General features: G+C 61.5%; 54 protein-coding genes (1 of these 54 cut by a window edge). 21 read left to right on the forward strand and 33 right to left on the reverse strand.

The window, feature by feature from the left end:
* Positions 1-84: 84 nt before the first annotated feature.
* The 4 genes from NRB16_RS04930 to NRB16_RS04945 all read right to left on the reverse strand — a co-directional run bounded on the left by NRB16_RS04930 (position 85) and on the right by NRB16_RS04945 (position 5,369).
* Positions 85-1,413 (reverse strand): DUF3100 domain-containing protein, encoded by a 1,329-nt coding sequence (locus NRB16_RS04930; RefSeq protein ID WP_045491542.1) that lies wholly within the window; start codon positions 1,411-1,413, stop codon positions 85-87.
* Positions 1,414-1,794: 381 nt separating this feature from the next.
* Positions 1,795-2,952 carry a M20 aminoacylase family protein gene (locus NRB16_RS04935; protein WP_257105590.1) on the reverse strand — a complete coding sequence of 386 codons (1,158 nt, stop codon included), beginning with the start codon at positions 2,950-2,952 and terminating at the stop codon, positions 1,795-1,797.
* Between the two features lie 5 nt (positions 2,953-2,957).
* Positions 2,958-4,475 carry an aldehyde dehydrogenase family protein gene (locus NRB16_RS04940; protein WP_257105591.1) on the reverse strand — a complete coding sequence of 506 codons (1,518 nt, stop codon included), beginning with the start codon at positions 4,473-4,475 and terminating at the stop codon, positions 2,958-2,960.
* A gap of 3 nt (positions 4,476-4,478) precedes the next feature.
* Positions 4,479-5,369: an NAD(P)-dependent oxidoreductase gene (locus NRB16_RS04945; protein ID WP_257105592.1), complete on the reverse strand. Its 891-nt coding sequence runs from the start codon at positions 5,367-5,369 to the stop codon at positions 4,479-4,481.
* 136 nt (positions 5,370-5,505) lie between these two features.
* Here NRB16_RS04945 and NRB16_RS04950 point away from each other — a divergent pair, with 136 nt between their 5' ends.
* Complete coding sequence (locus tag NRB16_RS04950; protein WP_257105593.1) at positions 5,506-6,417, forward strand: LysR family transcriptional regulator; 912 nt, start codon at positions 5,506-5,508, stop codon at positions 6,415-6,417.
* A gap of 99 nt (positions 6,418-6,516) precedes the next feature.
* On the opposite strand, the gene NRB16_RS04955 is transcribed toward NRB16_RS04950, so the two are convergent.
* Both NRB16_RS04955 and NRB16_RS04960 read right to left on the reverse strand, forming a co-directional pair.
* Positions 6,517-7,155, reverse strand: coding sequence for a helix-turn-helix domain-containing protein (locus NRB16_RS04955; protein ID WP_045491534.1), 639 nt, complete (start codon positions 7,153-7,155; stop codon positions 6,517-6,519).
* Positions 7,152-7,319, reverse strand: coding sequence for a hypothetical protein (locus tag NRB16_RS04960; protein ID WP_257105594.1), 168 nt, complete (start codon positions 7,317-7,319; stop codon positions 7,152-7,154). The genes NRB16_RS04955 and NRB16_RS04960 overlap by 4 nt, the downstream gene beginning before the upstream one ends.
* A gap of 254 nt (positions 7,320-7,573) precedes the next feature.
* Between NRB16_RS04960 and NRB16_RS04965 the strand changes: the two genes are divergently transcribed.
* From NRB16_RS04965 to NRB16_RS04980, 4 genes are read left to right on the forward strand one after another with little or no spacing between them, the layout of a single operon-like run.
* Positions 7,574-8,239, forward strand: coding sequence for an amino acid ABC transporter permease (locus NRB16_RS04965; protein ID WP_253117178.1), 666 nt, complete (start codon positions 7,574-7,576; stop codon positions 8,237-8,239).
* Entirely contained in the window at positions 8,220-8,879 is a 660-nt protein-coding gene (locus NRB16_RS04970) for an amino acid ABC transporter permease (protein ID WP_045491528.1), read from the forward strand. Before NRB16_RS04965 ends, NRB16_RS04970 begins: the two co-directional genes overlap by 20 nt.
* Positions 8,876-9,658: an amino acid ABC transporter ATP-binding protein gene (locus NRB16_RS04975; RefSeq protein ID WP_257105595.1), complete on the forward strand. Its 783-nt coding sequence runs from the start codon at positions 8,876-8,878 to the stop codon at positions 9,656-9,658. Before NRB16_RS04970 ends, NRB16_RS04975 begins: the two co-directional genes overlap by 4 nt.
* 27 nt (positions 9,659-9,685) lie before the next feature.
* A complete protein-coding gene (locus NRB16_RS04980) occupies positions 9,686-10,591 on the forward strand; it encodes a transporter substrate-binding domain-containing protein (protein WP_045491524.1) in 906 nt (301 codons plus the stop codon).
* A gap of 103 nt (positions 10,592-10,694) precedes the next feature.
* Here the strand turns inward: NRB16_RS04980 and NRB16_RS04985 are convergent, their stop codons facing one another.
* The 7 genes from NRB16_RS04985 to NRB16_RS05015 form a co-directional block, all read right to left on the reverse strand.
* Positions 10,695-11,933, reverse strand: a complete 1,239-nt coding sequence (locus NRB16_RS04985) for a Zn-dependent hydrolase (protein ID WP_045491523.1) — start codon at positions 11,931-11,933, stop codon at positions 10,695-10,697.
* Positions 11,930-12,409, reverse strand: coding sequence for an L-2-amino-thiazoline-4-carboxylic acid hydrolase (locus tag NRB16_RS04990; RefSeq protein WP_045491520.1), 480 nt, complete (start codon positions 12,407-12,409; stop codon positions 11,930-11,932). Before NRB16_RS04990 ends, NRB16_RS04985 begins: the two co-directional genes overlap by 4 nt.
* Before the next feature lie 148 nt (positions 12,410-12,557).
* Positions 12,558-13,706, reverse strand: coding sequence for a branched-chain amino acid ABC transporter substrate-binding protein (locus NRB16_RS04995; protein WP_257105596.1), 1,149 nt, complete (start codon positions 13,704-13,706; stop codon positions 12,558-12,560).
* A 185-nt stretch (positions 13,707-13,891) separates the two neighbouring features.
* On the reverse strand, positions 13,892-14,608 hold the full coding sequence (locus tag NRB16_RS05000) for an ABC transporter ATP-binding protein (RefSeq protein ID WP_257105597.1): 717 nt from the start codon (positions 14,606-14,608) through the stop codon (positions 13,892-13,894).
* Complete coding sequence (locus NRB16_RS05005; protein WP_257105598.1) at positions 14,601-15,374, reverse strand: ABC transporter ATP-binding protein; 774 nt, start codon at positions 15,372-15,374, stop codon at positions 14,601-14,603. Before NRB16_RS05005 ends, NRB16_RS05000 begins: the two co-directional genes overlap by 8 nt.
* Positions 15,371-16,480, reverse strand: a complete 1,110-nt coding sequence (locus NRB16_RS05010; protein WP_253117184.1) for an ABC transporter ATP-binding protein — start codon at positions 16,478-16,480, stop codon at positions 15,371-15,373. Before NRB16_RS05010 ends, NRB16_RS05005 begins: the two co-directional genes overlap by 4 nt.
* Entirely contained in the window at positions 16,477-17,427 is a 951-nt protein-coding gene (locus tag NRB16_RS05015) for a branched-chain amino acid ABC transporter permease (protein ID WP_045491507.1), read from the reverse strand. Before NRB16_RS05015 ends, NRB16_RS05010 begins: the two co-directional genes overlap by 4 nt.
* A gap of 186 nt (positions 17,428-17,613) precedes the next feature.
* On the opposite strand from NRB16_RS05015, the gene NRB16_RS05020 reads away from it, so the two are divergent.
* The 3 genes from NRB16_RS05020 to NRB16_RS05030 all read left to right on the forward strand — a co-directional run bounded on the left by NRB16_RS05020 (position 17,614) and on the right by NRB16_RS05030 (position 19,559).
* Positions 17,614-18,510, forward strand: coding sequence for a LysR substrate-binding domain-containing protein (locus tag NRB16_RS05020; protein WP_257105599.1), 897 nt, complete (start codon positions 17,614-17,616; stop codon positions 18,508-18,510).
* 80 nt (positions 18,511-18,590) lie between these two features.
* Positions 18,591-19,067, forward strand: a complete 477-nt coding sequence (locus NRB16_RS05025) for an OsmC family protein (RefSeq protein WP_045491503.1) — start codon at positions 18,591-18,593, stop codon at positions 19,065-19,067.
* Positions 19,068-19,127: 60 nt separating this feature from the next.
* The gene (locus NRB16_RS05030; RefSeq protein WP_257105600.1) at positions 19,128-19,559 is read left to right on the forward strand and encodes a VOC family protein; all 432 of its coding nucleotides are present in this window, start codon (positions 19,128-19,130) and stop codon (positions 19,557-19,559) included.
* 56 nt (positions 19,560-19,615) lie between these two features.
* Here NRB16_RS05030 and tssA read toward each other — a convergent pair whose 3' ends face one another.
* The 6 genes from tssA to NRB16_RS05060 are packed head-to-tail and all read right to left on the reverse strand — an operon-like array spanning position 19,616 to position 27,248.
* Positions 19,616-20,713, reverse strand: coding sequence for a type VI secretion system protein TssA (gene tssA / locus NRB16_RS05035; RefSeq protein WP_257105601.1), 1,098 nt, complete (start codon positions 20,711-20,713; stop codon positions 19,616-19,618).
* A complete protein-coding gene (locus NRB16_RS05040; RefSeq protein ID WP_257105602.1) occupies positions 20,710-24,528 on the reverse strand; it encodes a type VI secretion protein IcmF/TssM N-terminal domain-containing protein in 3,819 nt (1,272 codons plus the stop codon). The genes tssA and NRB16_RS05040 overlap by 4 nt, the downstream gene beginning before the upstream one ends.
* The gene (locus NRB16_RS05045; protein WP_045491494.1) at positions 24,528-25,283 is read right to left on the reverse strand and encodes a DotU family type IV/VI secretion system protein; all 756 of its coding nucleotides are present in this window, start codon (positions 25,281-25,283) and stop codon (positions 24,528-24,530) included. Before NRB16_RS05045 ends, NRB16_RS05040 begins: the two co-directional genes overlap by 1 nt.
* A gap of 22 nt (positions 25,284-25,305) precedes the next feature.
* Positions 25,306-26,661, reverse strand: a complete 1,356-nt coding sequence (gene tssK, locus NRB16_RS05050) for a type VI secretion system baseplate subunit TssK (protein WP_257105603.1) — start codon at positions 26,659-26,661, stop codon at positions 25,306-25,308.
* Between the two features lie 34 nt (positions 26,662-26,695).
* On the reverse strand, positions 26,696-27,061 hold the full coding sequence (locus NRB16_RS05055; protein ID WP_373568431.1) for a type VI secretion protein: 366 nt from the start codon (positions 27,059-27,061) through the stop codon (positions 26,696-26,698).
* Positions 27,051-27,248, reverse strand: a complete 198-nt coding sequence (locus NRB16_RS05060) for a hypothetical protein (protein ID WP_257105742.1) — start codon at positions 27,246-27,248, stop codon at positions 27,051-27,053. Before NRB16_RS05060 ends, NRB16_RS05055 begins: the two co-directional genes overlap by 11 nt.
* An 83-nt stretch (positions 27,249-27,331) precedes the next feature.
* Between NRB16_RS05060 and tssB the strand changes: the two genes are divergently transcribed.
* The 10 genes from tssB (at position 27,332) to NRB16_RS05110 (ending at position 39,080) form a co-directional block, all read left to right on the forward strand.
* Positions 27,332-27,934: a type VI secretion system contractile sheath small subunit gene (gene tssB, locus NRB16_RS05065; RefSeq protein WP_045491488.1), complete on the forward strand. Its 603-nt coding sequence runs from the start codon at positions 27,332-27,334 to the stop codon at positions 27,932-27,934.
* A 26-nt stretch (positions 27,935-27,960) separates the two neighbouring features.
* Positions 27,961-29,514, forward strand: coding sequence for a type VI secretion system contractile sheath large subunit (tssC, locus tag NRB16_RS05070; protein ID WP_045491486.1), 1,554 nt, complete (start codon positions 27,961-27,963; stop codon positions 29,512-29,514).
* A 67-nt stretch (positions 29,515-29,581) separates the two neighbouring features.
* Entirely contained in the window at positions 29,582-30,082 is a 501-nt protein-coding gene (locus tag NRB16_RS05075; protein ID WP_045491483.1) for an Hcp family type VI secretion system effector, read from the forward strand.
* 36 nt (positions 30,083-30,118) lie between these two features.
* Positions 30,119-30,544, forward strand: coding sequence for a type VI secretion system baseplate subunit TssE (gene tssE / locus NRB16_RS05080; RefSeq protein ID WP_257105605.1), 426 nt, complete (start codon positions 30,119-30,121; stop codon positions 30,542-30,544).
* Positions 30,528-32,333 (forward strand): type VI secretion system baseplate subunit TssF, encoded by a 1,806-nt coding sequence (gene tssF, locus NRB16_RS05085; RefSeq protein ID WP_257105606.1) that lies wholly within the window; start codon positions 30,528-30,530, stop codon positions 32,331-32,333. Before tssE ends, tssF begins: the two co-directional genes overlap by 17 nt.
* Positions 32,297-33,385: a type VI secretion system baseplate subunit TssG gene (gene tssG, locus NRB16_RS05090; protein ID WP_045491477.1), complete on the forward strand. Its 1,089-nt coding sequence runs from the start codon at positions 32,297-32,299 to the stop codon at positions 33,383-33,385. The genes tssF and tssG overlap by 37 nt, the downstream gene beginning before the upstream one ends.
* Before the next feature lies 1 nt (position 33,386).
* On the forward strand, positions 33,387-35,948 hold the full coding sequence (gene tssH / locus NRB16_RS05095) for a type VI secretion system ATPase TssH (protein WP_257105607.1): 2,562 nt from the start codon (positions 33,387-33,389) through the stop codon (positions 35,946-35,948).
* 64 nt (positions 35,949-36,012) lie between these two features.
* Complete coding sequence (locus NRB16_RS05100; RefSeq protein WP_052483489.1) at positions 36,013-36,534, forward strand: HNH endonuclease signature motif containing protein; 522 nt, start codon at positions 36,013-36,015, stop codon at positions 36,532-36,534.
* Between the two features lie 3 nt (positions 36,535-36,537).
* Positions 36,538-38,544 carry a type VI secretion system tip protein VgrG gene (gene tssI / locus NRB16_RS05105; RefSeq protein WP_257105608.1) on the forward strand — a complete coding sequence of 669 codons (2,007 nt, stop codon included), beginning with the start codon at positions 36,538-36,540 and terminating at the stop codon, positions 38,542-38,544.
* Positions 38,544-39,080 carry a toxin-antitoxin system YwqK family antitoxin gene (locus NRB16_RS05110; protein WP_045491469.1) on the forward strand — a complete coding sequence of 179 codons (537 nt, stop codon included), beginning with the start codon at positions 38,544-38,546 and terminating at the stop codon, positions 39,078-39,080. The genes tssI and NRB16_RS05110 overlap by 1 nt, the downstream gene beginning before the upstream one ends.
* A 9-nt stretch (positions 39,081-39,089) precedes the next feature.
* Here NRB16_RS05110 and NRB16_RS05115 read toward each other — a convergent pair whose 3' ends face one another.
* The 8 genes from NRB16_RS05115 to NRB16_RS05150 form a co-directional block, all read right to left on the reverse strand.
* A complete protein-coding gene (locus tag NRB16_RS05115; protein WP_045491466.1) occupies positions 39,090-39,482 on the reverse strand; it encodes a DUF4280 domain-containing protein in 393 nt (130 codons plus the stop codon).
* 134 nt (positions 39,483-39,616) lie between these two features.
* Positions 39,617-39,856, reverse strand: a complete 240-nt coding sequence (locus NRB16_RS05120) for a hypothetical protein (RefSeq protein WP_253141348.1) — start codon at positions 39,854-39,856, stop codon at positions 39,617-39,619.
* A 75-nt stretch (positions 39,857-39,931) separates the two neighbouring features.
* Positions 39,932-41,857, reverse strand: a complete 1,926-nt coding sequence (locus NRB16_RS05125; protein WP_253117189.1) for a response regulator — start codon at positions 41,855-41,857, stop codon at positions 39,932-39,934.
* On the reverse strand, positions 41,847-42,707 hold the full coding sequence (locus tag NRB16_RS05130) for a sensor histidine kinase KdpD (RefSeq protein ID WP_045491458.1): 861 nt from the start codon (positions 42,705-42,707) through the stop codon (positions 41,847-41,849). The genes NRB16_RS05125 and NRB16_RS05130 overlap by 11 nt, the downstream gene beginning before the upstream one ends.
* On the reverse strand, positions 42,700-43,716 hold the full coding sequence (locus NRB16_RS05135; protein WP_045494783.1) for an anti-sigma regulatory factor: 1,017 nt from the start codon (positions 43,714-43,716) through the stop codon (positions 42,700-42,702). The genes NRB16_RS05130 and NRB16_RS05135 overlap by 8 nt, the downstream gene beginning before the upstream one ends.
* Positions 43,713-44,117, reverse strand: coding sequence for an anti-sigma regulatory factor (locus tag NRB16_RS05140; RefSeq protein WP_045491455.1), 405 nt, complete (start codon positions 44,115-44,117; stop codon positions 43,713-43,715). Before NRB16_RS05140 ends, NRB16_RS05135 begins: the two co-directional genes overlap by 4 nt.
* On the reverse strand, positions 44,114-44,476 hold the full coding sequence (locus NRB16_RS05145; protein WP_045491453.1) for an STAS domain-containing protein: 363 nt from the start codon (positions 44,474-44,476) through the stop codon (positions 44,114-44,116). The genes NRB16_RS05140 and NRB16_RS05145 overlap by 4 nt, the downstream gene beginning before the upstream one ends.
* 4 nt (positions 44,477-44,480) lie before the next feature.
* Positions 44,481-45,332, reverse strand: coding sequence for an STAS domain-containing protein (locus tag NRB16_RS05150; protein ID WP_045491452.1), 852 nt, complete (start codon positions 45,330-45,332; stop codon positions 44,481-44,483).
* A 203-nt stretch (positions 45,333-45,535) separates the two neighbouring features.
* Between NRB16_RS05150 and NRB16_RS05155 the strand changes: the two genes are divergently transcribed.
* Entirely contained in the window at positions 45,536-46,090 is a 555-nt protein-coding gene (locus NRB16_RS05155; protein ID WP_045491449.1) for a hypothetical protein, read from the forward strand.
* 145 nt (positions 46,091-46,235) lie between these two features.
* Here the strand turns inward: NRB16_RS05155 and NRB16_RS05160 are convergent, their stop codons facing one another.
* On the reverse strand, positions 46,236-47,429 hold the full coding sequence (locus NRB16_RS05160) for an MFS transporter (protein ID WP_257105609.1): 1,194 nt from the start codon (positions 47,427-47,429) through the stop codon (positions 46,236-46,238).
* A 272-nt stretch (positions 47,430-47,701) separates the two neighbouring features.
* Between NRB16_RS05160 and NRB16_RS05165 the strand changes: the two genes are divergently transcribed.
* Entirely contained in the window at positions 47,702-49,405 is a 1,704-nt protein-coding gene (locus tag NRB16_RS05165; protein WP_045491444.1) for an amidase, read from the forward strand.
* Between the two features lie 15 nt (positions 49,406-49,420).
* On the opposite strand, the gene aldA is transcribed toward NRB16_RS05165, so the two are convergent.
* From aldA to NRB16_RS05185, 4 genes are read right to left on the reverse strand one after another with little or no spacing between them, the layout of a single operon-like run.
* The gene (aldA, locus tag NRB16_RS05170; protein ID WP_045491442.1) at positions 49,421-50,854 is read right to left on the reverse strand and encodes an aldehyde dehydrogenase; all 1,434 of its coding nucleotides are present in this window, start codon (positions 50,852-50,854) and stop codon (positions 49,421-49,423) included.
* A 22-nt stretch (positions 50,855-50,876) separates the two neighbouring features.
* Positions 50,877-51,677: an HpcH/HpaI aldolase/citrate lyase family protein gene (locus NRB16_RS05175; RefSeq protein WP_257105610.1), complete on the reverse strand. Its 801-nt coding sequence runs from the start codon at positions 51,675-51,677 to the stop codon at positions 50,877-50,879.
* An 18-nt stretch (positions 51,678-51,695) separates the two neighbouring features.
* Positions 51,696-52,880: an L-rhamnonate dehydratase gene (gene rhmD / locus NRB16_RS05180; protein WP_045491435.1), complete on the reverse strand. Its 1,185-nt coding sequence runs from the start codon at positions 52,878-52,880 to the stop codon at positions 51,696-51,698.
* Positions 52,881-52,926: 46 nt separating this feature from the next.
* The gene (locus NRB16_RS05185; RefSeq protein WP_257105611.1) at positions 52,927-54,225 is read right to left on the reverse strand and encodes an MFS transporter; all 1,299 of its coding nucleotides are present in this window, start codon (positions 54,223-54,225) and stop codon (positions 52,927-52,929) included.
* 159 nt (positions 54,226-54,384) lie between these two features.
* Here NRB16_RS05185 and NRB16_RS05190 point away from each other — a divergent pair, with 159 nt between their 5' ends.
* Complete coding sequence (locus NRB16_RS05190) at positions 54,385-55,329, forward strand: LysR family transcriptional regulator (protein ID WP_045491429.1); 945 nt, start codon at positions 54,385-54,387, stop codon at positions 55,327-55,329.
* Here the strand turns inward: NRB16_RS05190 and lldD are convergent.
* On the reverse strand, positions 55,312-56,323 hold the 3' portion of the coding sequence (lldD, locus tag NRB16_RS05195; protein WP_045491426.1) for an FMN-dependent L-lactate dehydrogenase LldD. The gene runs 125 nt beyond the window's last position; only the last 1,012 of its 1,137 coding nucleotides appear in the window; the start codon falls outside the window, past its right edge; its stop codon occupies positions 55,312-55,314. The genes NRB16_RS05190 and lldD overlap by 18 nt on opposite strands.

Here is a 56,323-nt window from a genome sequence, read left to right on the forward strand (position 1 = left end):
TGTGTTGCCTTTGCTGATTCGACCCGCGGAATGAAAAAGCCCGCCAGTTCGCACTGGCGGGCTTTTTTCATGAACATTTGTCGATCAGTGGAAGAACTCGGCAATCAGCACCGCGCCGATAAAGGTGCCGAAGTTGGCCAGAAACGAGACCAGCACGATGCGCCAGCCCAGGCGCCGGAACGCTGGCAGGTCTTTGGCGATCGACAGACCGGCGAAGGCCAGCATGGGTGTGATCACCGCCAGCATGTTGATCGAACCCACCAGCCGGGAAATCTCCGCCGCCCATGGGCACAGCGGTGAAGTCAGCAGCATGGCGACCACCGAGACGGTGCACACCGCCGGGATCTTGCGGCGCAGCAGCGAGCAGAGCAGTTCACCGACAAACACTGCACCAATCATGATCGCCATACCGGCAAACGCATCGGGTGACAGCACTTTGTAGCCGACATAGTTGGCCAGCAATGCCAGGCCACCGGCAGCGAACCAGGCACTGATACGACCCAGCCAGCCCAGGTCTGGGGTCTCCAGCGACACTTCGTTGCTGGCTGGACCATTGTCGAACACCGAGGCCTTGGTGGTACGACCGATCAGCGGCTCTAGTACCCGGTAACCCCAGACCGCCAGTGGCAGCGAGATAAACAGGGTGAAGTAGGTGCCCAACGTGGTGGTGATCAGGTTGGCAGCGGCCGCCAGGGCCATGACTTCCTTGGCCACTTCAGGCGTCTGTTGCGCTGCGATGGCGCCTGCTGCGGCGGCCATCATGCTGCCCGAGCCAATGCCCGAACCCATGGCCAGTGATTTAGGGTCGAAAATCCCCAGGCTGGTGATGAAGCCGGCGACGATGGCAATGAACAACGCACCAAACAACGTACCGGTCAGGTATTCCGCCAGTACGCCACGGCCCTCCGGCGAATCCATGCCGTAACGCTCACCGATGATCGCCAGGCTCGGCTCGCGACCTACCGAGAAGGTCGCACCGATCGCTTCACGCTTGATACCCAGCAGCAGCGCCACCGGCAGGCCGAGAATCACCGTGCCGACAAAATGCCCGAACTCCTGAAACACCAGCGCCCAGCCGGACGCCATGACCACCGGTAGCGAGCCGCCGACCACCAGCCCCAGCTTGGCGATAAACACCAATAGCGCCGGCTGCAGAATGGCTGCGGCGCGGGCCTGGGCGCGTTTGTCGATGGCCAGGCTGCCAGGCAGGCGATGACTGGCGATCCCGATCGCAGCACCGATCAGCAGGGCCCAGACCATGGGCAGCAGCACGACCTTGCCGGGCCCCAGCGGAATGCTCAGGGCGCCGATCACTTCGGCGATGATGAGGATGATTGCAGCCCAGATGTACAGCTTGACCGTGGCTGAGACGGCATTGTGCTCGCGCACGGCGAGCGTGTTGGCGTGATGCATATGAATCCCCTTGCCTGCTGGGCACCGGTCAGGATGGCCCAATAGTTGTTGTGTTGTCAGGGAGCGCCTTGCGGCACTCAGGGCAGAGAGCAAATCCATGGCAGGCATGGAGTGTCGCGATTGATCTTTTTATAGGCACCGCAAGTGGCGGGGCGTCCTCAGTATGGCCAGCACCTGGGCGCACTCCAATATTCTGAATTTCATTTGTTGTTGCCTAAAACAGAACGCACAAACGCCAGGCGCAGAAGCTCAGCCGCTGTCGCGGACTGGCCGGGCGGCGATTCGCTTTAGCCGGGAAGTCTTCGCGGCTAAAGCCGCTCCTACCGGGGACATGGAGACAGGAAAGGGCAAGCGGGGGCCGGGCGGCCCCCGCGCAGTGGCTCAGCGAGCCGGCAGGTTCTGTTCGACCAGGGCGGTCCAGACCGCAACGCCGGGTTCGATGACCTGGTCGTTGAAGTCGTAGTAGGGGTTATGCAGGGCGGCTGAAGGCTGTTGACCATCGACGCCCATCCAGATGTAAGCACCGGGGCAGGCTTGTAGCATGAAGGCGAAGTCTTCCGAGGCCATTGAAGGGTTGCAACCAAACTGTACGTTGCTTTCGCCCAACGCAGACTGCGCTGCTTGGCACACTATCTGCGCCTCAGCCGGGTGGTTTTCGGTGACCGGATACCCGACGTTGTAGCTCAGCGCACCGTGCACGCCAAAGGCGGCGGGCAACTGCTCGACGAATTCGCCAATCAGTTGCTGGACCTTTTCACGCACCGGGGTTTGCAGGCAGCGTACGGTTCCACGCAGCGTGGCGGTTTCCGGCAGCACGTTGATCGCTTCACCCGCATTGATCTGGGTGACACTGATCACCGCACTGTCCAGCGGTGACAGGCGCCGGGAGGTGATGGTCTGCAAGCCGAGAATCAGTTCGGCCGCCGCGACAATCGGATCGAAGCCACGGTCGGGCATTGCCGCATGCGAGCCCTTGCCGGTCAGGACAATTTCAAAGGTATCCAGCGAGGCCATCATCGGCCCCGGATTGACCAGCACCTTGCCGGCCGGCACCCCGGGCCAGTTGTGCAGGCCATAAATGGCTTGCATCGGAAAACGCTCGAACAGGCCGTCTTCGATCATCTTCTGGGCACCGCCCAGGTTCTCTTCAGCCGGCTGGAACACCAGATAAACAGTGCCGCTGAAGCGGCGCGTCTCGCTCAAGTGCCGGGCGGTGGCCAGCAGGATCGCGGTATGCCCGTCATGGCCGCAGGCATGCATGCAGCCCTGATGGGTCGAGCGATGCGCGCACTGGCCCAGTTCCTGGATCGGCAAGGCGTCCATGTCGGCGCGAATGCCAATCGCCGGCCCTTCACCGTTACGCAGCACACCGACCACCCCGGTGCCACCCAGGCCAAGATGCACCTCGATCCCGAAACTCTCCAGCAGGCTGGCGACCCGCTCGCTGGTCTGCACTTCATGAAAGCCCAGTTCGGGCGCGGCATGAAACTGACGCCGCCACACGGTGGCATCGTCGATCAATTTGGCTGAAATAGTCATTGCAGTTACTCCAGGCTCGCGCCGTAGCCGAAACTGGCCGCCGGGATGGCAGCTGTTTCGACCCAGACGCTTTTCACTTCACTGTATTCGCGCAAGGCATCCAGCCCCGAAGAGCGACCATAGCCGCTTTCACCATAGCCACCAAACGGCGAGCTGACATGGATGGTCTTGTAGCCGTTGATCCAGAACGTGCCAGCCCGGACCTGTTTTGCCACGCGGTGGGCGCGCCCGACATCGCGGGTCCAGACCGCGCCAGCGAGGCCGAAACGGCTGTCGTTGGCGATGCGGATGGCCTCGGCCTCGTCTTCGAAGGGAATCGCTACCACCACCGGGCCGAAGATTTCTTCCTGGGCGCAGTGCAGGGCGTTGTGACCTGACAATACCGTGGGGTTGATGTAGTAGCCGGGTCGTGCAGGAACCGGTTCGGCACCTTCGCCCACCAACTGTGCGCCGTCTTGCAAGGCGTGCTCGACCATGGTTTTCACATGGCTGTACTGCTTGGGGTTATTGATCGGGCCGATCTGGGTCTGCGGGTCGCTTGGGTCACCGACCACAAATTGCTGCGCGGCACTGGCCAGCGCCTGGGTGAACTTGTCGAAGATCGAGGCCTGGACCAGCAGTCGCGAGCCGGACACGCAGCTTTGCCCGGCGCCGGAGAAGATCGCTGCCTGGGCGCCACGCAGCGCCACGTCGAGGTCGGCGTCGGCGAATACGATATTGGCTGACTTGCCGCCCAGCTCCAGCACCGCCGGGATGCAGCGCTGTGCAGCGGCGCTGGCAATGTGGCGGCCGGTGGCCGGCGAGCCGACGAACACCACCTTGCGGATATCGGCGCCGGCAATCAATTGCTGACCGATGCTATGGCCGAAACCGGCCACCACGTTGACCAGGCCCTTGGGAACACCGGCACGCTCGACCAGCACACCGATGACCAGCGACGACAGCACGGTCAGTTCCGAAGGCTTGAGGATCACCGCGTTACCGGCGGCGATTGCCGGCGCGACCTGCCAGCCGCAGGTGAACACCGGCGCATTCCATGGGGTGATCTGCAGTACCGTGCCAAGTGGTTCATAGGTGACGTAGTTGAGGTGCGAGGTCGGCACCGGAATCACTTCACCGTGCAGTTTGTCGGCCCAGCCGGCGTAGTACTCGAACATCTCGGCGACCTTGGCCACTTCGACCTGCGCGTCCCGGATCGGCTTGTTGGCGCTCAACGATTCGATCTGTGCCAATGCCTCGCTGTGCTGGCGAATCTGCGCGCCGACCTGGTACATGGCGCGGCCACGGGCCTGGGCGGTCATTGCCCACCATTGTTGCTGAGCGGTGCCGGCGGCCTTGCTGGCGACCTCGACCAGTGACTGATCGGCATCGGGGTAGCTCAGCATCAGGCTGTCGTCGTGGGCGTTGCGCACTTCAATCGGGGTGCCGTGGCCCGCAATGAACTCACCGCCAATATAACTGGCGATGACCTGACGATCGCCCCAGAACGGCTGCATCAACTCGATAATCTTGTGCATGCTCATGGTTTATTCCTCACGGCCAAACAGGGCGTTGTCGGTGCGCTGCACGATGCAGCAGAAGTCTGCGCCGTCGGGCAGGGTGGCGCTGCTGTCTTGCCATAGCTGCGCAACGGTGCGTGCCAGCGGCAGGTCGAGATCCATACTTGCTGCAAGATCGCTGGCCAGCCCCACATCCTTGCGCATCAGGCCCATGCTGAAACCTGAGTCATAGGCTTTGTTCAGCACCCAGGTCGGAAACATCACCTGGCTGGCGCCACTGCGCCCGGAGCCGGCATTGAGGCCCTGCAGGAGTTTTTCCGGGTCTACACCGGCCTTGGCGGCCATGCTCACGGCTTCGGCGGTGGTAATCAGGTGCGCGGCGGCGAGCATGTTGTTGGCGATCTTGGCCACGTTGCCCGCGCCACAGCTACCAATGTGCACACGGCTGCCGCTCATGGCTTCGAGCACCGGCATGACCTTGGCCAGGTCTGCTTCGTCGCCGCCGATGACCATCGACATGCTGCCGGTGGCTGCGCCTTTGGGGCCGCCAGATACTGGTGCATCCATGAACGCAATGCCTTTGTCGCGCAGCGCCGCCGCCACTTTGCGGCTGGCCTCCGGCGTTGAGGTGGTGGTGTCGATCACCACCAGGCCCTCGCGGCCCAGGTCGATGATGCCTTGCTCACCCAGGCACACCGCCTCGACATGCTCGGCCTTGGGCAACGAGAGAATCAGCACGTCAACGGCCTTGATCAACTCGTCACGTGCCGCAACCGGCTTGACGCCTTTGTCCTGCGCCTGGGCCAATGCGGCAGGCGACAGGTCGAAGCCTCGTACATCGAATCCCTTGCCGGCCAGCGTGGCCGCCATGCCGCCGCCCATATTGCCCAGCCCGATTACGCCCACCTTGAATGTCATGTCGCACGCTCGCTGTTATTCGAAATCATGAATGAAGTGAATGAAGCCAATGGGTCGAGTATGGACAGCCCTCAGTCATCGCAGCAATAATCGGTCAAACCCAATTCTGTTGCTTTTATAGCAACACAGGAGCCTTATGAGTCTGGTTCAGGATCGGCGCATTCTGTATTTCTTCGAGGCCGTACGGCTGGGCAGCGTGCGTGCCGCGGCGGACTTTCTCGACGTGGCGGCCTCGGCGGTCAGCCGCCAGATCGCCCAGCTTGAACACGAACTGGGCAGCCCGCTGCTGGAGCGCCATCGGCGCGGAGTAAAGCCCACCGAGGCCGGTGAACGGGTCTTGCTTTACTACCGTCAGCGGCTCTCGCAACAGGAGGTGTTGCTCGATTCACTGCAGGCATTGCGTGGCTTGCAGAGCGGTTCGGTGGTGCTGGCGATCGGCGAGGGTTTTATTGATGGCCTGGTCGCGCCGCTGAGCCGGTTCTCCGAGCAGTACCCGCGCATCGACCTGCAGGTCAACGTGTGTGGCACTAACGAAGTGATTCGCCAGGTCGTCGAGGATGAAGCTCACCTGGGCCTGGTATTCAACCCGCCCACCGACCCCAAGATCCGCTCCCATGCACATACCCGCCAGCCGGTGTGCGTCGCGGTCAGCCCGGAGCATCCCTTGGCGCAGCAAACCGAGCCATTGCCGCTCAAGGGGCTGGACAGCTATCGGTTGGCGTTGCCTGGGGTGTCATACGGGATCCGCCAGATCGTCACCCAGGCCGAACACCGCCTGGGGTTAACCCTGACGCCGACGCTGACTTGCAGCACCTTCGCCATGCTCAAGCGGTTTTCGATGCGTGGTGGAGTGACCTTGATGCCGATCTTTGTCATGGAAGACGAGATCCGCAATGGTCAGTTGGTGGCGTTGCCGCTGGAGAGCGAGATCTTCAGCACCCCGGAAACTCACCTGATCAGCCGCCTGGGCCGTCAGTTGAGCGTGGGTGCCAGCCGCCTGTTGAGCATGGTCCTGCAGGACATGACGGCTTTCAAGGGCGAGGGTTAGATACCCGAATATGGCCCGTAGGAGCGGCTTTAGCTGCGAAGCCTTTCGCAGCAAAAGCTGCTCCAGTGGCACCGTGGCAGCGGGCAAGCTCCAACAGGCTTAGTCCAGTTGCTCGGGATGGCTGATCACCAGATACGCCACCGCTTCGCTGTCTGCCGGGTTGCGATAGCGGTGCGGCTGGTCGGCATAGAACAGAATCGAATCGCCAGGGGAGAGCAGGTAGCGCTCCTCATTGACGCTGATTTCCAGCACGCCTTGAGTCACCACCAGGTTCTCTTGTACGCCGGCGGCATGACCCTGCGAGCTTTCTTCAGCCAGGGGGCTGAGGCGGATTTCATAGAATTCGGTCTGGCGTGAACGGTCGAACGGGAACAGCGCACGGCTGACAAAGTGGCCGCCGGGGCTGACCAGCCGTTTGCTGTCGCGGGCCGGTAGCAGCTCGACTCCCTCGAAGGCGCGTGTTTCGAGAAACGCCGCCACCGAGACTTTCAAGCCTTTGGCAATCTTGCACAGTACTTTGATCGACGGCACGCTGCGCCCGGACTCAATCTGCGCCAGCATGGCGCGGCTGACCCCGCTCAAGCGCGCCAGGGCGTCGAGTGACAGATACCGTTTGCTGCGCAGACGTTGCAGGTTAAGGGCCACCCGCTCGCCGATCAGGTCCTCGTCGGCAGGCGCATATTCAGTCGACAGCGGCGGCGCTTCCTGCGCGGCCACTGCGCTGCGCAGCAGGCTCATGGCCGTGCCTTGCCGATCTGCACATTCTGTTGCGCCATCATCTGGGTCCATGCGTTGAGCCCCGAGCACGCGGCATACATCTTCCACATCAACTCGGCGTTACGGCGTGCTTCACGGCGTTTGCGGTGGAGGGTGAAGTCGATGACGGTAGCGGTGGCTTGCATGGTGCGTACTCAGTGCGAGGTAAGTGGGGCTACAGTAGCGACTTTCAGTTAGACCCAGAAATACTGAATTTACATGTGTTAATTCCTTTTTGGACTTAGCGAAAGCTGCACGCTCGTGCCTCGCTTATGGCGACGAATGGCAGATTTTTGTGCCTATGCTTAGTCGATAACGTTATTTCCAAGCAGGCTATTTGTGCCTATAGGCTATAAGCAACTGGCCACAAGCCAATACTGCTCGCTTATAAGTCCTCGCAATGACCCTCGACTATGCATTTATTCTCAGTACGCTACCGGCGTTTCTGAAAGCTGTTGGCGTGACGCTCCAGGTCGGCCTGATCGCCATCTGTACCTCGCTGCTGGTGGCCCTGCTCAACACCGTGATTCTGATGTTCCGCACCCCGGTGCTGTGCCGTCTGATCGGTCTGTATGTGGAACTGGCGCGTAACACGCCGTTGCTGATCCAGCTGTTCTTCATTTATTTCGCACTGCCGACCCTGGGCTTCAAGGTGTCCGGTTTTGCCGCCGCGATCATCACCATGACCTTTCTTGGCGGCGCCTACCTCACTGAGGTGCTGCGCGCTGGCATCGAGGCGGTGCCGGCGGCGCAACTGGAGTCGGGGCGCTCCATCGGCCTGTCGGATTGGCAATTGCTGCGCCACGTGATCCTACCCCAGGCCGGAATCCTCAGCCTGCCGGCGCTGTTCGCCAATTTCATTTTCCTGCTCAAGGAAACCACGGTGGTGTCTGCCGTGGCGGTGCCGGAGATTCTCTACACCACCAAGAGCTACATCGCCCTGTACTACAAGACCTACGAGATGCTCACGGTACTGACCCTGATCTGCATACTGCTATTCCTGCCGCTGTCATTGCTGCTCAGCTACCTGGAACGGAGGCTGCAACATGGCCAGTTCGGGTCTTGAGTTGCTGTGGGTGTCGCTGCCGCTGCTGGCTGAAGGCGCGGCGCGAACCCTGTCGATCTCGGCGTTGAGCATTGTATTGAGTACCGCTGGCGGCGTGCTTTACGGCTCGCTGACGACCTTGGGGATCGGCTGGCTGAACGTTTTGCTGCGCATTTACCTGGAGCTGTTTCGCGCTATTCCGGTGCTGGTCTGGTTGTATCTGCTGTTCTTTGGCTTGCCGATCTTCTTCGGCCTGAGCATTCCGAGCTTCTGGTGCGCAGTGCTGGTGCTGAGCCTTTGGGGTGCCAGCGAGGTGGGTGAGGTGGCGCGTGGCGCCCTTAAATCGCTGCCTAAAGGTCAGCGTGAGGCCGGGCTGTCGATTGGCTTGTCTGCGGTGCAGCTTTACGGCCATGTGCTGCTGCCCCAGGCGCTCAAGCGCATGACCCCGCCGACCATCAACATCTATACCCGAATCATCAAGACCAGCTCGCTGGCGGTGTTGATCGGTGTGGTCGACGTCATCAAGGTCGGCCAGCAGATCATCGAGCGTACCTATGAGTCGGTGCTGATCTACGGCGCGCTGTTTCTATTTTTCTTCTTTATCTGTTACCCGCTGTCGGTCGCCTCGCGCGTGCTGGAGCGGCGCTGGACACAAGCATGAGCGCACTGATCGAGTTCAAGGGCTTCAACAAGTTTTTCGGCAGCAACCAGGTGCTCAAAGAGGTTGACCTGCAGGTCGCCTCCGGCGAAGTCATTGTGGTGCTCGGGCCCAGCGGCTGCGGCAAAAGCACCTTGCTGCGTTGCCTCAATGGCCTGGAGCAGGCGCAGGGCGGCGAGCTGCATTTTGCCGGTCAGCAGTTGCTGGCAGCGGGCACCGACTGGCGCAAGGTGCGCCAGGACATCGGCATGGTGTTCCAGAGTTATCACCTGTTCCCGCACATGACCGTGCTCGACAACATCCTGCTCGGCCCGCTGAAAGTACAGCGCCGCGAGCGTAAAGAAGCGCGGGCCCAAGCCGAGGCCCTGTTGCAGCGAGTGGGCCTGGCCGACAAGCGTGATGTTTATCCAAGGCAGCTCTCCGGCGGCCAGCAGCAACGCATCGCCATCGTGCGTTCGCTGTGCATGAACCCCAAGGTCATGCTGTTCGATGAAGTCACCGCCGCCCTTGACCCGGAAATGGTCAAGGAAGTGCTGGAGGTGATCCTCGACCTGGCACGGGGCGGCATGACCATGCTGATCGTCACTCACGAAATGGGCTTTGCCCGCGCTGTGGCCGACCGCATCGTGTTCATGGAGGCCGGGCGCATCCTTGAACAGCGTGATCCGGAGTCTTTCTTCACCCATCCTTCGAGCGCACGTGCGCAGCAGTTTCTGGAGAAGTTCTCTTACGTTGAATCCCTGCCGGGCAAGGCCAGCCATGCCCGCGCAGAGGCTATCTAAAAGCTGCCTAGATAAAGGGACATCCTTATGAGCACTGCCACATTCAAATCTGCGCGTTCTTTACTGCTGTTGCCATTGCTAAGCCTGGGCCTGTTAGCCGGTTGCGGCAATGGCGACAAACCGGCCAAGCCCGCTGCGGCAGCACCGGCCCAGGCGGCTGCTCCGGCACCGGCCAGTTACCTGGACAAGATCAAGGCCCGCGACAAACTGATCGTCGGCGTGTTCACCGACAAGCCGCCATTCGGTTTTGTCGATGAGAAGGGCAAGTACGTTGGTTTCGATACCGATATCGGCCGCCAGTTTGCCAAGTCACTGCTCGGTGATGAAAACAAGGTCGAATTCGTTGCGGTCGAGCCGGCCAGCCGGATTCCGTTCCTGCAAAGCGACAAGGTCGACATCATCCTTGCCAATATGACCGTGACCCCGGAGCGCAAGCAAGCGGTGGACTTCACCAACCCGAACCTCAAGGTCGCGGTGCAGGCGTTGGTGCCGGATAACAGCCCGGTGCAAAAGCTCGATGACCTAGCCGACAAGACCATCATCGTCACCACTGGCACCACCGCTGACGTGTGGCTGACCAAGAACCATCCGGACTGGAAGCTGCTCAAGTTCGAGAAAAACTCCGAGTCGCTGCAAGCCCTGGCCAACGGTCGTGGTGACGCTTATGCGCAAGACAACCTGGTGCTGTTCAGCTGGGCCAAACAGAACCCCGGCTACCGGACCCTGCCGGAAAAGCTCGGCGGCGAAGCACCGATTGCTCCGGCGGTGAAAAAAGGCAATATCGAATTGCGTGACTGGGTCAATGCCGAACTTGCCAAACTCGGCCAGGACAAGTACCTGCTGAAACTGTACGACCAGTATGTGCGCAAGGAACTGGCTGAAGACACCAAACCTGAAGACGTGATTGTCGAAGGCGGCAACTGGCAGGGTTGATCGGCATTGTAGGAGCGGCTTTAGCCGCGAAAGCTTCGCCGCTAAAACTGCTCCTACAGGGTTTTGTGTTTCCTGCGCGATAGCGCACAGCGCTGCCAGAGTCTTAATGCTCGTTGGCTTTGGCTAACACCGCCTGCAACAGCACATTCGCCCCGGCCTCGGACCAGTGCGGATGAATATGCTCAGCCTCGTTATGGCTTAGCCCATCGACACAAGGGACAAAGATCATCGCGGTCGGTGCCACCCGGCTCAGGTAACAGGCGTCGTGGCCGGCCCCGGAAATCATTCGCTTGTGGCTGTAGCCCAGTTCCACTGCTGCGCGCTGCACCTGATCGACGCAAGCCGCGTCAAAGGCAATCGGCGCGTACTGGAAGATCTGCTTGAGCTCATGGCCCAGGCCGGTGGCGGCGGCGATATCGGCGACTTCCTTGCGCAATTGCGCGTCCAGCTGCTCCAGCACCGCTTCGTCCGGGTGGCGGAATTCGACGCTGAACAACGCGCGCCCCGGCACTACGTTGCGCGAGTTCGGGTAAACCTGCACCCAGCCCACGGTGGCGCGACCTTCGTCGCCCTGGGCCAGGCCCATGGCGTTGACCGCTTCGACGATGCGCGCCACACCGAGCAGGGCGTCGAGGCGATGGTTCATCGGTGTAGTGCCGGCGTGGGCGCTGCGCCCGTGCAGTTCTATTTCGTACCAGCGCTGGCCTTGCGCGCCGCTGACCACGCCAATGGTGATGTCTTCGGCTTCCAGAATCGGGCCTTGTTCGATATGCAGCTCGAACGCGGCATGGATGTCGCGCCCGCCCATGGGTTCGTTGCCCGCGTAGCCGATCTGCTGCAGCGCCTGGCCGATGCTCACGCCTTGGGCGTCTGTGCGCGACAGGCCGTATTCGAGGTCAAATACCCCGGTATAAACCCCCGAGGCAATCATCGCCGGGGCAAAGCGCGAGCCTTCTTCGTTGGTCCAGTTGATCACTTCGATGCTGCGTTCAGTGGCGATGCCGTGATCGTTGAGGCTGCGCACCACCTCCAGCCCGGCCAGCACGCCGTAGATACCGTCGAACTTGCCGCCAGCCGGTTGCGAGTCACCGTGCGAGCCAGTCACTACCGGGGGCAGGCTGTCGTCACGGCCAGGGCGGCGGGCAAACATATTGCCCATGGCGTCGACCTTGACGGTGCAGCCGGCCTCGATGGCCCATTGCTTGAACAGGTCGCGGCCAATACGGTCTTCTTCGGTCAATGCCAGGCGTGATACGCCGCCCTTGGGCGTGGCGCCGATCTGCGCCATTTCCATCAGCGAGTCCCACAGGCGTTGGCCGTTGATACGCGGTGCCTGGCTCATTGGTCTTTTACCTTGTAGCGGAAATTGCAATGCGACGAGCCCTGCATAATGGTCTGGGTGCGGGTCAGCTCGACATTGGGGTCATAGCCGACGATGAACAATTCATCACGGGCACACGACAGCAGGTGGCCGATCTCGCCCAGGCCCATCTCGTGGTACATCTCGGCGTAGCGGCAGCGGTGCACGTCATAGTCGTAATGGGTCGCATCGCTGGCAATCACATCAACCTTCAAGGCGTCGTCCTGCTCCCACAGCGTTTGCAGGGCGACGAAACCGGCCAGGTCCGGGCCGTTGGGTTCCTTGGCCGCAAAATGCTGGCCGGCCTTGACTGCCGCCTGGCCAACCGCCTCGCCAATCACCGCCTGAGCCTTGTCCTTGCCGTAGTCGCGGACCAGGATTTCGTAGATCGGCTTGATGATCTCGGCTTCGATCCGGCGCCGGGCCAGAATGCCCATTTCGCCTTGTGCAGCGCTCATGTTGATTCTCCTCTTCACGGTATTACAGGGTAAAAACATAGCGAGCGAAGGCCAGGCAAGGCGAAAACCGACGAGCAAGCGCAATGTACTGAAGTACCTGAGCATTGCGAGCCGGTTTTCAACGCCGCATGGCCGAGCGCAGTAGTTTTTACTTGCCGCCGGCTACGCTGACCGGTTCCCACTTGTTGCCCTTCACTTGGTAAACGGTGAAGGTCGGGTTTTTCAGGTTGCCCTGAGCATCGAACGCGATGGTCCCGGTCACGCCTTGGTAGGTACTGGCGCGCAGCACCGGCAGGTATTTCTTTGGATCAAGGGAATCGGCTTTTTCCAGGGCATTGATCAGCACGCCAACGCCGTCATAGGCGAACGGTGCGTGCAGCTCGATCGGCTGCTTGTAACGTTGCTTGTAGCTTTGATCGAAATCCTTGCCGCCGGGCATTTGCTCGACGGCCAGGCCCGGCTCCAGGGCGGTGACGCCTTCGCCGTCTTTTTGCGCCAGGTTGAGGAAGGTCTGGCTGACGAAGCCGCCAGCGCCCATCAGGGTCGCCTTGATACCCAGTTGCTTGAGACGACGTGCCAGGCTGGCGGCCTGGGCGTCGACGCCGCCGAAGAACACCAGGTCCGGGTTCTTGCTGCGGATGCTGGTCAGCACGGCGCTGAAGTCGACGGTCTTGTCGTCGACGAACTCGCGGGCCACCACGTTGCCGCCGCCGGCTTCAACCGACTTGACGAATTGATCGGCCAGGCCCTGGCCAAAGGCGGTGCGGTCGTCGAGCACGGCGATGCGCTTGGCCTTGAGGTTTTGCAGGGCGTATTGGCCGGCGACCTGACCGCCGTCATCGTCATGGCCCATGACCCGGAAGCTGGTGTCGAAGCCTTGCAGGGTATAGCCGTGGCCGGTGGCGACCGGTGCCACCTGGGCGATGCCTGCATCGTGATACACGCGGGCTGCCGGGATGCTGGTGCCGGTGTTCCAGTGGCCAACCACACCGACCACGCCGGCATCGACCAGACGCTGGGCGACGGTGACCGCGGTGCGCGGGTCGGACTGGTCGTCTTCGGATACCAGCTTGTAGGTCACCGCTTCGCCGGCGATTTTCGGCTTGCGCGCGTTGGCCGCGTCGATGGCCAGTTGCGCGCCGTTTTCCAGGTCCTTGCCGATCCGCGCCGACGGGCCGGTGAGCGGGCCGGCCAGACCGATCAGGACGGTCTGGTCAGCCTGGGCGATAGCTGAGGTCAGGCTGCCGAGTAACAGGCCGGCAGCGGTGGCGCGTTTGAAAAGGGTCGAGTACTGCATGGGTGAAGTTCCTTTGATCATTGCTATTAGGTACACGCCGGCTGCCCGGTAGCGCGGGTTTTAATTCAATCTTGAGCGCGTGTTTATGTAGGAGCGAGCTTGCTCGCGAAGACGGCGGGTCAAGCGATATAGGTGCTGTGACCTTGCTGGCCCTTTCGCCAGCAAGCTGGCTCCTACAAGCATCATCATTCTCCAAGGTAGGCCGCGCGCACCTGCGGGTCTTCGAGTAGTTCGCGGGAGGCGCCTTGAAGGGTGATACGCCCGCTGTCCATCACGTAGCCGCGTTCGGTCACTTGCAGCGCCAGCCGGGCGTTCTGCTCCACCAGCAGCAGGGTCATGCCGCTGCGGCACACTTCAGAGATCACTGCGAAGATCTTTTCGACCATCACCGGCGCCAGGCCCATGGACGGTTCGTCCAGCACCAGCAGGCGCGGGCGCGACATCAGTGCGCGGCCCAGGGCGAGCATCTGTTGTTCGCCGCCGGACAGTAGCCCGGCCGGTTGCTCCAGGCGCCTGCGCAGGTGCGGGAACCAGTCGAGGATGCGTTCGATCTGGTCGGCTATGGCTGTCGTGTCGCGGCGCAGGTAGGCGCCGGTGTGGAGATTTTCCAGCACGCTCATGCGCGCAAACACGCCTCGACCTTCCGGCACCATGGCCAACCCGCGTTGCAGGCGCTGGTGGGCGCCCAGGTTGTGCAGCGGCTGGCCGTCGAAATGAATGGTGCCCGCACTCGCTGTCAGCAGGCCGGTCAGCGCCTTGAGGGTCGAAGTCTTGCCTGCACCATTGGCGCCGATCAGGGTCACGTGTTCGCCCTCAGCCACGTTCAGGCTCAGCGCGTTGACCGCTTCAATGGCGCCGTAGTGCACCGACAGGTCACGAATTTGCAGCAAGGCTTCAGGCATGGCTGCCGGCTCCCAGGTAGGCCTCGATCACTGCCGGATTTTCACGCACCTGTTGCGGCGTGCCGTGGGCGATCACTTGGCCGTGGTCGAGAACAGTGATGCGGTCGCACAGGCCCATCACCAGTTTTACGTCGTGCTCAATCAGCAGCAGGGTGCGGCCGTCGCGGCGGATCTTGTCCAGCAGCTCGCGCAGTTGCTGCTTTTCCGAGAGGTTCATCCCTGCCGCCGGTTCGTCCAGTGCCAGCAGGCGTGGCTCGGTAGCCAGCGCACGGGCGATTTCCAGGCGCCGCTGGTGACCATAGGAGAGGGTGTCAGCGCGGCGCTCGGCCAGTTCGCCGATGCCGACGTAAGCCAGCCAGTCACGGGCAATGGCGCGGGTCTCGGCTTCTTCCTGGCGGGCGCGGCGATGGCGTAGCAGGGCGGCGAGCACGCCGTTGCGGGTGCGCACGTGGCGGCCAACCATAACGTTCTCCAGCGCAGTCATCGAACCGAACAGGCGGATGTTCTGGAAGGTTCGGGCGATGCCAGCCTGTGCCACCTTGTGCACCGATGACGGCTCGTAACGTTCACCGTCGAGACTGAACTGACCGCTGTCGGCGCGGTACAAGCCGGTCATCAGATTGAAAAAGGTGGTTTTGCCTGCGCCATTGGGGCCAATCAGGCCGTGCACTTCGCCCGCCTGAATCGCCAGGCTGACATCCTGCACGGCGGTCACGCCGCCAAAGTGTTTACTGACATGGCGCAGCTCCAGCAGTGGTTTGCTCATCGACTGACCTCCCGTTGGGCTGGCCATAGACCGGTCGGTCTGAAATGCATCACCAGGATCAGCGCCAGGCCATAGAACAACTGACGGATGATTTCCGGATCGATCAGCACTTCACCAAACAGGCTCATCTGCAAGCTGCCCATGGTCGAGCGCAGCACCTCCGGCAGGGCGGCCAACAGCACGCAGCCAAGGATCACCCCAGGCACATGACCCATGCCGCCAAGCACGACCATGGCCAGCACCGCCACCGACTCGTTGAGGGTGAATGACTCTGGCGAGACGAAGCCCTGGAACGAGGCGAACAGTGCGCCGCCAATGCCGCCGAACGCAGCGCCGATGGCGAAGGCCAGCAATTTCAGGCGTTTGGTGTCCAGGCCCATGGCCGCTGCTGCGTCTTCGTCCTCTCGAATCGCCACCCAGGCGCGACCGATCCGCGAATCCTGCAAGCGCAGGCAGGCCAGCATGATCAGAACCGCCAGCGCCGCGAACAGGTAGTAATACAGGTGCACCGATGGCACACGCCAACCGAATATTTCCTGGGTGCGCGCCAGGTTCATGCCGAACAACTGGATCGGCTCGATGGAGGCGATGCCTTTCGGGCCATTGGTGATGTTTACCGGCCGGTCAAGATTGCGCATGAAGATGCGGATGATCTCGCCAAAGCCCAGCGTCACAATAGCCAGGTAGTCACCGCGCAGGCGCAGGGTCGGCGCGCCAAGCACGATACCCAGCCCCGCGGCGAGTAACGCGGCCAACGGCACGATCAGCCAGATTGAGGTATGCAGGCCGTCCGGCAAGGCGGCCGCCAGCGCCGGGAACTGGGTCAGCAAGTGCGGCGAAGACAACAGCGCTGCCAGATAGGCGCCCAGCGCGTAAAAGGCAATAAAGCCCAGATCCAGCAAGCCGGCGTAGCCGACCACGATGTTCAGGCCCAGGGCGAGCATGATGTACAGCAGGGCGAAGTCCAGCGTGCGCACCCAGGCGTTGCCACCGGCATACCCGGCCAGCCAGGGCGCCAGCAGCAGGGCAGTGGCGAACAGCACCACACCCAGGTGTGGGCTGGCGCGCCGTGGCAAGTTGATCACGCGGCTGATGATCGGGCTCATGCGCGCACCGCCAGCCGCTCACCGAGCAGGCCGCTGGGGCGCAGCACCAGCACGGCGATCAGCACCATGAACGCGAACACGTCCTGATAGTTGCTGCCGAATACACCATTGGTAAGTTCACCGAGGTAGCCGGTGCCCAACGCTTCGATCAGCCCCAGCAGAATGCCGCCGAGCATCGCGCCCTTGATGTTGCCGATACCGCCGAGTACGGCGGCGGTAAACGCTTTGAGTCCCGGCAGAAAGCCCATATAAAAATGTGCATTGCCGTAATTGCTGGCCATCATCACGCCGGCCAGAGCGGCCAGCGCACCGCCTATTGCGAACGTCAGCACGATCACGGTGTTGGGGTTGATGCCCATCAGGCTGGCGACTTGTGGATTTTCTGCCACGGCGCGCATGGCACGGCCCAGGCGGGTGCGGTTGACCAGCAACAGCAGGGCGCCCATCACCGTCGCGGCGATGGCCACAGTGGCAATCGCCGTGAGGTTGGTGATTGCCGGGGCGCTGTCTTCACTGCCGGCGGTGAGCTCAATCGGGTCCAGCGGCAAGAGCTGAGGGAACATCAGCGGGTTGCGGCTCCAGATCAGCATGGCGACGGTCTGCAATAGCAAGGACACGCCCAGGCCGCTGATCAGTGGTGCCAGCCGTGGCGCGTTGCGCAGGCGGCGGTAGGCAACGCGCTCAATCAGCCCGGCCAGCACCGCGCAGACTGCCATGGCCGCCACCGTGGCGATAGCCAGCACCAGCAGGTCCGGGCAGCCGGGCAGTATGGCCTGCAATAGGTGAATGGCTGACAGGCCGACCAGCGCGCCAATCATCAACAGATCGCCATGGGCGAAATTGATGATGCGTAAAATTCCGTAGACCATGGTGTAGCCCAGTGCGATCAACGCATACAGGCTGCCAAGCACCAGGCCGTTGAGCAGTTGCTGGATGAAGGTATCCATGAAGAGCGAAAAGCCTTTGGTTCAAGCGCGGGAGAGCGAAGGCGGCACAGTAGGTAATTATTCTAAATTTATCAAATATCTAAAACTCATATGGTTATAAGTGATTTCGATATGGAATCAATTATCGATTTATCTCAGTAAATATTGAGTGTTCACAAGCAGGTTGAATCGGGTTAAGCTCAATACATGAATAAATTAGAACAGTTTGATAATGACCCTCCACTGCGTGCAGTGCGAACTTTCGAAGCCTTCGCCCGCCATGGCGGGGTCAACGCCGCCGCCCGCGAGCTGGACATTTCGCCTTCGGCCATCAGCCACCAGTTGCGTCTGCTCGAAGAGTTTCTCGGCCAGCCGCTGACCTCGCGGCAGGGCCGTAACCTGATTCTCACTGATGATGGCCGCGAGTATTACCGCGCCATTCGCTCGGCGTTCGCGGTGCTGCGCAGCGCCACCGATCATGTTCGAGAGCAGTCGAGCGCTCGCCAGGTGACTATCAGTTTGATCCCGATGTTCGGCATCAACCTGTTCATTCCGCGATTGGCGCAGTTTCTTGCCGATAACCCAGGGGTGGACGTCAATGTCACCTACGCCAACCACCGTAGTTACCCGAGCGATGCGGCCGATATTTCCATTCGTTTCGGCACCGGCCACTGGCCGGGCTATCACAGTGAGCCGATGATGTCCGGCGCGGTGACGCCCTGGTGCAGCCGCGAGTTCTACCAGCGCCATGGCCCGTTCGATTCGCTGCAGGCGCTTAGCGAATTACCGCTGCTGCACGACGAAGAGCGCGGGACCTGGGCGCAATGGTTTCACCGTGCTGGCGTGAAGCATCCGGCGGCTTTGCAAGGGCTGCTGTTCGAGGATGGACAGCTGGCGTTGAGCGCGGCGCAGAACGGACTGGGCTGCGCGTTGTTGCGCGAGCCACTGATTACCTGGCTGCGTGATAGCGGGGAACTGGTCAAGCTGTCGGATCTGACACTCGATGACGGGCGAGCCTATTGCCTGTGTCGGCGGGCGGACGGGCAGTTGTCCAGGGAGGGGGTGAATTTATACAGCTGGCTCAAGAGCGGGTTGGGAGGCTGACAAGGCAGGGTTGAGTCAGCCTCTTGTTGGATCGGCCGGAAACAGCCACCCTGTGCATTCTCTATACAAGGAGTCCGCTAATGGCCGACAAACAACATCAGTACCAAGTCAAAGTGACCTGGACCGGTAATCAGGGCACTGGAACCTCTGCTCACCGCAGCTACAGCCGCGATCACCGGATCGAAGCGACTGGCAAGCTCAGTGGCATCGACGGCTCTTCTGACCCGGCCTTTCGCGGCGATCCGGCGCGCTGGAACCCTGAGGACTTGTTGGTCGCCTCGTTGTCGGCCTGCCATAAACTCTGGTACCTGGGCTTGTGCGCCAGCGCCGGCATTGTGGTCCAGGCGTATGAAGACAACGCTGAGGGCGTGATGCTGGAGCAGGCCGACGGTGCCGGGCAATTCACCTCGGTAGTGCTGCGACCCACGGTAACCCTGGCGCCGGGCAGTGATCTGGACAAAGCCCTGGAGCTGCACCATGCGGCCCATGAAACATGCTTCATTGCCCGTTCGGTGAATTTCCCGGTGACCTGTGAGCCGCAGTTGGTGATTGGCTGAGCGGGCCAGCCGCTGACTTGTACTGGGTCGATTCGAGCACCCCATAAAAAAGGAGGTCGCATGTTCAGCCATATCCAGATCGGCGCCCGTGACTTGCCGAGGATGATCGCCTTCTACGACGCAGTCCTCGCTCCACTCGGGCTGGTTCGCGCCCCTGACGCCGACGATAACGGACCACCGGGGGCCGGCTGGCATAAACCCGGTAGCGGCTGGCCGTTTTTTTATGTGCAATTGCCGTTCAATGGTTTGCCGGCGACCTGGGGCAACGGCGTGCAGGTCAGCTTTGCGGCGGCTTCACAGCAGCAGGTGCGGGATGCCTGGGAGGCGGCCGTGACGCTGGGGGCTGTCAGCGAAGGGGAGCCCGGGATCCGCGCGCACTACGCGCCCGATTATTACGGCGCGTACTGCCGCGACCCGGAGGGCAACAAGCTGTGCTTTGTGCATGCCAATGATTTGCCTGAAGCCTCAAAAGCACTGCAAACGCTGTCCTAATCGCTTAAGCAAGACAGCCGCGCCAGCAAGTGCAAGGGCTGGTGCGGGCGCAAGGCTTACGGCAACACCCCCAGTACCGACCAGATCCTCCGGGTATCGACATCGGCATTGACCAGTTCACCCAGCAGGTCGCGCAAGGGCTTGTTGCCCCATTCGATGCCCCGGTCAATCAGATACGGCACCGGGCTGTGCGGCTCGATCCGTGCCAGGTACTCGGAGATAACCTTCAGTTGTTGATAGGCGGCCTCCCGGGACTGGGGAGGACCCATCGCGGCGACTTCAGCGGCGCGCTCAGGTGCCGCGGGCGCTTGCTCGGAGATTGCCGCTGCCGGCTGGATAACCGGCGCAGGGGCGGGCTCGGGGTGCATGGCGAGAAATTCCTGTTGGGCCTGTCGCTGCTGTTCCAGTGCATGTTGCAGGATGATAAGGCTGGGGGCCTCTTCACCAAGGTGCAGGTCGCTCCAGCGGTTGAGGCGCTCCAGATTGAGCAGGCAGGTGGTGAGCAGGTCGACCTGCAAGGCGATTTCGCGGGCTGGCACTTGCAGAACCGTCTCGGCCCAGCCACGCAAGATGACTTCGGCTTCTTTGGCTTGAGCCTGGGCGCGTTTATTGTCACCGGTGACGCGGACCTGTTTCTGTGCCTGGAGCCATTGAGAGTGGGTCAGTGGTTCTCGGTCACGAAGCTGGACGTCCAGCATCGGCATGCGCACATTGAGTATCTCGCTGTACTTGCGTGCTGCCCAGGCCAGCGGTGGCGCCAGCCAGCTGGGGTCCTGATCGCCTGAGCGTGGATGTAGCCGGGTGCCATAGCGCTCACCCAGCTCGACGAGCAGCTCCAGTGCGGCGCATAACCCGGCCAGGCGGTGATTGTGCAGCCAGGCTTCGCCGAGCCAGGCGGCGAGCAGCAGATCCTTGCTGCGGGTGGCAAGCAGTTGGCTGGTGATGGCTTCGACATTGGGCCAATTGCTGCGCTTGAGGGCGTGCTCCCACACGCCCATGGGCAGGCTCGCATCATCTTCACGGCGTGCCTCGCGCAGCCGGTCGATCTCGGGCGAGTCCTGCAGGCTGGGGCCGGTGGGGTCTTCGCCGGGGATCGCGGCAAGCAACTGCGCCAATTGTTCGCGCAGGCTGTCCAGGGAGTGTGTATCGGTCATGGCTTGAACTCGGCGGTGATCGGCTCGGGTAACGGGTCGATGACAGGGTAGGGTGACGGCGGTACGCGAACCGGCAACTCACTCAGTATCAGAGGCTGTTTGCCACCGACAGCCTTGAGTGAGAAGCGCAAGAACATCAAGGCGCCGCTGTTGCGGTTTGGCGTCAGCAATGGCAACTGGATCGCCAGTGGCCGGTCGGCGTTGTCGCGCGCAGTGAAATGATTGATGGCCTGATGGCTGCGAATCAGGCGTAGCAGCGCCCATGGGCCCTCGTAAGTCCAGCTGGCGCTCAGGCCGGATACGCTCAGTGCTGCCTGCGTGGCGTCATCAAGTGGGCGCTGGCTGCTGCCTTGTGCCCAACGCAGGTTCAGCCGCACGGGCTCGCCAACTGTCCAGTTGGTGTGGCTGATACTCTCGGCCGGGTAGCTGGCCAGGCGCGAGCCGGTTTCCATATTCCATTCGATGACCTGATCGGCGCCGCGCTCTTCTTCGCGGTCGGTGCGCCAGCGCACCTCGACGTCCATACCGCGCAAACCTTCCTTGTCACGGATCAGCATGGGGCCCAGCCAGGCGCGTGCCTGTTGCAGGTTGAACAGGAAATCGGCGGCCTGTCCGCTATTGCTGGAGATATTGTTTTGCAGCCCGTTATAGGCATCGGGCAGGTACTTCTCGACCAGTTCGAGGAATTCGCGCACCCGGTCAGGGTTGGCATCTACCGCGCTTTGTTTGTTGCTGAATGGAAAGCGTCCAGCCAGGTAGGTATTGAAGTAAACCGCCAGTTGCTGCCAGGCCACCGCAGCGGTGTAATTCTGCAGTGCGGCGCAGCGTTGACGGGCCTGCTCCCAGGTTTGCCGCGCCAATACCGCGAAGCGGCCGCGCTCCTGGGGCAGCGCGGCGGCCGCGAGCGTCTTGCTGCAATTGCCCATGTCCATGTCGTTGAACTCGCGGGCCACCAGTTGCTGGTACATCAGCGCCGGGCTGGTCGGGTTCTGTTCGCTGTATTTTTTCATCGACGCAATGGTGTCACTGATACTTTCAGCCAATTCCAGGTCGCTGCCTGACAGGAATGATCGCTGGGTGTTGATCCAGTCAATGGCTGGCGTGATCTGTTGCAGGGTGTCGATTATGAGCCGGAACTGACGAGCCATCGATTGCTGCAGGTTAGGCACATCCGGCTCGCGAAAGCTGCGCAAGGCCAGGTTGCGAGTTCCATCCCAGGCGGCGAAGTTGATCGGTGAGTTGAGAATGGGCATGTTCTGCAGGTCTGCCGTGGCCCGCTGCATGTCATTCAGGGCGCGGCGATTGAACTCTTGGCGCAGCAGCTCGACTTGATGGTTGTCACCCACATCGGCGAGTGCCTGCATCAGTTGCAAGGCCTTTTCCACCGGCAGATCGAAGTTGCGCTGGGTGCCGGCAGCGCTCCAGCTTAACGTCGTATCGCGCGTGCTCAAGCGTTGCCACATGGCCAGATTGGCCGCGGCACGGGCCGAAGCCAGCAGTCCTTTGCGGTAGGCGGCTGGCAGTTCGGCAACCTGCTGATCAAGAAAGCTCTGATAGCTGGCATGGTACTGCAAGGCGGCGCCCAGGCTGCTGCTGTCGATGTTGCGCAAGCCTTCGCCGTTCTGTAACGAGAGGCCGCTGTTGTTCAGGGCGGCCTGGGCGAAGTCTTCGCGCAGCAGGTTTTCGATGCCTTGATCAAGCTTTTCCAGATTGCTTTGCAGTGCAAGGGTGCCGCCCGCCTGCTGGTGCAACAAGCTTTGCTGTTGATCGCCACGGTCCAGCCAGTGGTCTTTGAACGTTCGCTTGGTACGTTTGGCGTATTGCTCGATCTGCTCGACCACTGCCGGGCCGATCAGGCTGCTTTGTCGGGCGCGCTGCAGGCTCTCTTTATAGGCGGCAGTGAGTTCGACCGCCGAACCCTGACTCCATGCCGCGTTGGTATGGTTGATCACCTGGCGCAATTGGCCAATCGCCGAGTCGATCTGCTCAAGCTCGCTCATGCTGCTGCGCTGGCCTGATTGCAGCTTGCCCAGATGCAGGTTGAGCAGTTGCGACAATTGGCTGAAGTCGGTGCTGGAGAACTGGCCGTCGAGCCACTGATGCATGCTCTGTTGATAGCGCCGGGCAACGGCGGCCTTGGCGGTGTCCAGGTCCAGAGGGCGTGCCAGAGCGGTTTGAGGATCGCTCAAAATACGTTGGTACAGCGCTTCGTTGCTCAGGCTCTTGCTCTGCAGGCTCAGGCCGAACAGTTCGTTGGCCAGTTGCGCGATATCGTCCAGTGGGCGCTCGCTCAGGCTCAGGCTCTGATTGAACAGGCGAGTGCGACGTTCCAGATCCTGGGCCTGCTCGACAATCTGCTGGGCCTGTTGCCAGGCATTTTCGCTATTGCCCGTATCGTTATGAGCATCGCTGTTATCGTTGACCAGTTGTTCAAGATCGCGTTGCAGGCGCTGGCGGACGGGGCCGAACATTTGCAGCGCGGCACGCTGCTGCAGTTCATGATCAAGCTTCTGATCAAGGCCATAAAGCCGCGAGCCAGGCAACAGTACCGTGCCCAGGTGCCAGCGCGGTGCGGTGCTCAGAACGTGCCAAAAACTGTTGATACGCTGGCGCGCCCGGGCATCGTCCTCTCCTTGGGGCACCAGCGCCTGATCGTCGTTGAGCAGTTGCGCCAGGCGCTCTGCGTCGGCGCTGCGTGCATGCCAGACCCAGAGCATGCCTGATGCCCAGAGCACGCCAAACAGCAGTGCGCCTACGCCCACCACCCGCTGCCAGCGCTGGCGCAGTTGCAGGATGCGGCCGATCGGCTGAGCCAGACCCTGGTCGGCAGTGATGCGCTGGCGCCACAACCGGCGACTGAACAGCGGCGGCTCAGCGGGCTGGTCGGCGATCTCGGCAAACAGGTCGGCTTCGGCCGGGGCGGCACGCGCAACCGCACTGGCTGCAACGCAGAACCAAATCCCGCGCAAGCGCGGCGCCTCGCCCAGTGCGTTACCTTGAAACACCGAGTCGCACAACGCTTGCAACGGGTCGTGCAGCGCGTGCAGGTGTTGAGGCAGTTGAAAAAGATCGGCATGGATTTCACCGCGTAGCGTACCCAACTCCAGGATCAGGTCGGCCAGAGCGGTCTGCATCTGGCTGATCGCTTGAGTGATCCAGCCGGGGTTCCAGCGGGTTTGCGCATCGTACGGTGAGGTCCAGCCCAGTGGCAGATCTTCGGTCGTGGTGGGCAGGATGTTGACCAGATCCACCAACCCCGGAACGCCTTCACCACCGCTGGCGACCATGTACACCGGCAGGCTCAAGCCCAGGCGCTGTTGCAGGTCGATGAACTTGCGGCGGGCCGCCGCGCCGGTCATCGCGGTAGCCTGGCTGTCGGTCAGCTGGTCCAGTGCGCAGAGCCAGATCACCGCATCCAGTGGTCGGCGCGCCCGGCTCTGAACCAGCAGGCCGAGCAATTGACGCCACAGTTTGAGCTGCACGCTGGCGTTTTCGCCATGGTTGAACAAGGCATTCGGCACCACCAGCACTGCGCCTTCCGGGCCGTACCACCAGCGTCCAAACCAGGCCGGCCGGGCGCTGCTTTGCAGGCCCCAGCCGTTAAGCAGTGGGGTGGCCAACTCGTCGTCGCCGACCATCAGTGTCCATGGCGTTTCGTAGCGATCATTGACGCCGAGCGCCTGTTCCCACTCACGCAGGGCGTTGTAGTAACTGCGGTTGGCGCCGCTCAGGTGCATGCTGGAAAACTTCCAGATCACGACCGACAGGATGAGCAGCAAAATAATGCCGACAAGAATCAGATCCAGAGTACTCATCACTCGCTCTGCTCCGTGCTCGGCTGCCCCAGGCTCGCTTCCAGATGTTGCCTCACATCCCACCACAGGCCTTGCCCCAGGCCGATCAGCAACACCAGGCCAAGGGTCAGGGCCAGTACCAGTCGGTAACCATCGGGCATGCTACTGCGCTGTGGCATCTGTTGTGCCGGTCGGGCGCCGAGCCGCTCCATCTGCAACTGCACTTGATCAAGTGAAGGCGGGCGCTGGCGGCTGAAGGTAAACAGCGCGCGCCGCCATTTCTCGTGCAGCGCCTTGCCGTTGCCGTTGCGCAAGCGGCCCTGAAAGCCCAGCGTCAGGCACAGCAGGTAGACATTGGCCAGATCACGCAGGGCAGGATCGCGACTGTCCAGTACCCGTTTGATTTCCAGTGGCAGCCGATCACCGGCCATGCGCGTCTTGAACAGCCTGCTTTCCATCGGTTGCTCGACCCAGGCTGCCTGGCCTGCCCACGAAGTAAACAGCAGAAACTCGTCGACCACAGCGACAAACGCGAACAGTGTTGCCTTGGCCTGATCGCCCTGCGCCTCACCTACCGCTGCATAGGCGCTACGCCACAGACGCCGGGCAATCAGGCTGACTTGTTCAGCCACTTGAGCGGTCTGATCCTGTGCTGCGAGGGTGTCGGCACGCGTTTGCCAGAAGCTCAGCCATTCAAGCCAGGCGCGGCCGAGCGCCGAGGAAAGCGGCGTGCTTTCGAAGTTCGCGCCGGACTGCGATGGGTCGTTATCAAACATGTGCGATCAATCCCTGAGGGGTTCAGTCCGGTCTGCTCATGTCGAACATGACGATTTCGGCAGGCTCTACCCAGCCGCTGCCAGGTGGTACGTACAGGCACAGCTCGCTGTCGGGGGTGAACCATTGGCCGCTGGCGTGGATTTTGAACAGGCGAATGTCTTCGCCGGCACCGCAGGCAATCAACTCATCGCGCTCAAGGCTGCCAAACTCGAGGCCGCGCATGCGCTGACGGCTGAGGGCCGGCAGATGCGGGCGAGAGCTGATGATCGCTTGTTCCAGCCAGCCGCGTGCGGCTTGTGGCGTAGACCCTGAGGGCATGCGCAGGCCGATGATCAGTGCTTGCTGGGTGCTTCTGGTGTCTTGCAGACCAATCAGGAACAATCGCTCGCGCAACTCGAAACTGCGTCGCTGGTAACCGGCGCTGATGCTGCTCAGGCGTGATTCGAGCCAGTCCAGCACGGGATCGAAGCCGGCCTGCAGGTCTTCGAAATTCAATGCCGCGAAGCTGCGCACGCCCAGCTCCGGTTGCAGGCTGGCGATTGCTCCGGCCATGCCGGTCAGTTGCAAGTACAGTGAAACTGGCGTGGCGACGCCGGTTTCCAGGTTGGCTTGCAGCTCTGGCAGACGCGACCACAACGCGTTGATCTGCATGCGCAAGTCGGCGCGTTTGTACATGTGTAATTCAGCGCTGTCGTTGCCTTTGCCGGCCTCCTGCAACTGGATCCAGCGTCGGGTCAGTGCTTCGCCTTTCTGGCGCACCTGCTCACACAGGCTGGCGATTCTTGAGCCAATCGGCGACTGGGCCGTGAGCAGCGGGGTGGGCGGGGTGTAGGGCAGCTGGCTGATGACGTTGTCTTCGCAGCCCAGGCGCAGCAGGGGCAGGCATACCGAGTCGGAGCGTCCGGCCGCCAGCACTAGGCGCAGGTTCGGGCGCCACACGCTGACGGTCTCGGGGTGTTCGCCGCTGCTCAGGTCCAGCACCGGCTGAGCATTGTCTGAGCGCAGTCGGCCATTGAGCGGCACCAGTTGCCCGGAGCGCCACAACGGATCGACCGCCAGGTAGACGATCAGGCTGCGCTGGTCTTCAAAATCCTTGGGGGTGATGGTCAGTTGCGGGACAAAGTCCCTGTCGCGTTCGGGGTTGAATTCCACCACCAGGCCATCGGGCATTACCGCATTGAGGGCGCTGATGCGCAGCGTTCCGTTGCTCAGTGCCAGTTGATCGATCTGCAATTGCTGTACGCCCCAGTACCAGGGGCGGGAATGTTCTGTCAGGCGGGCGCTCAGGCTTTGCGCTCGCAGGTCTTGCAACTGGAAATGCTGGGGCAGCAAGTGCATGCCTTCGTACCAGCAAATCGCGTCCGGGGTACTGCGCATTCTCGACTCCTGAGCCATCCTGAGAAACCTGCGTTCATTGCCCCTTGGCATCAAGCAGGCGCATCTCGCGCGAACCCACTTTGAGCCAGATGCTGTCTTGTGCCTGCAGCAGCAGGCGATGCGGGCCTGGCGTGCTGTAGCGGGCAAAAATCAGCAAGCCTTGCGCCTTGCGGCGGTGCAGCGGGTTGTCGGTCAGGTTGAGCAATTGACCGGGTACTACCTCCAGGCTCCAGATGTGCACGGCGCCTGGATAATCGCGTTGCAACTGCTCGCGTTGTTCGAACCACTGGCTGGCGGTGGTGGCTTTGAGGCGGTCGAGCATCACGGCATCACTGGCAGCTACAAAGTCCAGCGCCAGTGGGGTGTCGTTGTTGGCTCTTGGCTCGACGTCAATGCGCACGCTGTGCAATTGAACGCGTTGAGCAAAAAGGCTGCAACCGTTTATCAGAAAAACTGTCAATACGACAACCAAAACTTTGATTGTAGGGAACTTCGACAAATTCATACGAATCCAACATAGGTTTTGTAAGAAATTTCTTTGCTTTCTTATAGCCTTCTTCTAATGTTTTGCCCAGCCAGCTTTCCAACGGGAGTTGCGCCTGTGTAGTCAGAATTTGTCGACAGTGTGTGCCTGGCCTCCTGTGTGGCGAGGCATCTGAAGGAGTAAGGCATGGCAGCGAATCAGGAAAGCAAACAGCGTTATTTGGGGCGCAATCGTCCGCCGCGGGTCCAGATCACTTATGACGTTGAAATTGGCAACGCCTTTGAAACAAAGGAGTTGCCTCTGGTCGTGGGGATTCTGTCCGACTTGTCAGGTAATTCAGCGCCGGCCAAGGCAGGATTGGATAAGCGGGGGTTTGTAGATATTGATCGTGACAATTTCAATACCGTGCTGAGCAAGATTCACCCGCAAGTGAGCTTCACTGTTGAAAATGTTCTGGAAGGCCAAAGCGGTAATCTCAAAGTCGATCTGCAATTCAACAGCATTGATGATTTCAGCCCCGAAAAACTGGTTCGTCAGGTCAATGGCTTGAAAGAACTGTTCGAAAAGCGCCAGCGCCTTCAAGACCTGCTGATCAAACTCGATGGTAACGAAGCCCTCGATCAGAGTCTGGTTTCCGGCCTCTCCAGCGACGATGCGGTCAAGCAGCTTCAGGCTCAGCTCGCGGCGGCACTGCCTGCGCCAACGCCAGCGTTACCGGTGAATACGGATACCCCAGCGGGGCAGGATGAAACGCCTGAAGATCCGAACCCGACCACCAACCCTGCCTGATCCGCGCCGTCCACGGAGGATTTTTCATGCCTAAAGAGCCTGTTGCCACTACCACCGGCACCCAGACCCTGAACGACTCGTTGCTCGACCGCATTGTCGCCACCATGAGCGTGAGCGGCAGCAGCGATGACAAGACCCATGCGCACCAGATGCTGCAGGTGTTCGCTGAAGAGGTCGAAAGCCACAAGGTTCACGCCGACACCAACATGCTGACCACCATCAGCGAGCGTATCAAGGCGCTGGACGACCAGATTCACGCGCAGCTCAACCTGATTCTGCACGCCGAACCGTTCCAGAAGCTCGAAGCCTCCTGGCGCGGTTTGCACCAGTTGGTGAGCAACACCGAAACCGGCACTTCGCTGAAACTGCGACTGCTTAACGTCGGCAAGGAAGAGCTGGCCAACGACCTGAAAAAGGCCGTGGAATTCGATCAGAGCGTACTGTTCAAGAAGGTTTACGAAGAAGAGTACGGCACGTTCGGTGGCAGCCCGTTCAGCCTGCTGATGGGGGACTATGAGTTCGGTCGCAGTGCACCGGACATTGACATGCTCACCAGCCTGTCGAATGTCGCCGCTGCCGCCCACGCGCCGCTCATCACGGCCGCCAGCCCGCAGTTGTTCGACCTCAAGAGCTTTGCCGACCTGGGCGTGCCACGTGACCTGGCCAAGACCTTCGAGAGCACTTCGCTGGTGAAGTGGAACAAGTTCCGCGAGAGTGAAGACTCGCGTTACGTGTCGATGGTGCTGCCGCATTACCTCGCGCGCCTGCCATACGACCCGGAGAATGCGCCGGTTCCGACCATGCTCAACTTCGCCGAGAGCGTGCACGAGGGTGACGATTTCATCGCGTTCGACCCGAACGATGGCCGCGAGCTGAAAGCATCGGAAAAAGGCCTGAAAACCGATCCGAAGAAGTTTCTGTGGGGTAATGCCAGCTGGCTGCTGACCCAGCGCATCACCGATGCGTTCGCCAAACACCGCTGGTGCGCGGCCATTCGGGGGCCGGAAGGCGGCGGCACGGTCAGCGATCTGCCGCTGTATCAGTTCCTTACCCCGTCGGGTGATCTGGCGTTGAATTGCCCGACCGAAGTGGCGATCACCGACCGCCGCGAGAAGGAGCTCGACAGCCTGGGCTTCATTGCCCTGTGCCATCGCAAGAACAGCAACGACGCGGTGTTCTTCGGCGGTCAGACTACCAACAAGCCCAAGACCTACAACACCTTCGAGGCCAATGCCAACGCGCGCATTTCCGGCATGCTGCCTTACGTGCTGGCTGCTTCGCGCTTTGCCCACTATCTCAAAGTGATCCTGCGCGACAAGGTCGGCACGTTCGCCACCCGCGAAAACGTCCAGAGCTACCTGAACAACTGGATCACCGACTACGTGTTGATCAACGACAACGCGCCGCAGGAGATCAAGGCGCAGTACCCGTTGCGCGAAGCGCGTATTGACGTCACTGACGTACCGGGCCGTCCGGGCAGCTACCGTGCCACGGTATTCCTGCGTCCGCACTTCCAGCTCGAAGAGTTGACTGCGTCGATTCGTCTGGTCGCCACGCTGCCGCCGTCCGCCGCTGCCTGATTGTCCGGCCCGCTGTGCGTCAGCGGGCCATTCACCCAAATTAAAGCCGTAGCAAGGAATACACCCGATGGATGCAATCATTCTGGATCTGGGCGACACGATCAAAGGCGACTCGCTGATCGAAGGCTACGCAGACAAGATCGAAGTCATGTCCTACAGCCACAACGTGGCCATGCAGGTGACCAACGACGTCAGTAACTCGGAACGAACCTCCGGCAAGCCGCACATCGGCGAGTTCACCCTGACCAAGTTCATCGACTCCTCGACCCCGGACCTCAACGGCTACTGCTGCTCTGGTAAACCCATTACCGAGGCAAAGATCACCATTGGTCGTAACGCTGCAGAAGCGGACGGCAAGATTCTGCCGTTCATCGTCTATACCCTGACCAACGTGGTGATCTCCAACGTCAGCGTCAGCGGCGGTTCTGGCGGCAAGCCGGTAGAAACCCTGTCGCTGAACTTCACCAAGATCAAATGGGAGCTCACCGCCCAGAAAGACGACGGCACCAAGGAAGGCACCGCCGCGGCTACGTGGGACCTGGCGGCCAACAAACTGCAATCGAAGTAATCGCTCACCTGTTGCGCCATCGGCTGGAGTCCGGGTATGCGTGTTGCGTTGTTCGACCTGTTGGCCGGTGGCCAGGCGACCGATTTCGATGCGCAGGACCCGCGCCGGATCGGCGAGTCAGTGCGACGGGAGCTTGAGCGTCTGCTCAATACCCGGCGCACTGAGCGCCATCACAGCATGGCCGCCAGTGTCATCGATTACGGCATCGGTGACTGGAGTGCGCTGTACGCCGACCGTGAGCAGGACCAGCGCCTGCTCAGCCGTGAAATACGCAAAGCCATCAATCATTTCGAACCGCGCCTGGAGCTTGAGAGCGTGGAAATCAGTGGCGTGCCCGGCCAGCGCACGCGCATGACCATTCGTGTGATCGGTCATATTCGCGGTCTTGAGGAGGCCAGTATGGCTTTTGTAATGAATCTGGGTGAGGGCGGCTTCGAGGTCAGGCATGAGCGATTCGATTGATGCCGAACTGCTGGACTACTACCAGCGGGAATTGACCTGGCTACACCGTGCCGGGGCAGATTTCGCGGCCAGCCATCCAACACTGGCCGGGCATTTGAAGTTGTCTGCGGCCGGCTCCCAGGACCCTCATGTAGAACGCCTGCTGGAAAGTTTCGCGCTATTGACGGCACGTCTGCAGCGGCGCCTGGACGATGGTTATGCCGAGTTCAGCGACGCCTTGCTCGAACAGCTCTACCCCTTGGCCTTACGTCCGATGCCGTCGTGTGCCATCGCCCGTTTCGTGCCCGACACCTCCAAGGGCAATATTGCCGACGGCTACCTGTTACCCCGCGCAACGTCGGTGTTCAAGGCCCCGGACAAGTCTCAGCCTGACAGTCTGTACTTCCGTACCGGTTTTGACCTGACACTGTGGCCGGTAAGGGTTGAAGAGGTGACACTGCTCGATACCGACCGAAGCCAGAGTGAAACGGCGATCAATCGCGCCAGCTCGTCACTGTGCCTGCAACTGTCGTGCAGTGGCGAGAAGAACTGGGCGCAGCTGCCTGACAGCCTGACCCACTTGCGCATTCACCTGGCGGGCTCGCCGATCAATCGGGCCTTGCTTTACGATTTGCTGGCCGCGCATAGCCTTGATGTTGTGTGCGCCGTGCCAGGCGGCACCCCGCAGGCGGTCAATGCCTTACCCGCTGCGGTTGGCTTCGCTGAACAACAAAGCCTGTTGCCTGACGAAGACGGTGTCCATCCGGCATTGCGGCTGTTGGTGGAGTACTTCACCTTCCCGGAAAAATTCGCTTTTTTCGATATCCCGCTACGTATTCCGGCCCAGGCCACTGATCGTTTGCTGGTCTACATCGCGTTCGATACGCTGCCGAGCCAGCGGGTCAGCCTGCAACGCGAAGACATCGCACTGGGGTGTGCGCCAATCATCAACCTGTTTCCGCGCACCGCCGAAACCCTGCGGCCCGATGGCACACGCAGTGAGCACTTGCTGGTTGCCGATTCGCACCGCGACAGCAGCACAGAGATTCACAGCATTCGCAGCCTGGTATCCAGCCACAATGGCGTAATCCAGCCGGTTGCGCCGTTCTATGGTGACCAGCATGGTGTCGGCGACCGAGCGCTGTTCTGGCATGCGCGACGCATCAGCGGCCTGAAAGCCGGGCGTCCCGGTACTGACCTGATGCTCAGTCTGGTCGACAGCGAGTTTCAGCCGAGCCAAGAGCAGCCCGGACGCCATTTCACCGCCAAGGTACTGTGCACCAATCGGCATCTGGCTGAGCGCCTGGCGCCCAATAGCGTGCTCAAATTCGAAAGCAGCGGCCCAGTGGCACAGATTCACCTGCTTAAAAGCCCGACCCGGCAATCAATGCCCAATCTGGCCGGCGCCTCGCGCTGGCGGCTGGTGTCGCAGCTCAACCTTAACCATACCTCGCTGGTCGAAGGCCCCAAGGCACTGGCATCGCTCAAGGAAATGCTCGTGCTGCACAATCTGCGCGAGGATTCTGCGGTACGTCAGCAGATCGACTGCATTGTCGGCATACGCACTGAACGGGTGGTCGATCGGGTCGGCCAGGATGCCTGGCGTGGCTGGCGTAACGGCCTCGAAGTACGCCTGACTCTCGATTCCAAGGGCGCGGCGGGGCATAGCCGGGTACTGTTTTGCGCGGTACTGGCGAATTTCTTCGCCTTGTATGCCACCACCAACTGCTTCGTGCGTACGGTGCTGGTCGAAGGTGACAAGGAGATCATGAGATGGCAACCCGAGAGCATCGCGGGCCTGGCACTTTAAGCGCACGTCTGCGCTGGGCGCCGCAGCGTTTCGAATGGTTGCAGGCGCTGCAGATTCTCGAGCGTGAGCAGCCGCACTTGCCGGCACTGGGCTGCAGCAATGATCCGCAGCAGGAAGCCGTGCGCCTGCGTGGTCCTTTGTTGCCGGTGTTTTCACCCAGTCAGATCAGCAGCCTGCAGCTTGCCCCACAGGCGTTTGCGCCTTTGTCAGCGCTGCGCCCGCCATTGGTATACCGCCATTTGCACCGCAAGCCGCTGGTCGTGCCACGGCTGACCTTGCATACCCCGGTTTTTGGTCTCGGTGGCCCTGATGGCCCGCTGCCTTACGCCTATCAGGAATGGTTGCAACAACGAGTCCGTGCCGGGGATCGGGGCACGCTGGCGTTTCTCGACCTGTTTCAGCACCGCTTGCTGAGCCTGCTATACAGAGTCCAGCTTAAACACCGGATTGCTTTGCCTTATCAGCGCAGCGAACACAGCCCGGTTTACCAGCAGTTGCAAGCGCTTTGCGGGTTGACCAGCCAGCCGCCCGGCATGCCTGTGTCGGTTCCGGAAAAGGCACTGATTGCCCGGGCGGCATTGCTGGCCAACGGGCGGCGCTCGGTGGCCGGTTTGCAGAGCTTGCTCCGCCATCACTTCGACCTGAACGTGCGGATTGAGGACTTCCTCGGCGGCTGGCGGCGCATTCCGCCAGCCAGCCGCACGGTGCTCGGTCGCCAGGGGCGCAACCTGAGTCTGGGCCGCAACGCGGTCTGTGGCAGTCGGGCCTGGGACCAGCAACAGGGGGTGCGCATTCATCTGGGCCCACTGCAGCCGACCCGGGCTGACAGTTTTATGCCAGGGCGTTTGAGCCATCGACAACTGGCAGCGCTGGTGAGCTTCTATTTTGGTGCCGAACTGCAGTGTGAGTTGCGCATCCATGTCGACAAGAGCGACATCCAGCGGCTTGGTCAGGTACACCAGCCAGGCCTGGGGCAGGGCAGTTGGCTGAACCGTGAAGTACGCCAGGGTAATTACTGGATCGACGTCAGCCTCGGTAAAAACGGAGCCTGACATGGAAATCGCAAGCCTGATCGGGCGCCTCAACAGCCATTGTCGCGATGCCATGGAGCGCGCCGCGCAGCGTGCCTGGCAGGGTGGCCATGAATTTGTCGAGGTCGAGCATCTACTGCTCGAATTGCTCGATGCGCCCGAAGGGGATCTGGCGGTCCTGTTACCGGCCCTCGGGGTCAACAGTGCGCCGCTGTGCGCTGAAATCCAGCGAACCTTGCACGGCTTTACGCCAGGCAATAGCCACAGCCCAACCCTGTCCCGACAGCTGTTGGGGTTGATCGAGGCAGCCGTGCAGCAGTCCTGCGCGCAAGGCATTGCCAGCGTGCGTTCGGCACTGCTGTTATTGACCTTGCTGGAGCACCAAGCGCAGTACCCGGAGGTGTTCAGCCGTGTGCCCGGGCTGCGCTCGGTATCACGGCAAAAGCTGCGCGAGCAATTGCCGGACTGCATCGCACACTCGGGCGAATCGCAGAACCCGCCAGCCAACGCGGCCAGCGTACCGTCCAGTGCCGACTCGCAGAGTGATACCGCTGGCGGCTCCTTGCTGACGCTGTACACCCACGACCTGACCGCCGAAGCACGGGCCGGTAACATCGATCCGATCATTGGCCGTGACAACGAGATTCGCCAATGCATCGATATTTTGCTGCGCCGCCGCCAGAACAACCCGATTCTGGTCGGGGCTCCCGGGGTGGGCAAGACCGCTGTGGTCGAAGGTCTGGCGCTGCGGATTGCCAAAGGCGAAATCCCGCCGTTGTTGCAGGGCGTAAGCCTGCGCACGCTGGATCTCGGGCTGCTGCAAGCCGGGGCCGGGGTCAAGGGCGAGTTTGAGAAGCGCCTCAAAGGGGTTATCGACGGCGTGCGCAAAGCGGCTGGCAAGGTGATTCTGTTCATTGATGAGGCCCACACGCTTATCGGTGCTGGTGCCGCCGAAGGCCAGAGCGATGCTGCCAACCTGCTCAAACCGGCGCTGGCCCGCGGCGAACTGCGCACCCTGGCCGCGACCACCTGGCTGGAATACAAAAAATACTTCGAGAAAGACCCGGCGCTGGCCCGGCGTTTTCAATTGGTTCAGGTCGAAGAACCGGACGAGCCTACCGCTGTGCAGATGCTGCGTGCCGTCACCGAGCGGCTTGAACAGCATCACGGTGTCGATGTGCTCAACAGCGCGATTGTCGATGCGGTCAAACTCAGTCAACGCTACATTTCCGGGCGGCAGTTGCCTGACAAGGCCATCAGCGTGCTCGACACGGCCTGCGCTCGAGTGTCCCTGGCCCAACACGACGTGCCCCCGGCGCTGGAAGCGTTGCGTCATCGCCAGGCCGCTGCGCTGGACGAACTGCAACGGTTGCGCCGTGAACAGTTGACCGGTCAGGACCATCGCCTTCGTGTCCAGGTGCTGGAGCAGCAGGAACTGGACAGTCGCCTGGCCGCTCAGGAACTGGAGGGCCGTTGGAGCCAGGAGCGCGCGGCAGTGCGTGAGCGTGCCGATATTCGTCAGCAGTTGCTGGTGCTCAATGAGGCTGTCGATCCGGCGGTGGATGACGCCGAGCTGGATTTGCGCATCGATGAACTGGCTGCGCGGCTGGAGCGCCTTGAAAAAGGCCTGGCCGTGATTCGTCAGGATGAAACCCTGGTGCCGGAGCAGGTTGACTCCAGGGTTGTCGCGGCGGTAATCGCCAACTGGACCGGCATTCCGCTGGGCAGGATGCTCGCCGACGAAGCGTTTGCCTTGCGAACGCTGGCCCAGCGTCTTGGCCAGCGGGTCATGGGCCAGGGCGTGGCATTGGCAACCATTGCGCAACGCTTGCAGGCTTACCGCGCCGGGCTGACCGATCCGCACAAACCGGTGGGCGTATTCCTGCTACCGGGGCCGACCGGTGTCGGCAAGACCGAAACAGCTTATGCGCTGGCTGATGCGTTGTATGGCGGCGAGCGCAACCTGATCAGCATCAACCTTTCCGAATACCAGGAGGCGCACACCGTCAGCCAGCTCAAAGGCGCACCGCCTGGCTATGTGGGTTATGGCCACGGCGGTGTGCTGACCGAAGCGGTACGACGCAAGCCCTACAGTGTGGTGCTGCTCGACGAAATCGAAAAAGCCCATCCCGATGTTCTGGAAGCGTTCTACAACGTGTTCGACAAAGGTGTGATGGAAGACGGTACGGGCTTGGTGGTGGATTTCAAGAACACCGTGATTCTGGCGACCAGCAATGTTGGCGCCGAGCTGATCCTGGAAACCCCGGCGCCGGAACTGGCAGGCGAACCGTTCAATGCCCGCTTGCAGCAGGTACTGCTCGGCGCTTTTCGCCCGGCCTTGCTGGCGCGCATGACCGTGGTGGCCTACCAGCCGCTGGATGAAGCGACGCTGGAGTCAATCGTGCTGGCCAAGCTGGAAAAACTGCGCGCGCGCTACAAGGCGGCCACCGGCAAGCCGTTCGAGTTTGATCAGCGGATCGTCAAGGCAGTGCTGGCGCAATGTGGCGGGGCGGGGGCAAGGGATATCGAGAATGTGTTGATGCGCCAGGTGACCGGGCGGTTGGCAGAGTGGGTGTTGGAGTAACAAGCTATTTTCCTGGACTGGCAGCAATGCCTGCCGATTACCTGTTGGAGCGGAGGAGCAAGACATGTTGCTGATTGTAGGACCCATGGGTGGTCTAGGCTGGGATAACACGCAGACTGTAGCCCGGCATAACTGGGAATTCGTCAGGAAACGTATCGGCCGCGACGGTGACAATACCCCGACCAAGCTGTTCGACTCGCCATTCAACTGGGATACGTTCAAATGTGCGGGCCGCTGTGGCGGGCGCATCTTGCCGATCGATATCGCCGATGTGGATCATATGCAGGCGAAATCGACATTTACCTGGAACGTTGTCAAGCAGACGACCATGATGACAGTCGCGGCCTTCACCCCCCAGAACAACGGCAACCATTGGATCATTGCCGAGAGCGGATCGATTCCGGTGCGCTACACCAACACGGGTGAATCGGATCACTTGCAATATGAGGTCGGGGTGAACAACACACTGACCGTCAGACTGGGCAACCGGCTGGTCTCCTGGAGTATCCAGGACGTCCTGGCCAACAACATCGACAACTTGCAACTGCTTTGCCCTCCCTGCAACCGCTCTAAGGGCGCCAAGTAAACGATGCCGCGTCCTGTAGATTCCAATAGCACCCTGGCGCTCAGCGGTTCGACACTGTCAGCTTTGTATCCTGAGTCACTCAGCGGCCAGGAGTCGCTCGGGGTTGCGGGCGTGTACCAGTTGTACGGCTTGAGTGACAGTGCCGTGAACATGGCCTCAGCCATCGCGACCCACGTCACCGTCACCCTGCACAACGACGCCAACCAGCGTCCACTTGACGCGCTGGTGGCCGAAATCCGTCAGTTACCGGGTGATGCCACTGCCGATCACTACCAACTGCTGTTGCGCCCCTGGCTGTGGTGGCTGACCCTGGCGCGCAATAACCGGGTGTTCCAGAATCTCAGTACCTCAGACATCGTCACCACAATTTTCAAGGCCCATGGCTTTACCGATTTCAAGCTGTCGCTGACCGGCAGCTACAGCCCGCGTGAGTATTGCGTGCAGTACGCTGAAAGCGACTTTGCCTTTGTGTCGCGGCTGCTGGAGGAGGAAGGCATTTTCTGGTTCTTCACCCATGCAGAGGGGGCGCATACGCTGGTGCTGGCCGACAGCAACGATGCCTTCGTGCAGATTCCCAACGGCCCCACGGTGGCGTATCTGGGCCAGGGCATGGGCGGGCGTGAGCTGCATGGGGTGCGTTCCGGGGAGCTGGTGGTGCAGGCGGTGTCCGGGGTGTATTCGGCGACCGATTATGAATTCACCACGCCGACGACCTCGTTATACAGCCAGGCGCAGGCCAGTGCAGGGCCTCTGACCGTATACGATCACCCTGGCGGCTACGTGGCCAAGGCGCGTGGCGATGCATTGACCAAGCAACGGGTCGACGCCTTGCGCAGCCAGCAAAAGCGTTTCGTGGGTGACAGCGATTGTCGCTGGCTGGTGCCGGGGCACTGGTTCACGCTGAGCGGTCATGACGACGCCGAGGCCAATATCGATTGGGTCGTGACCTCGGTGTCTCATCAAGTCAGTCACGAAAGTTACCGCAATCGTTTTGAGGCCATCCCCAAAAGCGTCAATTATCGCCCGCTCAAGACCACGCCCAAGCCGACCATGCACACTCAGGTTGCCAAAGTGGTGGGCAAGGCTGGCGAAGAAATCTGGACCGACGAATACGGGCGGATCAAGGTTCAGTTCCCCTGGGACCGCGATGGCAAGAATGATGAAAGCAGTTCCTGCTGGGTGCGGGTCGCGCAAGGCTGGACCGGCAAAGGCTTTGGCATGCAGTTTATTCCGCGTATCGGCCAGGAGGTGGTGGTGACCTTCATTGACGGTGATCCGGACCGGCCGCTGGTCACCGGCTGCATCTACAACGGCGACAACTCGTTGCCTTACAGCTTGCCCGCCAATCAGACCCAATCGGGGATCAAGACCCAGTCGTCAAAGGGCGGCGGAGGTTTCAACGAACTGCGTTTTGAAGACAAGAAGGACAGCGAACAAGTGTTTCTGCAAGCGCAGAAAGACCTGACCTTCAATGTGCTCAACGACACCACCGCTACCGTGGGGCATGACGAAACCCTGACTGTCCAGAACGCCCGGACCCGTACGGTCAAAGAAGGCAATGAAACCGTTACCCTGGAGAAGGGCGACCGCAGTGTCACCCTGCAAGCTGGCAGCGACACCCTGGACATCCACACCGACCGTACCCTGAAGGTCGGCGGCAACCAGACCCTGACCACCAACGGCAACTATAGCCACACCGTCAAGGGCGATTACTCGCTGACGGTCAGCGGCGACCTGACCATCAAGGTCACTGGCAAGCTGACACTGCAGAGCACCGGTGACTACCTTGCCAAAAGCAGCGCCAGTGTCACCACCCAGGCCGGAACATCCCTGACCAACCAGGCGGGTACGGCGTTGACCAACAAGGCGGGGACTTCGCTGGATAACAAGGCCGGTACCACTTTGACCAACGATGCGGGGGTCAGCCTGACCAACAAGGGTGGTGCCGAACAGACGGTCGATGGTGGCGCGATGCTGACGATCAAGGGCGGTCTGGTGAAGGTCAACTGATGAGTAGCGAAGACGTTGACCTGCGGCGTGGCGACAGCCGCTTGCGCGCCCGCCTGCAGGATGGGCAGTTACACGGGGCTGCGCAAATAACCGAGAACGACCGGCCACAGGCGGCACTGAGCTACCGCAACGGGCTGCTGGAAGGGCCGATGGTCATCTACCACAGCAATGCAGTGGTCAGTGCCCGGCTCAACTATCGCCAGGACAAGCTGCATGGCCTTGCGCAGTATTACAGCGCCCAAGGCCCATTGATTCGTCAGGCTCACTATCAGGCCGGGCTGCTGCATGGCGTTGCCGACACCTATTTCGAGGATGGCACCCTGGCGGCCCGGGACCACTACCGGCTGGGTCAGTTGCATGGTCAGAGCCAGCGTTTTCACGCCAATGGTCAATTAGCGGCGCGCCTGGAGTATCAGCGAGGCAAGCTGCTGGAACGTGCCAGCGAGTACAGTAGCGATGGCAGGCCGCTTGATCTGGAAGGCAAACCGCTGTCGCGCTGGAAGGCCTGGTGGCTGAAGTGGCGTGAAGCGCCCTGACAGGTGCCCTCAAGGAATCAGCAGTTGCACCTGCCCCGGATACAGCACCTTGATTGCGCCGCCCCAGTTGCACATCAATGTGCAGTTGGCGTCCAGCGCCGGCATCGAACCTAACAGCATGGTCGGCGCACCGGGTATCCAGGGTGAAGCGGTGGCCGGGATGCAGGGCATCGGGGTCAATACCCCCAGTGCCGCTGCGGTGGCGGCTGCGACCATTGGGTTGGCCATGCTCATGCACATGCCGAATGGCAGAATGTTGAGCAGCGGAATGTGATCCATGATGTTCGCAGCCGGCATGCCGGCAGTCAGCATACGGTTGGCAGGCAGTACGTTGAGCATCGAAGGCGCGACACCAAAGCTGCATTTGAGCGTGGCACCGGCGCAGACATGCGGGCATCCCATGATGAGCATCCCAGGCAAGAGTCAGACTGACCCTGTCATTCTATGCTGCGCAGAGCGCCGGATGCCATGGTCAAGTGCCGCTTGCAGGGCAGGTCTCGCGGTTCAATCCTTCACGGCTGAAGCCGTTCCTACAGTCAGGCTCGGCCATCGGCAACGTCGCGCTCGATCTTGTCGACTTGACGCTTCAGCTCTTCGGCTTCCTGCTCTTTGGTGCGGATCGTCGTCGGGGTCAGCACTTCATCCACCGCTCGGGTTTTGCCAGACGGATCCTCAAGGTCGCGGCGTACCACATCCACCGGTTTGCCTTGGGCATCCACGGCGCGGCCTGCGGTGTCTGCACCTGCATTACGTTCGAGTTTGCTGTTGTCGTTCATGGTAATACCTCCCGTGCATGTAAGAATGTTGAGAGTTCTCATGCACAGGAGTTCGACTTTTTTTCACCCGCGCGCTTACTGGGCACCGGTCAGCGTGCGCCGTACCTTCTCCAGCAGCTCATGAATCTGGAATGGCTTGAGCAGGATGTCCATGCTGTCGTCGAGAAACAGCTGACGGTTGATGACGCCTGCCGCGTAGCCGGTCATCAACAGAACCGGCAGCGTCGGGTGCTGAATACGGGCTTGTCGCGCCAGTTCCCGGCCATCCATGTACGGCAGGCCAATGTCGGTCAGCAGCAAGTCGAAGCGTGCGCCTTCCTGCAGGTGCATTTGCGCGGTTTCAACATCACTGCACTGAGTGCAACGATAGCCTGCATCTTCCAGAACCTCGGTCACGAACATGCGCACCGAAGCAATGTCCTCGACCAGCAGTACGTGCTCGCCTGCGCCCTCCAGGTCCACGGCAATGCTTGAGGCCTCGGCGCTTACCGGATCACTGCTGGCGGGCAACATGATGGTGACTTCGGTGCCGCGCCCGGCCACGCTGCGAATACTCGCGTTGCCGCCGGACTGGCGGGCAAAACCGTAAATGCTCGACAGCCCAAGGCCGGTGCCCTGACCCAGCGGCTTGGTGGTAAAGAACGGGTCGAACACCTTGTCGATCAGGGTGTGCTCGATGCCGGTGCCGTCATCGCGCACGGCCAGCGCCACATAGGCGCCGTCTGCCAGATTCGGATCGCCGCTGGAGCGCGCCATGTAGGTGGTGATCCATACGTGCCCGCCATGGGGCAGGGCATCGCGGGCATTGATCACCAGGTTGAGTACGGCGCTCTCAAGCTGGCTGGGGTCAACCATGGCGATGGCCGGGTGGCTGGTCAGCTCAAGCTTCAGCGCAATGCGCTCGCCCATGGTACGCATCAGCAGTTCTTCCAGTGAGCTGATCCGTTCGTTGACATCCACCGGCCGGGTGTCCAGCGGCTGTTTACGGGCAAACGCCAGCAAACGATGGGTCAGCGAGGAGGCGCTCATTGCGGAATTGAGTGCGGCTTCTGCGTAAAACTGAACCTTGTCCAGACGTGAGTCGTTGACCCGCTTGTGAATCAGCTCCAGGCTGGTGATGATCCCGGTCAGCAGGTTGTTGAAGTCGTGAGCGATGCCGCCGGTCAGGTTGCCCAGCGCATCCATTTTCTGCACCTGCAGCAACTGCGCTTCGGTGCGGGCCAACTGGCTGGTGGCGTCATTGAGCTGCGCAAGGTGTGAGCGTTCCCGATGGCGGTGCTCGGTGACGTCTTCGACGAACACCAGGCTCAATCCGGCAGCACGGTATGGCGACAACTGCCATTCGGTTTCGCGCAACTGGCCATGAACCCGCATGTTGAGCAGGCCTTGCCAGCGTTCGCCGGCCACCAGCCGCAAGCGCAATTCATCGAGCATCGCTTGCTGGTCGTCAGCAAAGCACTCTTCGAGTCGCTGCGCATTGCGGTTGTCTTCAATCAACTGGGTGAAGGCGCGGTTGCACTCGTGCACCTTGAGATCAGCGTCCAGCACGGCGATCGGTGCCGAAACATTGACGAAGATCTCGCGAAAGCGCGCCTCGCTTTCGCGCAGGGCGTTTTCCGTTTCGCGTACACGCAGCAGGGTGCGCAGGGTCGCCAGCAATACATCGGGATCCACCGGATGGATCAGGTAGGCATCCGCCCCGGCATCAAGGCCGGTGATGATATCGCCGGTCTGAATCGAGGCCGCCGACACGTGGATGACTGGCAGCAGTGCCGTGAGCGGGTCGGCACGCAAGCGGCGAACAATATCGAAGCCGCTCATGTCTGGCAGGTTGACGTCAAGAATCAGCGCGTCAGGCAGTTCACTGGCAATCAGTGCGAGCCCTTCGCCGCCGGTGCCGGCTTCATGCACTTGATAGCCGTGACGCTCCAGGCGGCGGCGCAGGGCATAGCGCGTGGCCTCATTATCGTCGACGACCAACAGGCGGATATCAGTTTTCATCGACAGACTCCGCAGCCACTGCCAGCGGAATGACAACGAAGAAACTTGAACCCACCCCTGGCGTGCTTTGCACGCCCACCCGACCGCCCAGCAGCGCGGCAAAGCGTTTGCACAGCGACAGACCGAGGCCGGTGCCGCGCAGGCGTTTCTGCAGCGGTGAGTCGACCTGGGAAAAATCCTCGAACAGCGTGTCATGCAACTGCGGGTCGATGCCGATTCCGGTGTCGGTCACCGCGAAGCGAATGTGGCTATCGCCCTCAAGCTTCGCAGAAACCCGCACTTCACCCTGAGCGGTGAACTTCAATGAGTTGGAAATGAAGTTGCGCAGGATCTGCGCGAGTTTCTTGTCATCGGTGAACAGGCGCGGCAAACCTACCGGTTCATCGAAAATCAGGTCGACCTGGCCGCGGTCCACGATAGGCCGGAACATGCCGCGCAGGGCTGCGAACAGATCGAACATGTCGAACCAGGCCGGTGAGATGCTGATGCGTCCGGCCTCGATCTTGGCAAGGTCAAGCAGGTCATCGACCATGTCGCTCAGCTCACGCGTGGCAGTGCTGACAAATGCCACCTGCTTGTGTTGCTCAGGGCTCAGCGGGCCGTCCAGTTCGTCGCTGAGCAGGCTGGTAATGCTCAGGATCGAGCCCAGCGGGGTGCGGAACTCATGGCTCATGTACGACAGAAAGCGGCTTTTCAGGTCCGAGGTCTGGCGCAGTTGTTCGGCCTGGGTGTCGAGCTCGGCGTACAGGGCCAGTACCCCTTGATTGGTTTCTTCAAGCTCGGCGCGCAGTGCTTCATTTTCGCTTTGCAGGCGGGCGAGCAGCGACGCCTGTTCGATGAGGTCACTCATGGCGGTTCTCCAGTGCCACGACCAGCACCGTGACATCGTCGCGGCCACGGCAGAAGTCACGGTACAGAACCGTCGCGATCACGGCAGGGTGGCGATAAACCAGACCGGGGTAGTGCTGAAGATTCCAGCGTGACTGCAAGCCGTCGCTATGCATGATCAAAAGATGTCCCTGTACGTGAGGGTAGTCGAACGCTTTTGCCTTGCGGTACTGCGCGCCAACGATACCGGGATGCGAGGCCAGCCCTCGTGAGCGCTCGGCAGTGACCAGGCTGGCGCTGATATTGCCGATGCCGGTGAAACTCAGGTGACCGCCCTGATCCCCTGCCCGGTACTGGGCAAAGCCAGCAGCGCCGCCGCGAGTGCCGAGCATGGCTTGATGCAAGTCGTCCATCAGTATGGCAGGCGCGCTGCAACTCGCCCGCGCAAAGGCCGCCTCGCCGGCGCGAGCGGCCTGTTCGGCCTCCACGCCATGCCCCAGGCCATCGATGACCAGCGCATTGAAACCTTGTGGGTGCAACACCAGATGCCAGCTATCGCCGCAGGCTGGATCGTTGTGCAATGAGTGCTGGCTCACGCCCAGCGCCAGGTCTGGCGTACTGTCGCCGCGCGGGTAGAAGCGGGCCAGCACCACCGAACCGCGCGGGTCGGCCTGCACGTCGAAGACGTCGGCCATACGACTGATTGCGCCGAGGCCGATGCCCTGGGTGCCGCCAGTGGAAAAGCCGTCGGTCAGAGCGGTCTGCACATCGAAGCCCGGGCCACGATCCACGGCCAGAATTTCGATCCCGCAACTCTGCGCTCGCGGCAGGACACGCAGATGAAGCTCACCATGCCCGGCGTGCTTGAGCAGGTTGCTGGCCAGCTCGGTCGTGACCAGGGCAACCCGACCGGCATCGGTTTCATCGAACCCGTGCTGCTGAGCGAGCTTTTGTGTGGTGCGCCGGGCGTGCCCCACCTGACTCTGGTCTTCGATCGGCAACACCTCGGTGAGGCTGCCGCTGATATTCATGTCCATCGGGTGATCGTGACTCGCGTTCCCTGGCCGGCGGCCGTGTCCAGTTCAAATTCGTCGACCAGTCGACGGGCGCCGGTCAAGCCCAGGCCCAGCCCGTTGCCGGAGGTCCAGCCGTCGGTGAGCGCCAGTTTGGTGTCGGGGATGCCGGGGCCTTGATCACGGAAGGTCAGGCGCAGACCGACCCGGGTGTTTTCTTCGAGAATTTGCCAGTCCATGTCACCGCCGCCGCCATACACCACGGTATTGCGCGCCAGTTCACTGACGGCTGTGACCATCTTGGTCAGGTCGACCAGACGCATGCCGCACTCGGTGGCCAGCTTGCGGGCGGTTTGCCGGGCCAACACCACATCCTGCTCGATGGTGATCGGTTGGGTGCCGCTGCTGCGCAGGATCATCGGCGCGTCACTCGTTCACGCAGCAACTGCATCCCGCGCTCGACATTGAGCGCGGTGCTGACGCCGGGCAGGGTCATGCCCAGCTCGACCAGGGTAATGGCCACCGCCGGCTGCATGCCGACCAGCATGGTTTCAGCATCCATGATGCGCGACAGGCCGGAAATGGTGCCGATCATCCGGCCGATGAACGAATCGACCATGTCCAGCGCCGAGATATCGATAAGCACGCCACGGGCCGAGGTCTTGCTGATCAGCTCGGCCAGGTCGTTCTGCAGGGTCAGGGCGAGCTGGTCGTGCATGTCGACCTGAATGGTGACCAGCAAAAACTCACCCATGCGCAGGATCGGAATTCTGTCCATGGTTTCAGACCGCTTTTTCGACAGAAACACCCAGGCGGGTCAAGGCCAGTTTCAGGGCGTCGGACAGGTTGGCTTTGGTCACCACGCCTTGCAGGTCCAGGCCCAGATGGACGATGGTCTGGGCGATCTGCGGCCGTACGCCACTGATGATGCAGTCGGCGCCCATCAGGCGGATGGCGGTGACGGTCTTGAGCAGGTGCTGGGCCACCAGGGTATCGACGGTTGGCACGCCGGTAATATCGATGATGGCGATTTCCGAACCGGTGTCGACGATGCGCTGCAGCAGCGACTCCATGACCATCTGGGTGCGTTGCGAATCCAGGGTGCCGATCATTGGCAAGGCCAACACGCCATCCCAGAGCTTGACCACCGGGGTGGACAGTTCCAGCAGTTCTTCCTGCTGACGCTTGATCACCGCCTCACGGGACTTTTGGAAGGTGGCAATGGTGTGCATGCCCAACGCATCGAGCAGTTCGGAGACCTCCCAGAGCTGTTCGGCCAGTTGCTCCGGCTCGTTACGGTAGTGCTCTTGCAGCAAGCCAAACAACGGCCCTTTGAACGCGAAGATAAAACTGGCGGTCTGTTGCGAGTCATGGCCTAACAGGGCGCGGCTGGCCGAGAGTCTTTCCAGAAACTGGCGGATATCGGTCCAGCCACTGATCGCAAGGGAGGAGCCATTACCGTTTTCCAGGCCCGCGCTCAGCAGATTGATAAATTCAGACGTCTGTTGCTGCAAGTCGTGTTCTTTGAGATTGCGTGTTGCGCCACTGGCTTGCAGGCCTTTGATCCAGTTATCCAGAAGCTGCGTCTTTTTGTTACGGATCGCCTCGATGGTGCCGATCTGCAGTACCGCCATGTGCCATGCTCCTGAGTATTAAATACACCGGCTTCCCATAGATGACCGGTGTGCGTTGACAGACACTAACTGTCAGAAATAGTTGGGAATAATTTCATTATTTGCACAGGAAATATAGAACCCCCTGATTGGCGTCAAGGAACCGCCACCATGCCGCCCGGTCTGCATGTCACCGCCCACATTAAAGCAGAGAGAAACAGCGCATGAACGAGGATGAACAATACATCGCCGACAGCATCCATCTGTGGGTGTGGTCCGGGTATTACACGGCCGAAGAAATGCACGAGATGGTCGACGATATTCTTGAAGATGGCTGTGATGAGGCAATGCTCAAGGCGTTGATCGAACCTGAACTGCAACGCAAGCGCGAAGCGCAGCACAGCTGGGCGCAGCAGACCGATTGCGACCGGCTAGACGCGGTGTTCTATCAGTTACACGAAGAGGGCATCTGCGCCTTGGGCAATGCCGGCTACACCATGTCTGACGGATTCACGGAAGTGGCCGAAGCCATCCACCAGGCACCTGACGGGCATTATCACGGTTATTGCTTCTATCACGGTCAGGACGTGGAACGGTCGATTCAGGAAGGCGGCCTGATGCTCGCCTTCGGCGCGCTGAACGACGACCCGGACATCGCCATGAGCGTTGCCCGGCGTCTTGTCCAGGCGCTGGAGGCGGCCGGGTTTGCGGTGCAATGGGATGGCACCCGGAAGCAGCGGATCGATGTGGCCGGCTTTCACTGGCAGCGACGCAGTTAAGGCATCGCCCGCCAGTGTGTGCATTATTCGCCCGCCTGGCCTGTGACAGCCATTTGCTGGCCTTGATAGCAGCGGTCAGCGCTTGGACCAATTCCTCACCGCTGGCTGAGCCGTGCGGCCAAGAGCAGCCCGGCAAGCCGGCCAATCAGGCGTGAGCAACGACCTTGGTCTGCCTGATCAGATACGCCAGCCACAGACACAGGGCGAAGGCCAGCAACGCCAATGCGTTGAGCAGGTGCAGCATCGCGTTGCTGCCAAAGGAGGAAATCACGTAGCCGCAGGCCAGTGGCGCTGCCGCCTGGGCCAGTAGCGCGGGGCGGGCCATGCGCCCGGACACCACCGCGTAATGGGCTGGGTTGACCACCACCATCGGCAGGGTGCTTTTGACCATTGCGCGCAAGCCATTGCCTACGCCATAGCAAAGCAGACCCAGCACCACCAGGTCCGGGGAAAAGTCCACCAGCAACAGACCCAGAGCGGTCATGCCGCTGGACAGCAGGGCGGTGAACAGCGGCGCCTGGCGCTTGGCCAACAGATCCACTACCCGGCACAGCACCTGGGCCGGACCAATCATCGCTCCCAGCGCGATCGCCGAGGCCAGGCTGTGGCCGCGATCCTGCAGCACAGTGATCAGCACGATCGAGACGCAGGTCATCAGCGCTGCGGCGATGGCAAACAGCAGGGTCATTGCCCAGTACAGCGAGGGCGCCAGTGATTGATCGTTACCTTGCGCAGCTTTCGTCGCGCTAATCGTCGGGGTATGGCGCTCCAGTGCATAGCGATACAGCGGAAACAGCGTGCACAGCGCGACTACGCCCAATACCCCGCAGGTCATGCGCCAGCCCATGCTGTGTTCCATTATCGCCAGCAGTGGCCAGATAACCGTGGTGCAGAACCCGGAAATCAGCGTGATGCCGACAATCACCGGGCGCGCCTTCATGCCGTAAAGTGCCCCCAATGCCGTGAACAGCGCGTCGTACAGTCCGGTGGCCATCGCTGCGCCAAGCACCACCCAGGCCAGCAGGAACACCGGCAGCGAAGGGGCCAGCGCCATCATGACCAGACCCGCCGCAAGAATCAGGCTGTGGGCACTGAGCACCTGCCGGCCGCCGACTTTGGCGATCATCCGCCCGCACCACGGCGACAGCAGCGCTGCGACCAGCAAGCCCAGCGAGGCCGCGCCCAGTACCCATTGATGCGACCAGCCGGTGTCGGCGGCAATCGGCGTGGCCAGCACCCCCAGCAGATAGAACGAGCCGCCCCAGGAGAGGATCTGCAGCAGGCCGAGCAGGATTATTTTCGCGTAGCTGGGCGGCGGTACGGCGGTAACGGTATTCAAACGGGGTCCTTGGGAAAGCAACAGGGTGCGTCGGCGGTGCCGGGAGGGCCACAGCTTAGCGGCTCAAGGCCGGGTGTTACAGCCTGAAATCATTGAGCGGTTGCAGCAAGACAATAAGCCAATGTCTGAGCCTTCGGGCAATCAGTCAGTGCAGCCACGCCTATTGACGCCTGCGCCGCACACACCACACTCTGCCGTGCCCGCCGCCCGTTGAATACGGCTGCTGTATGATGGCGGGCTGCGTCTTGATCCGAATCAGAGTGAACACGTCCATGATCGAAGTCACCGAAGTCTCCATCGCCGAGTTGCGCCAGGCCCTGCAAAGCGGGCAAACCACCGCCGTTGAGCTGGTCCAGGCCTACCTGGCGCGCATCGATGCCTATGACGTCGCAGGCACGGCCACCGCGCTCAATGCCGTGGTGGTGCGTAACCCCGATGCGCTCGAAGAGGCCCGTGCCAGCGATGCCCGGCGTGCCCGTGGCCAGACCCTCGGACCGCTCGATGGCATTCCCTATACCGCCAAAGACAGTTATCTGGTCAAAGGCCTGACCGCCGCGTCGGGCAGCCCGGCATTCAAGGATCTGGTTGCTCAAAAGGATGCCTTCACCGTCGAGCGCCTGCGTGCCGGTGGCGCGATCTGCCTGGGCAAGACCAACATGCCGCCGATGGCCAATGGTGGTATGCAACGCGGCGTGTATGGCCGCGCTGAAAGCCCCTATAACGCCGACTACCTGACTGCCCCCTTTGCCTCGGGCTCGTCCAACGGTGCCGGCACCGCCACGGCGGCGAGCTTCGCGGCATTCGGCCTGGCTGAGGAGACCTGGTCCAGCGGTCGTGGCCCTGCGTCCAATAATGGCCTGTGCGCCTATACGCCGTCACGCGGGGTGATTTCGGTACGCGGTAACTGGCCGTTGACGCCGACCATGGATGTGGTGGTGCCCTACGCCCGGACCATGGCCGACTTGCTTGAAGTGCTCGATGTGGTGGTCGCCGACGACCCCGACAACCGTGGCGACTTGTGGCGGCTGCAGCCCTGGGTGCCGATTCCCAAGGCTTCCAGCGTGCGCCCGGCGTCTTATCTTGACCTGCAGGCGGCGCCCGCTGCACTGGCCGGCAAGCGCTTTGGCGTGCCGAAAATGTTCATCAACCAGGACCCGCAGATGGGCAGCAGTGAAGCACCGGGCATTGGCGGGCCAACCGGCCAGCAGATTCATACCCGTGCCAGCGTGATCGAGCTCTGGCAGCAGGCGCGCCGGGCACTTGAGGCGGCCGGGGCCGAGGTGGTCGAGACCGATTTTCCGCTGGTGTCCAATTGCGAAGGCGACCGTCCGGGTGCACCGACGGTGTTCAATCGCGGTCTGGTCAGCAAGGAGTTCCTGCACGATGAGTTGTGGGAGCTGTCAGGCTGGGCGTTCGATGACTTTTTGCGTGCCAATGGCGATCCGCAACTCAACCAACTGGCCGATGTCGACGGCCCGCAGATATTCCCCCATGACCCCGGCACTTTGCCTAACCGTGAGGATGAACTGGCCGCCGGCATGGACGAATACGTGAACATGGCCAAGCGCGGCATCACGCCCTGGGACCGGATCGCCACGCTGCCTGACGGCTTGCGCGGTCTGGAGCAGACGCGGCGTATCGATCTGGAACAATGGATGCAGCACCAGGGCCTGGACGCCGTACTGTTCCCGACCGTGGCCGATGTGGCGCCGGCCGATGCCGACATCAACCCGGCGTCCAACGACATAGCCTGGAGCAACGGCATCTGGGTGGCCAACGGCAACCTCGCCATCCGCCACCTGGGCGTGCCTACCGTCACCGTGCCGATGGGCGTGATGGCCGACATTGGCATGCCGGTGGGCCTGACCTTCGCCGGCCGGGCCTATGACGACAACAACCTGCTGCGCCTGGCGGCGGCCTTCGAAGCCACCGGCAAGCGCCGCCAGATCCCGCCACGCACCCCGCCCCTAGGGTAGAAAACGCCGGAAATCCTACGCCTGCAAGTAAACGACGTGAGTATGGGTGTACTCGTACAACCCATGCTTGCCGTCGGCGCCGCCGATCCCGGATTTGCGCACGCCGGCATGGAAGCCTTGCATCGCCTCGAAGTTCTCGCGGTTGATGTAGGTTTCGCCGAAATCGATCTCACGCATGGCGTACATCGCCTTGTTCAAATCCTGGGTATACAGCGATGAGGTCAGGCCGTATTCGCAGTCATTGGCCAGGGCAATGGCTTCATCCAGGTCGTCGACGATCTGGATCGGCAGCACCGGACCAAAGATTTCCTTGCGCATGATTTCCATGTCCGCGCTGCAACCGGCCAGCACGGTGGGTTGGTAATGGTAACCCTGGCCGAGATCGGCAATGCTCCCGCCGGTAATCAACTGGGCGCCTTGAGACTGGGCCGTGCGGACCTTGGCGGCCACGCTGTCGAGTCCCTGGCGGTTGATCAGCGGCCCCATTTCCACGTCCCTGTCGGCCAGCGGATCGCCGTAGCGAGTGGCGGCCATGGCAGCGCTGATCTGCTCGATGAATCGGTCGGCCACCGGGCGCTCCACGTAAACCCGTTCGGCGCAGTTGCAGACCTGGCCGCTGTTGATGATCCGCGAATCGCGAATCGCCTTGACCGCCAGTTCCAGGTTGGCGTCGGCCAGCACAATCGCCGGGGCTTTGCCGCCCAGTTCCAGATTGAGCTTGGTGATATTACCGGCTGCGGCAGCCATGATCCGCGAGCCGGTCTCGACGCTGCCGGTGAAGCTGATCATGTCGACATTGGTATGCGCACTCAGCGCCGCACCGACTTGACCCGCCCCGCAGACCACGTTGAACACGCCTGGCGGCAGGTCGGTTTCAGCCACCAGCCTGGCGAATTCAAAGCAGTTGTTCGGGGTTTCTTCGCTGGGCTTGATCACGATGGTGTTGCCGGTCAACAGCGCCGGGGCCATCTTGCGGGCGATCAGGAAGAACGGGAAGTTCCACGGCAAAATGCCGGCCACCACCCCCAGAGGTTTGCGAAACACAAAAATGTTCTCGCCGGGACGGTCGCTGGTGATGATTTCGCCTTCAATGCGCCGCGCCCATTCGGCCATGTAGTCCAGATAGTCAGCGGTAAAGTTGACCTCCACTTCGGCCAGCGCACTGATCTTGCCTTGCTCCAGGGTAATGGTACGCGCCAGATGCGCCACGTTCTCGCGGATCCGGCTGGCGATCTTGCGCAAGTAGCCGGCGCGTTCATTGGCGGTGCGTCGCGCCCAGCCTTTTTGCGCGGCGCGGGCCGCAGCGAGCGCCGCTTCGACCTGGCCGGCGTCGGCGGCCGGGACCTTGGCCAGCAACGCGCCGGTGGCGGGGTTGAAGACGTCCAGATGCTCGCCGCTGGCGATGAACTGGCCGTTGATGTAGTTCTCATAGACAGGCAGGGAAGTCATGAGCAAATCCTTTGGCGTGAGTTCAATAGGTCTTTGAGGACGTGTGTGGCTCGGCGCTCTGGCGATAGCGCGCCAGGTTGGCCAGTGCGGCCTGGCGCATCAGGCTGATGTCGATGCCCACGGCAATGAACTGGCAGCCCCAGTCCTGATAGCGTCGGGCGTCTTGTTCAGCCGGGGCCAGGATGCCGCTGAGCTTGCCGGCCGCCCGGGTGGCGTCGATGGCCGAGCGGATTTTTTCCTGCACCTCAGGGTGCGAAGGATTGCCGACATGGCCCAGCCCGGTCGACAGGTCAGCCGGGCCGATGAACACCGCGTCCACCCCGTCGACCGCTGCAATGGCGGCGGCGTTTTCGATGCCGGCGCGCGATTCGACCTGCACGATCAGGCACAACTGCTGGTGCGCGGTATTGATGTAATCCGGCACCGCATCCCAACGGGTGGCGCGGGTCAGGCCGCCACCCACGCCGCGAATACCATGCGGCGGGTAACGGGTAGCCTGCACCAGGGCACGGGCCTGCTCGGCGCTTTCGACCATGGGAATCATCAGGGTCTGCACGCCGATATCAAGCAACTGCTTGATCAGCACCGGGTCATGGCTCACGGCCCGCACCACCGGTGCGCTTGAGTAGGGCGCAACGGCCTGCAACTGGGCGAGGATTGAAGGCACGGTGTTAGGCGCATGTTCGCCGTCGATCAGCATCCAGTCATAACCGAAACCGGCGGTGATTTCGGCGGCATAGCCGCTGGCAAACCCGGCCCAGATGCCGTACTGCGGAGCGCCGCTGGCCAAAGCAGCCTTGAAGCGGTTGATAGGCATGTTCATGAAGGGTTCCTCGCAGAGTCAGTGCTGATAGGGCCGGTGCAACTGGCACTCGGGGTTCAGTTCGACGCCAAACCCCGGCTTGTCCAGTCTCGACAGGCGCATGCGGCCGTTCTCCGGCACCGGTTCACCGAGCAGTTGCGGGTGGAACATCGGCACCACCTGGTCAGCCTTGGGCGCCATCATCAGAAACTCGGCGAACGGGCTGTTGGTGCGGGTGGCGACAAAGTGGTAGCTGTACACCGAAGAGCCGTGGGGTACGACCATTGCGTTATGCGCATCGGCCAGCGCAGAGATCTTGATCAGCTCGGTGATGCCGCCACACCAGCCGACATCGGGCTGGATGATGTCGCAGCAGCCCATCTCCAGCAGCATCCGAAAGCCCCAGCGGGTCGCTTCGTGTTCACCGGTGGTTACCAGCATGCCGGTGGGGACGTTCTTGCGTAGCGCGGCGTAACCCCAGTAGTCATCCGGCGACAGCGCCTCTTCGATCCACTTCAGGCCGAACTCCTGAGCACCGTGGGCCAGCCGCGTGGCGTAGTTGAGGTCCAGGCTCATCCAGCAATCGAGCATCAGCCAGAAGTCCTTGCCGACCCGCTCGCGCATCACCGCCAGCTCTTCGAGGTTTTTGCGCAGGCCCTGTTCGCCTTCGGCCGGGCCGTGATGCAATGGCAGCTTGCCGCCGATAAAACCCATCTGCTGCGCCAGGTCCGGGCGCGCGCCGGTGGCGTAGAACTGCAGTTCGTCACGCACCGCGCCCCCCAGCAACTGGTGGACCGGCTCCTGACGGACCTTGCCAAGCAAGTCCCACAGCGCCAGGTCAATTCCGGAAATGGTATTGATCACCAGGCCTTTACGGCCGTAGTACTGCGACGACAGATACATCTGGTCCCAGATGCGCTCGATATCGGTAACCCTGGCACCCTCGACGAAGCGCGCCAGGTGTTTTTCGACGATGTAGGCCGCCGGTTCGCCGCCGGTGGTCACCGCAAAGCCGACATTGCCGTCGCTGTCCTCGACCTCGACCACCAGCGTGCCCAGCACGTTGATGCCGAAGCTGCGCCGGCTCTGGCGATACTCGGGGTACTTGCTCATGGGCGTGGCGATATGATCGTCGATCCAGTGCCCGTCGCCCTGGTCGTGATAGTCGGCGCCGCCGCCGCGCAGCACATAGGCGCGCACGTGTTTGATGACAGGAATGGCCATGGATAATGCCTCTTGGTCAGTACAAAAAGAGTCGTTATTGAAAAAATCAGTGTTGAAAGCTCGCTTGCTTGTGCGGCTGCGCACTGCCAGGTGAGCGAATGCCCAGGATCAGCGCCGCAGCGATCAGGGTGGTCACCGAGAGCACGTAAAGGCCGGCCGCCGGTGACTGGAACAGGGTCTCGGCCTGGTTTTTGATGATCGGTGCGATAAAACCGCCCAGCGCGCCGAACGAGTTGATCAGGGCGATGGCGCCGGCTGCGGCGGAGCCGGCCAGGAAGCTGCCAGGAAAGGTCCAGAACACCGGCTGCACGGCAATGAACCCCGACGCTGCAAAACACAGGGCCAGGATGCCCAGTACCGGGCTGGAGACGCTGACCGAGGCGGCAATGCCCAGACCAGAAATCACCAGCGTCAGGGCCGCCACTGAGCGGCGCTGGCCGCTGCGGTCGGCAATACCGGGTACTTTCCAGGCCGCGAGCAGGGCGCACAGCCACGGGATCGCGCTGACGATGCCGACCATCAGCCCGACTTTAGTGCCCAGCAGCCCGGCCACCTGGCTGGGCAGGTAGAACACCACGCCGTAGACGCTGGCCTGGATCAGCAGGTAGATCAGGCACAGGTACAGGACCGCCGGCTGGCAAAGGATTTTGAGCAGGCTGCCGTGGCTTTGTTTATCGCGATCCTCGGCATCGAGCACATTCTGCAGTTGGGTGCGCTCCTCAGCCGTCAGCCACTTGGCATCGGCAGGGCGGTTATCCAGGTAAAAGTAGGCCCAGATGCCCACGGCACTGGCCAGCAGACCTTCTACCGCGAACAGCCACTGCCAGCCACGGCCGCCGAGTACACCATCGAGTTCCAGTAACAAGCCCGACAGCGGGCTGCCGAAAATGAACGCCAGCGGCGCGCCAAAGTAGAAGAAACCCATGGCCTTGCCGCGCACCGCACTGGGGAACCAGTAGGTGAGGTACAGAATTACCCCGGGAAAGAACCCGGCCTCGGCCACCCCCAGCAGAAAACGCAGCACATAGAAAGTCATTTCATCGTGGGCAAACATCATGGCCGCTGACACCAGCCCCCAGGTGACCATGATCCGGCACATCCACAGCCGGGCACCGACCCGGTGCATGATCAGGTTGCTGGGCACTTCCAGTAGCGCGTAGCCGACGAAGAACACCCCGGCACCGAAGGCAAAGGCCGCGTCACTGATACCGGTATCGGCCTGGAACGTCTGCTTGGCAAAGCCCACGTTGGCGCGGTCGAGAAACGCCATGATGTACATCAACAGCAGAAATGGCAGCAGGCGCCAAGAGACCTTGGCCACCACAGAGGCAGGGAGAGTGTTCACGTCAGTTTCCTTTTTGGAGTTATCGAACTGAGCAACAACCGGGTGTTTTGTTGTGGCACTGACTCTACTGCGCCCTTATGATGCCTGACTAATCGAAATTAGCTGTTGGCTGATACTTTAAGGGTATCGGTCTAAAGGGCAGCTTCAGAAGGTCATGCGATGAACGAACACCACCTGTTTGGCCGCCTGCGCTACAAGCATCTGCAGATGCTGGTGATGCTGGGCGCCAGCCGTAACCTGCACCGCGCCTCGGTCAGCATGAACATGTCGCAGCCTGCTGCCAGCCGCATGCTGCAGGAAATTGAAGACCTGTTTGGCTGCGAACTGTTCGAGCGTCTGCCACGCGGCATGCAACCTACGGCGTTGGGCCGCGAGCTGCTGCGCTTTGCCGAGGCAGCGTTGAGCGGCCTTGAGCGCTGCGCTGCGGACCTGACGGCTCGGCAACAGGGCGGTTACGGCTATTTGTCGATTGGCACCATCATGGGCGCCGCGCCGGACCTGGTGATGCAGGCGGTGGCGCAGATCAAGGCGCTCAACCCACAGTTGCGGCTGCGGATCATGGGCGATACCAGTGATCAGGTCGTGCAATTGCTGGAGCAGGGCCGGGTGGATATCGCCGTGACCCGGCGCAATATTGACAATGATCGCGAGCAATACCAATTCGAGGCGCTGGGTAACGAAGAACTGATTGCCGTGGTGCACAGCGGCCACCCGTTGGCCGACCGCGAAACCCTGCAATGGGACGAACTGGTCAGGGACTGGCCGTGGATCCTCCAGCCGCAATCAAGCCCTGCGCGTATCGCCTTCGATCAGGCGTTGCTGCGCCAGCAACTGCCGATGCCGGCAGACATCATCGAGTGCAGCTCGGTGTACTCCATGCAGCAACTGGTGCAGTTGACCGACGCGGTCATGGTGCTGTCCGAATCAGCGATGCGCGACTACCTGAAAATGGGCCTGGTCAAGGCCCTGCCGCTGACCATCGACGCGCAGATGGCGCCGTTCGGCCTGCTGCGCCGCAAGGGCGAGCCGGTCAGTCGCGAGTTGCAGTTGTTCATCGACTTGCTGCGTGAACGCCGTGAGCCGGTCTCAGGCGCAAACCAGTGATTCACGGCCGATCTCGCTGATCGAGCGGGCACCGGTCAGTACCATGGCCACCCGCATTTCTTTCTCGATCAGTTCCAGCAGGTGCGTCACGCCCTGGCCACCGGCGGCAGCCAGGGCATAGATAAACGCGCGACCGAGCATCACGCTGTCAGCGCCCAGGGCAATCATGCGCACCACATCCAGACCATTGCGGATGCCCGAGTCCGCGAGGATCGCTAACTGGCCTTTGACCGCATCGGCGATGGCTGGCAGGGCCCGCGCGGTCGACAGCACGCCATCAAGCTGCCGACCGCCATGGTTGGAGACCACGATGCCGTCGGCACCAAAGCTCACCGCATCGCGGGCATCCTCGGCATCGAGAATGCCCTTGATGATCATCGGCCCTTGCCAGAATTCGCGGATCCACTCCAGGTCTTTCCAGGAAATCGACGGGTCGAAATTGGCGCCCAGCCAACCGATATAGTCGGCCAGCCCGGTCGGGTGGCCGCGATAGGCCGAGATATTGCCCAGGTCGTGCGGCTTGCCATTGAGTCCGACATCCCAGGCCCAGGCCGGATGGGTAAAGGCTTGCAGCATGCGCCTGAAAGCAGCGTTCGGGCCGCTCATGCCAGAATGCGCATCCCGGTAGCGGGCGCCAGGCACGGGCATGTCCACGGTGAATACCAGGGTGGTGACGCCCGCCGCTTTGGCGCGCTCCAGGGCGTTTTTCATGAAGCCGCGGTCTTTGAGCACATACAACTGGAACCACATGGGGCGGTTGATCGCCGGAGCGACTTCTTCAATCGGGCAGACTGAAACTGTCGAGAGGGTAAAGGGAATGCCCTTGGCATCCGCCGCCTGCGCGGCCTGGACTTCACCCCGGCGCGCATACATGCCGGTCAGCCCGACCGGGGCCAGCACCACCGGCAGGGCCAGTTGTTCACCGAGCAGGGAGGTTTTCAGGCTCAGATCCGACATGTTGCGCAATACCCGCTGGCGCAGGGCAATCTCGGCC

Origin of the sequence: Pseudomonas sp. LJDD11, from assembly GCF_024584215.1 — a bacterium.
Taxonomy (GTDB): Bacteria; Pseudomonadota; Gammaproteobacteria; order Pseudomonadales; family Pseudomonadaceae; genus Aquipseudomonas.

Coding starts and splice junctions, on each gene's coding strand:
- NRB16_RS05025 (WP_045491503.1), top strand. CDS start 18,591: ATGGCCGACAAACAACATCAGTACCAAGTCAAAGTGACCTGGACCGGT.
- NRB16_RS05135 (WP_045494783.1), bottom strand. CDS start 43,716: ATGAATATCAGCGGCAGCCTCACCGAGGTGTTGCCGATCGAAGACCAG.
- NRB16_RS05020 (WP_257105599.1), top strand. CDS start 17,614: ATGAATAAATTAGAACAGTTTGATAATGACCCTCCACTGCGTGCAGTG.
- NRB16_RS05145 (WP_045491453.1), bottom strand. CDS start 44,476: ATGGACAGAATTCCGATCCTGCGCATGGGTGAGTTTTTGCTGGTCACC.
- NRB16_RS05125 (WP_253117189.1), bottom strand. CDS start 41,857: ATGAAAACTGATATCCGCCTGTTGGTCGTCGACGATAATGAGGCCACG.
- NRB16_RS04985 (WP_045491523.1), bottom strand. CDS start 11,933: ATGAGCCAGGCACCGCGTATCAACGGCCAACGCCTGTGGGACTCGCTG.
- tssB (WP_045491488.1), top strand. CDS start 27,332: ATGGCAGCGAATCAGGAAAGCAAACAGCGTTATTTGGGGCGCAATCGT.
- tssF (WP_257105606.1), top strand. CDS start 30,528: ATGAGCGATTCGATTGATGCCGAACTGCTGGACTACTACCAGCGGGAA.
- NRB16_RS04945 (WP_257105592.1), bottom strand. CDS start 5,369: ATGACATTCAAGGTGGGCGTAATCGGGCTGGGCAATATGGGCGGCGGC.
- NRB16_RS05120 (WP_253141348.1), bottom strand. CDS start 39,856: ATGAACGACAACAGCAAACTCGAACGTAATGCAGGTGCAGACACCGCA.
- NRB16_RS04960 (WP_257105594.1), bottom strand. CDS start 7,319: ATGCAAGCCACCGCTACCGTCATCGACTTCACCCTCCACCGCAAACGC.
- NRB16_RS05150 (WP_045491452.1), bottom strand. CDS start 45,332: ATGGCGGTACTGCAGATCGGCACCATCGAGGCGATCCGTAACAAAAAG.
- tssI (WP_257105608.1), top strand. CDS start 36,538: ATGCCGCGTCCTGTAGATTCCAATAGCACCCTGGCGCTCAGCGGTTCG.
- NRB16_RS05140 (WP_045491455.1), bottom strand. CDS start 44,117: ATGATCCTGCGCAGCAGCGGCACCCAACCGATCACCATCGAGCAGGAT.
- tssG (WP_045491477.1), top strand. CDS start 32,297: ATGGCAACCCGAGAGCATCGCGGGCCTGGCACTTTAAGCGCACGTCTG.
- NRB16_RS05005 (WP_257105598.1), bottom strand. CDS start 15,374: ATGAGCAAACCACTGCTGGAGCTGCGCCATGTCAGTAAACACTTTGGC.
- NRB16_RS05175 (WP_257105610.1), bottom strand. CDS start 51,677: ATGAACATGCCTATCAACCGCTTCAAGGCTGCTTTGGCCAGCGGCGCT.
- tssH (WP_257105607.1), top strand. CDS start 33,387: ATGGAAATCGCAAGCCTGATCGGGCGCCTCAACAGCCATTGTCGCGAT.
- NRB16_RS05130 (WP_045491458.1), bottom strand. CDS start 42,707: ATGAGTGACCTCATCGAACAGGCGTCGCTGCTCGCCCGCCTGCAAAGC.
- NRB16_RS05115 (WP_045491466.1), bottom strand. CDS start 39,482: ATGGGATGCCCGCATGTCTGCGCCGGTGCCACGCTCAAATGCAGCTTT.
- NRB16_RS04970 (WP_045491528.1), top strand. CDS start 8,220: ATGGCCAGTTCGGGTCTTGAGTTGCTGTGGGTGTCGCTGCCGCTGCTG.
- NRB16_RS05015 (WP_045491507.1), bottom strand. CDS start 17,427: ATGGATACCTTCATCCAGCAACTGCTCAACGGCCTGGTGCTTGGCAGC.
- NRB16_RS05155 (WP_045491449.1), top strand. CDS start 45,536: ATGAACGAGGATGAACAATACATCGCCGACAGCATCCATCTGTGGGTG.
- NRB16_RS05110 (WP_045491469.1), top strand. CDS start 38,544: ATGAGTAGCGAAGACGTTGACCTGCGGCGTGGCGACAGCCGCTTGCGC.
- NRB16_RS05075 (WP_045491483.1), top strand. CDS start 29,582: ATGGATGCAATCATTCTGGATCTGGGCGACACGATCAAAGGCGACTCG.
- NRB16_RS04990 (WP_045491520.1), bottom strand. CDS start 12,409: ATGAGCGCTGCACAAGGCGAAATGGGCATTCTGGCCCGGCGCCGGATC.
- rhmD (WP_045491435.1), bottom strand. CDS start 52,880: ATGGCCATTCCTGTCATCAAACACGTGCGCGCCTATGTGCTGCGCGGC.
- NRB16_RS04940 (WP_257105591.1), bottom strand. CDS start 4,475: ATGAGCATGCACAAGATTATCGAGTTGATGCAGCCGTTCTGGGGCGAT.
- NRB16_RS04975 (WP_257105595.1), top strand. CDS start 8,876: ATGAGCGCACTGATCGAGTTCAAGGGCTTCAACAAGTTTTTCGGCAGC.
- NRB16_RS05045 (WP_045491494.1), bottom strand. CDS start 25,283: ATGTTTGATAACGACCCATCGCAGTCCGGCGCGAACTTCGAAAGCACG.
- tssA (WP_257105601.1), bottom strand. CDS start 20,713: ATGACCGATACACACTCCCTGGACAGCCTGCGCGAACAATTGGCGCAG.
- tssE (WP_257105605.1), top strand. CDS start 30,119: ATGCGTGTTGCGTTGTTCGACCTGTTGGCCGGTGGCCAGGCGACCGAT.
- NRB16_RS05030 (WP_257105600.1), top strand. CDS start 19,128: ATGTTCAGCCATATCCAGATCGGCGCCCGTGACTTGCCGAGGATGATC.
- NRB16_RS05100 (WP_052483489.1), top strand. CDS start 36,013: ATGTTGCTGATTGTAGGACCCATGGGTGGTCTAGGCTGGGATAACACG.
- NRB16_RS04950 (WP_257105593.1), top strand. CDS start 5,506: ATGAGTCTGGTTCAGGATCGGCGCATTCTGTATTTCTTCGAGGCCGTA.
- NRB16_RS05000 (WP_257105597.1), bottom strand. CDS start 14,608: ATGCCTGAAGCCTTGCTGCAAATTCGTGACCTGTCGGTGCACTACGGC.
- aldA (WP_045491442.1), bottom strand. CDS start 50,854: ATGACTTCCCTGCCTGTCTATGAGAACTACATCAACGGCCAGTTCATC.
- NRB16_RS05040 (WP_257105602.1), bottom strand. CDS start 24,528: ATGAGTACTCTGGATCTGATTCTTGTCGGCATTATTTTGCTGCTCATC.
- NRB16_RS05010 (WP_253117184.1), bottom strand. CDS start 16,480: ATGAGCCCGATCATCAGCCGCGTGATCAACTTGCCACGGCGCGCCAGC.
- NRB16_RS05165 (WP_045491444.1), top strand. CDS start 47,702: ATGATCGAAGTCACCGAAGTCTCCATCGCCGAGTTGCGCCAGGCCCTG.
- tssC (WP_045491486.1), top strand. CDS start 27,961: ATGCCTAAAGAGCCTGTTGCCACTACCACCGGCACCCAGACCCTGAAC.
- NRB16_RS04995 (WP_257105596.1), bottom strand. CDS start 13,706: ATGCAGTACTCGACCCTTTTCAAACGCGCCACCGCTGCCGGCCTGTTA.
- NRB16_RS04965 (WP_253117178.1), top strand. CDS start 7,574: ATGACCCTCGACTATGCATTTATTCTCAGTACGCTACCGGCGTTTCTG.
- NRB16_RS05190 (WP_045491429.1), top strand. CDS start 54,385: ATGAACGAACACCACCTGTTTGGCCGCCTGCGCTACAAGCATCTGCAG.
- tssK (WP_257105603.1), bottom strand. CDS start 26,661: ATGCGCAGTACCCCGGACGCGATTTGCTGGTACGAAGGCATGCACTTG.
- NRB16_RS04935 (WP_257105590.1), bottom strand. CDS start 2,952: ATGACTATTTCAGCCAAATTGATCGACGATGCCACCGTGTGGCGGCGT.
- NRB16_RS04930 (WP_045491542.1), bottom strand. CDS start 1,413: ATGCATCACGCCAACACGCTCGCCGTGCGCGAGCACAATGCCGTCTCA.
- NRB16_RS04980 (WP_045491524.1), top strand. CDS start 9,686: ATGAGCACTGCCACATTCAAATCTGCGCGTTCTTTACTGCTGTTGCCA.
- NRB16_RS04955 (WP_045491534.1), bottom strand. CDS start 7,155: ATGAGCCTGCTGCGCAGCGCAGTGGCCGCGCAGGAAGCGCCGCCGCTG.